Origin of the sequence: Pseudomonas brassicacearum, from assembly GCF_009601685.2 — a bacterium.
GTDB lineage: Bacteria > Pseudomonadota > Gammaproteobacteria > Pseudomonadales > Pseudomonadaceae > Aquipseudomonas > Aquipseudomonas kilonensis_B.
Window position 1 is genome coordinate 5,790,735 of the sequence record NZ_CP045701.2, and the last position, 57,671, is coordinate 5,848,405.

Genomic DNA, 57,671 nt, shown 5'->3' on the forward strand with positions numbered 1-57,671 from the left:
TTCCTCGCCGTGGAAGGCGTGCCGCTGGCCGCTGAAGAAACCAAGAACCCCAAGCGCGACCTGCCGCGCGGCCTGATCGGTGCCATGCTGGTGCTGGTGGCCTTCGCCCTGCTGATCCTGGTGATAGGCCCGGGCGGCGCCGGCTCGAACGCGTTGATGGCCTCGGGCAACCCGCTGGTGGAAGCCCTGGCCAAGGCCTACGGCGGCTCGACCTGGATGGGTAACTTCGTCAACCTCGTCGGCCTGGCCGGTTTGATCGCCAGTTTCTTCTCGATCATCTACGCCTACTCGCGGCAAATCTTTGCCTTGTCCCGTGCCGGCTACTTGCCGCGCAAACTCTCGGAAACCAATAAAAGCAAAGCGCCGGTCCTGGCGTTGGTCATTCCCGGCATCATCGGTTTCGGCCTGTCCTTGACCGGCCAGGGTGACCTGCTGATTCTGGTGGCGGTGTTTGGCGCGACCATTTCCTACGTGCTGATGATGGCCGCGCACATCACCCTGCGCATCCGTCGCCCCAAAATGGACCGGCCATACCGCACACCGGGCGGCATCTTCACCTCGGGCGTGGCCCTGGTGCTGGCGTGCATCGCCGTGGTGGCGGGCTTTTTGGTGGACCCACGGGTGGTCATCGGCGCCGCGATCATCTATGGAGTGTTAATTGCTTACTTTGCTTTCTACAGTCGGCATCACTTGGTAGCAGGCACGCCCGAAGAGGAATTCGCGGCCATTCAAAAAGCTGAAGAAGCCTTGCACTAAGTTGTAAAACGCCGAAAACCACGGCGCCGCCCAGCGGCGCCGTCACGGAGATCCTGTATGGCCAGTTTTGCACACACAGTCGGCGCCCAGACCTACCGCTTCGACAGCCTCAAAGACCTGATGGCCAAGGCCAGCCCGGCGCGTTCCGGGGACTTCCTGGCCGAGATCGCCGCCCTCAACGACGGCGAGCGCGTGGCGGCGCAAATGGCGCTGGCCGACCTGCCCCTCAGCCATTTCCTGCAAGAAATGCTGATTCCTTACGAGGTCGACGAAGTCACCCGACTGATCGTCGACACTCACGATAAACACGCCTTTGCCACCGTCAGCCACCTCACCGTCGGCGGTTTTCGCGACTGGCTGCTCAGCGACGCCGCCGATGAACAGAGCCTGCGGGCACTGGCCCCCGGTCTGACGCCGGAAATGGTCGCCGCTGTGTCGAAGATCATGCGCGTGCAAGACCTGGTGCTGGTGGCGCAAAAGATCCGCGTGGTCACCAAGTTCCGCGGCACCCTCGGCCTGCGCGGGCGCCTGTCCACCCGCCTGCAACCCAACCACCCCACCGACGAACCCGCCGGCATCGCCGCGAGCATCCTCGACGGCCTGCTCTACGGCAATGGCGACGCCATGATCGGCATCAACCCGGCCACCGACAGCACCGCCTCGATCTGCGCCATGCTGGAAATGCTCGACGCCATCATCCAACGCTACGACATCCCCACCCAAGGCTGCGTGCTGACCCACGTCACCACCTCCATCGAAGCGGCGAACCGCGGCGTGCCCCTGGACCTGGTGTTCCAGTCCATCGCCGGCACCGAAGCGGCCAACGCCAGTTTCGGCATCAGCCTGAGCGTCTTGAAAGAAGGCTACGACGCCGGGCTCAGCCTGAATCGCGGCACCTTGGGCAACAACCTGATGTATTTCGAAACCGGCCAGGGCAGCGCGCTGTCAGCCAACGCCCACCACGGCGTCGATCAACAGACCTGTGAGACGCGGGCCTACGCCGTGGCACGGCATTTCAACCCGTTTTTGGTGAACACGGTTGTAGGATTCATCGGCCCGGAATACCTGTACAACGGCAAACAGATCATCCGCGCCGGCCTCGAAGACCACTTCTGCGGCAAGCTTTTGGGCGTGCCGATGGGCTGCGACATCTGCTACACCAACCACGCCGAAGCCGACCAGGACGACATGGACACCCTGCTGACCCTGCTGGGCGTGGCCGGGATCAACTTCATCATGGGCATCCCCGGCTCCGACGACATCATGCTCAACTACCAGACCACCTCGTTCCACGACGCCCTCTACGCCCGCCAGACCCTGGGCCTGAAACCGGCGCCGGAATTCGAAACGTGGCTGGCGAACATGGGCATCTTCACCCAGGCCGATGGCCGGGTGCGGTTCGGCGACAACCTGCCACCGGCGTTTCGTCACGCATTAGCTCATTTGGGATGAGAGACCTGCCCATGGATAAAAAACCTGTCGACCCACAAAACCCTTGGCTGAGCCTGCGCAACCTCACGCCGGCACGCATCGCCCTGGGCCGCACCGGCACCAGCCTGCCGACCCAGGCGCAACTGGACTTCCAATACGCTCACGCCCAGGCCCGCGATGCCGTGCACCTGGCGTTCGACCACCAGGGTATTCGCGCGCAGCTGAGCGAGCGCGGCCGTGAAAGCCTGTTGCTCCACAGCGCGGCGGCCGACCGACACAGTTATCTACAGCGTCCGGACCTGGGCCGACGGCTCGACGACGCCTCCGCGCAGGTCCTGGAGGATTACGCGGCGGCCCACCCTGGCGGCGTGGATCTGGCCATCGTCGTGGCTGACGGCCTGTCGGCGCTGGCGGTGCATCGCCATACCTTGCCGTTCCTGGCGCGGCTGGAAGAGCAGATCGCTGCTGACGGTTGGTCTGTGTCGCCAATAGTTTTAGTGGAGCAAGGCCGCGTCGCCGTGGCCGATGAAGTGGCGCAGCGGCTCGGCGCAAAAATGTCGGTGATCCTGATCGGCGAACGCCCCGGCCTCAGCTCCCCCGACAGCCTGGGGCTGTATTTCACCTACGCCCCCAAGGTCGGCCTGACCGATGCCTATCGCAACTGCATCTCCAATGTCCGCCTCGAAGGCCTGAGCTACGGCATGGCCGCCCACCGCCTGATCTACCTGATGCGCGAAGCCTGTCGCCGGCAGCTTTCGGGGGTCAATCTGAAGGACGAAGCCCAGGTAAACACTCTAGAGTCGGAAAACGGTGCCGATATGAAAGGTAATTTCCTACTGATGCCGCCCCGAAGCTGATCCGTTTATCCGATTGCGTTTTTGATCCGCTTTCAGGCAGCATCAAAAGCACGGCAGCGCGACGTTGTTGTCTGAATATATGTCGACCCTTGCAGACGAGACCTACCATGCGGATTATCCAAGCGACCCTGGAACACCTGGACCTGCTGACCCCATTGTTCGTCAAATACCGGGAATTCTACGGCTCACTGCCCTACCCGGATTCGTCCCGAGCCTTCCTCGAAAAACGCCTGCGCCGCAAGGAATCGGTGATCTACCTGGCCTTGCCCGATGATGACGACAGCAGATTGCTGGGCTTCTGCCAGCTCTACCCGAGCTTCTCGTCGCTGTCGCTCAAGCGCGTATGGATCCTCAACGACATCTACGTCGCCGAAGACGCCCGCCGCCAACTGGTGGCCGACAACCTGATCCGCACTGCGAAAAAAATGGCCAAGGAAACCAACGCCGTACGTATGCGCGTCTCTACCAGCAGCAATAACGACGTGGCGCAGAAGACCTACGAGTCGATTGGGTTCAAGGAAGACACCGAGTTCAAGAACTACGTGTTGCCGATCAGCGAAGAACTCTGACCCGCTCAGAGGGGAATCAGTCCATGGATATATCTGTGACAGACATATCCATGGGAGATAGATCTGTGGGAGCAAAGCTTGCTCGCGATAGCGGTCCGCCAGGCAACATCAATACTGACTGCCTCACCGCCATCGCGAGCAAGCCCGCCAACACACCGGTTTTGAGGCATGCACAAAAACCAATGCTCACCGCAGCCCCCTGTGGGAGCAAAGCTTGCTCGCGATAGCGGTAGTTCGGTTGCATCAATGTTGAAGGTGATGGTCGGGGACATATCCATTGCTGCGGTAACGGCTGCTTAGGGTTCCGCCCTTACGGCGGCTCACTTTTGAGAAGCGCAAAAGTAAGCAAAACGCTTTTGCCCCACCACTTGGTGCCTCGCTTAGGCTCGGCATACCCTCACTCCGGCATTGCTCCGTGGGCCGCCGCGAAGGGCCATCCATGGCCCAGAGTGTGTAAAAACAAATAAAACATCGTCGGCACGTAGTGCCGACAGGTGTTGGCCAATTGATTAAAACCTAAAGCGCTCTTGTAGCTCCAAACGGCCCCTACAAGCGCTAGCAAGGCTCCGTAGGCTTGATTAACGGGGCAAAACGGCAGGTTTCAGGCCGCCAGCGCTTTCATCAGACCCTGCGCACCAAGGATTTTCATCACCCTTTTCCAATTGTAAGCGAGTACATTCAAGCTCATTTCGGTGCTTACCCCAGCCAGCCGCCGCGTCAAAAAATGCGTCGCCCCCATCCATTGCTTCAGCGTCCCGAAGGGGTGCTCGACCGTTCGCTTGCGGATGCTCATCATCTGCGGCTCATTGTTCAGGCGGACCTGCATTTCCTCCAGTACCGCCTCATGTTCCCAGCGCCGAATCTTCCGCTCTCTGGCCGGTGTGCATTGCGCCTTTATCGAACAGGCCTGGCAGTTGGAGTGCCAGTAAACGTCCAGCTTCTTGCCCTTGTCGACATAAGAGTTGCGCCAGATCAGCACTTGCTTGGCGGGGCAGACGTACACATTTTTGTCCGCGTCGTAAATAAACTCGTCATTACCGAAACGGCCATCAAATTTGGCCCGCGAACTCAGCGTTTTCGGCACATAAGCGGTGATCCCTGTCTCGTGACAGGCCAGGATTTCTCTGCTTTTGTAATACCCTCGGTCCGCTACCACCGACAACGATTCGATTTGCATCGCCTCACGGGCCTGCTGGGCCATCGAGCTAAGCTGATCACGGTCGTGACCGACATTGGTCACCTCGTGCGCGACAATCAAATGGTGTTTGGTATCGACTGCTGTCTGCACGTTGTAGCCCACGATGCCATGACCGCTCGTCATCATCATCGAGCGCGCGTCCGGGTCGGTCAGCGAGATCTGTTTGTCCGGCGATGCTTCAAGCTGTATTTCAATCGCATGGAGCGCCTTCATCTGCTCCTTCAATTTGGCGATCTTCTCTTCCAGGCCGCCTTTGGGCCCTGAAGACTTGGGCTCTTGCCGATCAGCCTCATCCAGCGCCTTCAGATAACGGGCAATGCTTGATTCGATCTCTTCCATCCGGCGCTTCAGCTTGGCGCTGGTGAAGTTGCGGTCGCGGTGGTTCACCGCCTTGAATTTACTGCCATCGATGGCAACGAAATGTTCCGAGAAAAGCCCCAGTTGTTGACACAGCACGACGAACTGCCGACAGACTCCTCGAATGGCCTTTGAGTTGTCTTTGCGGAAGTTGGCGATGGTCTTGAAATCCGGCATCAGGCGACCGGTCAGCCACATCAACTCGACGTTGCGCTGCGCCTCGCACTCAAGACGCCGGCTTGACTGGATACGGTTGAGATAGCCGTAGATGTAGATTTTCAGCATGACTGCAGGGTGATAAGCCGGTCGGCCCGTTTTAGCGGGGACAGCGCTTTCAAAACCCAAGGTGATCAGGTCGAGTTCATCCACGAAGACATCGACAACGCGCACCGGATTGGTATCGCTGACGTAGTCGTCCAAGCTCTCGGGGAGCAAGGTAGTTTGATCTCGATGTTCACCTTGGATGAAGCGTTTCATGGGCAGCCCTTGCAATGAAGTCCTGGGGAAATCATAGCAAGGGTTGGCTTCAGGGTTTTGACACACTCTGGGCCCAGCGCGGCTAACCCGGCATCCATGCCGGGTTGCCCACTACGCAATACCTGCGTTCGGCCAGCGTGGTTAACGGGGCGCCGAGATCAACGTCCTTTCCGAGGCGGCCTAACAGCCGACCTGACTCTCCCGGTCGTACACCCATCAGATCTGTTTGAGCAGGACCTGTGGGAGCAAAGCTTGCTCGCGATAGCGGTCTGTCAGGCAACATCAATATTGAATGTGCCACCATCTTCGCGAGCAAGCCCGCTCCCACACCGATTTTGAGGCATGCACAAAAACCAATGCTCACCGCAGCCCTCCTGTGGGAGCAAAGCTTGCTCGCGATAGCGGTCCGTCAGGCAACATCAATACTGACTGCCCTGCCACCATCGCGAGCAAACCCGCTCCCACACCGGTTTTGAGGCATGCACAAAAACCAATGCTCACCGCAGCCCCCCTGTGGGAGCAAAGCTTGCTCGCGATAGCGGCCTGTCAGGCAACATCAATACTGACTGCCCCACCGCCATCGCGAGCAAGCCCGCTCCCACACTGGTTTTGAGGCATGCACAAAAACCAATGCTCACCGCAGCCCCCCTGTGGGAGCAAAGCTTGCTCGCGATAGCGGTCCGTCAGGCAACATCAATACTGACTGCCCTGCCACCATCGCGAGCAAACCCGCTCCCACACCGGTTTTGAGGCATGCACAAAAACCAATGCTCCCCGCAGCCCCCCTGTGGGAGCAAAGCTTGCTCGCGATAGCGGCCTGTCAGGCAACATCAATACTGACTGCCCTGCCACCATCGCGAGCAAGCCCGCTCCCACACCGATTTTGAGGCATGCACAAAAACCAATGCTCACCGCAGCCCCCCCTGTGGGAGCAAAGCTTGCTCGCGATAGCGGTCCGTCAGGCAACATCAATACTGACTGCCCTGCCACCATCGCGAGCAAGCCCGCCCCCACACTGGTTTTGAGGCATGCACAAAAACCAATGCTCACCGCAGCCCCCCTGTGGGAGCAAAGCTTGCTCGCGATAGCGGTCCGTCAGGCAACATCAATACTGACTGCCCCACCGCCATCGCGAGCAAGCCCGCCCCCACAGGGTGCTTCACCGCCCACAAAACCACCGAAATCCCCCGCTACAAACTCAACACGCACTTCACAATCCGCGCCGTATAATGCCGGTCTTCCCGGCTTGTAAGAAAAAGCTACACACTCTGTAGCCATACTCAAAGCCAGACCCAAAGCCTGCCGAGTCGGGCCGCCACCACAGGTGTTATGCATGGATTTCAACCCCCTCGACCTCATTCTGCATCTCGACGTCTACCTCGACATGCTGGTGACCAACTACGGGACCTGGATCTACGCCATCCTGTTCCTGGTGATCTTCTGTGAAACCGGCCTGGTGGTCACACCCTTCCTGCCGGGCGACTCGCTGCTGTTCATCGCCGGCGCCGTCGCCGCCGGTGGTGCCATGGACCCAGTCTTGCTGGGCGGCCTGCTGATGCTCGCGGCCATCCTCGGCGACAGCACCAACTACCTCATCGGCCGCACCGCTGGCGAAAAACTGTTCAGCAACCCCGACTCGAAAATCTTCCGCCGCGACTACCTGCAGCAAACCCACGACTTCTACGACAAACACGGCGGCAAAACCGTGACCCTGGCGCGCTTCCTGCCGATCATCCGCACCTTCGCGCCCTTCGTCGCCGGCGTCGGTAAAATGCCTTACCCACGCTTCTTCGGCTTCAGCGTCCTCGGCACCATCCTCTGGGTCGGCGGCCTGGTGACCCTCGGCTTCTTCTTCGGCAACGTGCCGTTCATCAAGCAGAACCTGTCGCTGCTGGTCGTCGGCATCATCCTGCTGTCGCTGCTGCCGATGATCATCAGCCTGGTGCGCAGCAAACTGAACCAGCGCGCCTCAAAAACCCAACCGCGCTGATCGCCCATGTGGTCCCTGAGCAACTGGCGCCGCCAACGCACCCTCGCCAAACACCCCGTGGCCGAGGACACCTGGCAGCGTGTGCGCCAACAATTGAGCTTCCTCGACGGCATCAGCGCCGTCGAGGACCAATGGCTGCGGGAAGCCTGCGTACTGTTCCTGCACGATAAACACCTCACCGCCCTGCCCGGCGTCGAACTGCACCAGGAACAACGCCTGCTGCTCGCCGCCCAGGCCCAATTGCCGCTGATGCACCTGGGCGAACTGAACTGGTACCAGGGCTTCCACGAAATCGTCCTCTACCCCGACGACTTCCTCAGCCCCCAGCGCTACCGCGACGCCAGCGGCATCGAGCACGAGTGGGACGGCGAACACAGCGGCGAGGCCTGGCCCCAAGGCCCGATCATCCTGGCCTGGGACGGCGTGATGGCCAGCGGCGGCTGGGACGGCTACAACCTGGTGATCCACGAACTGGCGCACAAACTCGACATGCTCAACGGCGACGCCAACGGCCTGCCACCCCTGCACGCCGACATGCGCGTCAGCGACTGGGCCGACGCCATGCAACAAGCCTTCGACGACCTCGACCGCCAACTCGACCACAACCCCGACGCACAAACCCTCATCGACCCCTACGCCGCGGAAAACCCGGCGGAGTTCTTTGCTGTCACCAGCGAATACTTCTTCAGCGCCCCGGACCTGCTGCACCAGGCCTATCCACGGGTCTACGAACAGCTCAAGGCGTTCTACCGTCAGGACCCATTGGCCCGACTGCGGCAACTTCAAGCCGAAGATCCGGTCTATCAGGCGTCATACTAAGGTCTCTAAGACCCTGGTAACGTGGCAACAGCGGCTGAATATGCCTATAATCGCCGCCACTTTTTGGTCAATCCGACCAGTCATTTGGTCAACTAACGGGGGCACCGCCCAATGAGCTACAGCAAGATTCCGGCTGGCAAAGACCTGCCGAACGACATCTACGTCGCGATCGAAATCCCGGCCAACCACGCCCCGATCAAATACGAAATCGACAAAGACAGCGACTGCCTGTTCGTTGACCGTTTCATGGCCACCCCCATGTTCTACCCGGCCAACTACGGTTACATCCCCAACACCCTGGCCGACGACGGCGACCCCCTCGACGTGCTGGTCGTGACCCCATACCCAGTTGCCCCAGGCTCGGTCATCCGCGCCCGTCCAGTTGGCATCCTGAACATGACCGACGACGGCGGCGGCGATGCCAAAGTCATCGCAGTGCCACACGACAAACTGTCGCAACTGTACGTCGACGTGAAGGAATACACCGACCTGCCACCGCTGCTGATCCAGCAGATCGAGCACTTCTTCGCGAACTACAAAGATCTCGAAAAAGGCAAGTGGGTCAAGATCGAAGGTTGGGCCGGTGCAGACGCCGCCCGCGAAGCGATCACCAAGTCGGTTGCCGCCTACAAAGGCTGAAACAAACTTGATAAAGAACCCCGGTTTGCCCCGGGGTTTTTTTATGTATTAATGGTTCCCAATACGAAACCGTATTAACACTGTGTAACCACGTTTAGCCCGCGCCTTTCAAATCCTGCAAACGGAAAGATCGTCTTATATATTTGAACGACTTGTTTATTGCCGAAAACACCTTCGTCTCTAAACTTTTCGTTTATGAAAATACTTTCCAGTGGCGACCGCTTCAGAGCCCTTCTAAAAGAAGCCAATATTCGATCCGCCGACTTCGCGAAGCTGTACGGCGTGAAATCCCAGCACGTGAACAACTGGTTCAACCGTGGCATCCCGCCAGGGCGCATCTACAGCATCGCCAGCCTGCTGACCGTCAGCCCGCAGTGGCTCGCCACCGGCGAAGGCCCGCAAACCCCATTGGGCCTCGGCCCCGGCATCACCTACGAGGCGGCCGAAAACGATGGCGTCTACAGCGTGGCGGAACCCACGGACATCGAACTGCCTTTCTACAAGGAAGTCCCCATCACCCCCGGCGAAACCAAAACCCACATCGTCGAAATCCCCGACCAATCCATCCGCCTGCCCCGCAGCCACCTCGAATCCCTGGAAATAAACCCCAGCGACGCCATCTGCATCACCATGGTCGGCGACAGCATGGCCGAACGCATCGCCGACGGCTCCACCCTCGCCATCGACCGCGGCCTGACCCAAATCGTCGACGGCCAGATCTACGCCCTTGAGCATGACGGGATGCTGCGCATCAAATACCTCCACCGAATCCCCGGCAACCGACTGCGCCTGCGCAGCCACAACAGCGCTGCGTATCCCGACGAGGTCTTCAGCGCCGAACAGATCGACGCGCAACACATCCACGTGATCGGCTGGGTGTTCTGGTGGTCAACCCTCAACAAACAGAGACCGCCGGTGTTCGACTAACCCACCCGAACGGACAGACAAGCAAAGCTCCTTGCGCTGAGGAGCCTTTGTGACAGCAAGCTTTTGTGTCAGAGAGCTTTTGTGGCAGAAATCTTTGTGGCAGGGAGCTTTTGTGGCGAGGGAGCTTGCTCCCGCTGGGCTGCGCAGCAGCCCCCTGCTTTCCCCCTGAATCACCCTAACCCAATGATTCCACACCACTTACCACTGGGATTCTGAACCAAACCCGCGTATCCTCCGCCCCACATTTGCGAGCCCACGCCTCGCACCGACAAGGCAGATCACTTTCTGACCAAGTCCCACAGCCGGCCGCAAGAGCCGGATGTACGTTTTGAAGGCTGGTAAGGTTTGTCAAAAACGAGCTGAATCAGTCAACGAGAAGCCGGCCATAAGCCGGCTTTTTAATGTCTGAGATCTTTACTTGTCTTCGCAGCGACGGCATTTAAGCGTAAGCATCGGGCATCCTGTCTTGCGCCACCCAACCTGACCCCGTACAACCGAGACTGCTCAGTGCCAAGCTTGGATTGGGATACAATCCCCGGCATTTAATACCATCAGGATCGGCATCCGCTCCTGAGTGCCCACAAGAGATTCCGCAATGCCCCTCACGCTGCAACAACTGGAACGCCATCTATTCAAGGCTGCCGATATTCTGCGTGGCAAGATGGATGCCTCGGAGTTCAAGGAATACATTTTTGGCATGCTGTTCCTCAAGCGCTGCTCCGACGTATTCGAGGAGCGCTATGAGCAGGTCGTTGCCGATCAGATAAATGCCGGCAAGAGTAAATCCGAGGCATGTGCCCTGGCGGAAAATCCGCGCTGGTACAAGCTCCATGGCAATTTCTGGGTGCCCATCCATTCTCGATTCTGGTACGTGCTCAACGAAGCGCACATCAATGTCGGCGATCTGTTGAACAAGGCGCTGGCCGGCATCGAGGGAAACAATGCGGACCTGGAAGGGGTGCTGGAGCATATCGACTTTACCCGCAAGGTCGGCCAGGGAAAGATTCCCGATCAGAAGCTGCGCCAGCTCATCACCCACTTCGGTGAAGTGCGTCTGCGCAACAGCGACTTCGAGTTCCCCGACTTGCTCGGCGCCGCCTACGAGTACCTGATCGGCGAGTTCGCCGACTCGGCCGGCAAGAAGGGCGGCGAGTTTTATACACCGCGTGCGGTGGTGCGGTTGATGGTTCACCTGCTCAAGCCACGCCTCGAACACGACATCTATGACCCGTGTTGCGGCTCGGGCGGCATGTTGATTGCTGCCAAGGAATACATTGACGAGCATGGTGAGGACGGCCGCAAGGCCAACCTGTTCGGCCAGGAATTCAACGGTACCGTCTGGTCCATCGCACAGATGAACATGCTGTTGCATGGCATCAGCGGCACCGGGCTGGAGAACGAAGACACCTTGGCCAACCCTCGGCATGTCGAAGGCGGTGAGTTACGCCGCTTCGACCGCATTCTCACCAACCCGCCGTTCTCCATCAACTGGGGCCACACCGAGAAAAGTCCGGATGGCAGCCTGGCCTGGAACCCGACATTCCGCGAGCAGCGTTTCCGCTTCGGCGAGGTACCACTGGGCTCGAAAAAGGCCGATCTGATGTTCCTCCAGCACATGCTCGCCGTGACCCGCGACGAAGGCATGATCGCCACCGTACTGCCCCATGGCGTGCTGTTCCGGGGCGGTGAGGAGCGCGGCATCCGCGCCGGAATTATCGAAAACGACCTGCTCGAAGCCGTGATCGGCCTGCCGACCAACCTGTTCTATGGCACCGGCATTCCCGCCTGCATCCTTATCCTGCGCCAACAAAAGCAGGAAGGCGCGAACCGTGTCAGTGCCAAGCCTGCCGAGCGCCAGGGAAAAGTGCTGTTCCTCAACGCCGACCGCGAATACTTTGAGGGCCGTGCGCAGAACTACCTGCTGCCCGAGCACATTGAGAAGATCACCACCGCCTTCGACGAATTTCGCCGGATCGACGGTTTTAGCGACGTGGTGGATATTGCCACGCTACGCGACAACGATTACAACCTGAATATTCGCCGCTATGTGGATAATGCACCGCCGCCCGAGCCGCATGATGTGCGTGCCCACCTGCTGGGTGGTGTGCCCAAGGCCGAAGTCGAAGCGAAAACGCCGCTGTTCGCCGCCCACGGACTCGATCCACACGACCTGTTCGTGGCTCGCGATGCCCAATATTTAGATTTTTGCAGCGAGTTAAGTCGCCGCGCCGACCTCAAGCAGGCCATCGAAGGCAATATCCGCCTGCTGGCCAAAGAAGCGCTCCTGCGTGAGGCTTTCGAGCGCTGGTGGCACAAACACAGCCCGCGTATCACCGCCCTGGCTGGGAAGCTGGATAACAGCGCTGCCTTGGTCGAGTTGCGCGGCGAACTGCTGGCAAGTTTTAGCCAGACGCTGGAAGGCATCGGCCTGCTCGATCCCTTCCAGGTCAGGGGCATCGTCGCGGGCTTCTGGTACCAGAGCAAATATGACTTTCTCGGCCTGATGGCCCGCGGCAGCCGGGGCGTGATCGATGCCTGGCGCACCAGCATCGTCACCGCTTTGGAAGACAAGGCCAGCAAACAAAGCCCGCTGGAGCATAAGCTGGTGAAGTTCCTGCTCAGCGATTTCGTAGCCGGACTAGCCGAGCTGGAAGCCAAGAAGGCCGAGCTGGATAACCAGCTTAAGGCCGCCGCACCAACCAAGGGGGATGAGGCTAACGAGGCCGACTGCGCGGTGGAAGCCGATGACGAGGAGAACCCCATCGACGAAGCCCAGCTCAAGGCCTGGAAGGCCGAGTTAGTCAAGGTGAAGAAACAGCTCAAAACCCAGCAGGAAAACTTCGCCAGCCAACTGAACCAGGCTGTCGATGGGTTGGACGAGCCACAAGCTGCCGAGTTACTGCTGAAGATTCTGCATAACGATATGCATGCCATTGTCGAGCGCTATATCGTTGCCCAGCGCAAGCAGATCGTCGCCACCTTCGAGAACTGGTGGGACAAGTATCGGGTGACACTGAACGAGATCGAGCAAAAACGCGATGCGGCGGCTACGGCGTTGCACGGATTCCTGAAGGCGTTGAAATATGTCTGAAGCCCTGTATGAGCAGCGCCCATTAAGGGACGCAGTAGACCGGCATATTGGCGGTGGGACGCCTCCTCGACAGGTTCCGTCCTACTGGAAGGGAAATATTCCGTGGGCTTCGGTCAAGGACTTCTCGGAGCAGCAGAGTGTGATTCTGGACACCGAAGAGCACATTTCCGCTGCCGGTCTTCATGCAAGCGCCAGTAACCTGATTCCCGCACAGACGCCACTGGTCTGTACTCGGATGGCCGTCGGCAGGACAGCATTGCCGCTTGTTCCGATGGCGATCAATCAGGACGTAAAGGCACTTTTCCCGGCTTCGGGTGTGTCCGCCGAATACCTGCTGAAACTTATGCAGCACATTCAGCCACTCGCTGAGGGCAGGGCTGTTGGCTCCACAGTTAAGGGCATCCGTATTCAGGAATATCTGAATATTCCTGTGCCGCTGGCGCCTCAAAAGGCACAGCCCATAATTGCCCAAATCCTCGATACTCTCGACACCGCCATCCGCGAAAGCGAGGCACTGATCGACAAGCTCAAGGCCGTCAAGCAGGGCCTGCTGCACGATCTGCTGACCCGCGGCATTGACGCCAACGGCCAATTGCGGCCGCCACAGAGCGAAGCACCGCAGCTCTACAAGAAGTCGCCGCTGGGGTGGATTCCAAGGGGCTGGGAAGTTGTAGAAGTTGGAGGAGTATTACTCGGGATTGATGCGGGCTGGAGTCCAAACTGTCCCGAAGAGCCTCCAAGCGCAGGCGAGTGGGGAGTCCTCAAGCTGAGTGCTATTACTTCCGGCCAATATAATTCTGCTGAGGCGAAGAGGCTACCAAGCAATCTCAAACCAATTCCATCGCTCGAAGTGCATGCTGGGGACGCTCTGCTTGCCAGAGCTAACGGGGTTGCTGAGTTTGTGGCGAGAACAGTTGTGGTGGAGGAAACTCCATCACTTTTGATGCTCTCGGATAAAACGCTTCGTCTCGTGCCTGATCAGTCGCGCTTGTTGACTGGGCATCTGGTTCGGGCAATGGCATTCGAGAAAACGCGCCAGCAGATTGGCGGGATGCTTAATGGTAGTAGCGGACAGAAAAACATCTCTCAACGGCAAATTTGTAAACTGATGATATGCCTTCCCTCTGTTCTCGAGCAGAGCACAGGCGATACCAGAGTTAATGAGATAAATAAACACCTTAAGACCGAGAGCCTGAGCCTAGGCAAACTATTTGAGCTTAAAGTTGGCCTCATGGACGACCTGCTGACCGGCCGCGTTCGTGTCACCCCGCTGCTGGAGTCCGTTCAGCAGGATGCATGCCCCATGGAAGCCTGAAATGACCCAGCGTCTACCGCCTCGCGAGTCCCTCACCGCCGAGTTCAAGAGCGACCGCAACAAGCTCCCCGACCGCGAACTAATCGAGGCGCTGATCTGCCTGGCCAATGCCGAGGGCGGCGAGCTATGGCTGGGCGTCGAGGACGACGGTACGCCCACAGGCCTCCATGCGGAGCATCGCCTGCTGGAGGGCTTGGCCGGCATGGTCGCAGCGCGCACCTCGCCGTCGCTGAACGTACAGGCCGAGGCGATCGACCTGGATGGCGTGACCGTAGCGCGCATTCATGTGCCCAAAGCCCACGGCGAGGTGGCCACCACCAGCGGCGTCTACCTGCGCCGCCGCTTGAAACACGACGGCACGCCCGAATGCATAGCCATGCTGCCCCATGAGCGCAGCAGCCGCGCAAGCAGCTTCGGCCTGCTCGATGTCTCCGCCCAGCCGGTGGCCGGCGCCACCCTGGCCGACCTCGACCCGCTGGAGCGTGAGCGCCTGCGCCAGGCGGTTCAGCAATACGGCGGCGACCGCGTGCTGCTGGAACTGGACGATGAAGCCCTCGACGGCGCGCTGCTGCTCACCGCGCGCCAGTCCGATGGCTCGCGTGTGCCAACCCTCACCGGCCTGCTACTGATCGGCCGGGAAACCTCCCTGCGCCAACTGGTGCCCACCCATGAGTTCGCTTTCCAGGTGCTGGCCCAGCAGGCAGTACGCTTCAACGAGTTTCGCCGCTTCCCATTGCTCAAGGCACTTGACTGGCTGGAAACCAACTTCCGTCCCTACAACCCAGAGGAAGAACTACAGGTCGGCCTGTTCCGCGTGCCAGTGCCCAAGGTTGACCTCGGCGCCTTCCGTGAAGCCGTAGCCAATGCCTTGGTCCACCGCGACTACCACGGCAGAGGCGCGGTGCATGTGCGCCTGGAGGACGATGCCCTGGTGGTCAGCAATCCCGGTGGCTTGGTCGATGGCGTCACCCTGGCCAATCTGCTGGTGACCGAACCGCGCCCGCGCAATCCGGCCCTGGCCGATGCCATGAAGCGCGTCGGCGTGGTCGAACGCTCCGGCCGAGGCGTGGACAAGATTTTCCGCGGCATGCTCAAGTTCGGCCGGCCGGCCCCGGACTACAGTTACACCACCGCCCAAAGCGTAGTGCTGCGCCTACCCACCGCAGAGGCCGACCTGGACTTCCGCCGCTTGGTAGTCGAGCACGAGCGCGCCACCAATGCCGAGCTGCCCATCGACAGCCTGATCGCCCTGGCCGCCCTGCGTGAAACCAAGCGCGTCACGGCCGACGAACTGGCCGTACAGATCCAGCGCGACACCGCCAGTGCCAAACGCACCCTGGAAGCCCTAACCGAAGCCGGCTTGGTCGAGGCCCACGGTTCTACACGAGGGCGCAGCTATACCCTGTCGGCCAGCCTGTATCAGGCCGTGGGCGACAAGGCCGGCTATACCCGCCAGGCAGGCTTCGCTCCGATTCAGCATGAGCAGATGGTGCTGAACTATGTGCAGCAGCATGGGCAAATCAAACGTGCCGAGGTCATGGGGCTATGTCGCATATCAACTGACCAAGCGGCCAAGCTGCTGAAAAAGCTGAAAGATAAAGGCGCCATTGCACAGAGCGGCAAGAATCGAGGGGCAACCTACACCCTTGGCACCTTGAAATGAGCCGGAATGTGCGGAAATGAGCCGGAATGAGCCGCTATGAGCCTGTATGAGCCCATACACGCCTGAACTGGATTAAAGGAGTAACCGTGGGCTGGGAATTGGATGACGTCGAAAAACCCTTTGTGGCTCAGTTACAGGGGCTGAATTGGAAGCATACCGAGGGCAGCCTCGACGACCCGGCCATCACTGGCCGCAGCAGTTTCAGTGAAGTGATTCAGCGGGCCGCACTGGCCGAGCGCTTGCGTGCCATCAACCTGCGCGACGGTCAGCCCTGGCTGGATGAGCAGCGCATTGCCGAAGCAGTGGCGGCCATTACCCGCGTGGGCGCCGGCAAGTTGATGGAAGCCAACCAGACAGTCACTGAGCTGCTGCTCAAAGGCATCACTGTCGACGGCCTCCCGGGCTGGGAAGGCGGGCGTGGCCAGACCATCCAGTACATCGATTGGGCCACCCCGGCCAACAACCACTTCAGTGTGATCAACCAGTTCCGAGTGGATTGCCCGCCAGGCTATAACAGCGGCAAGAAATTTATCGTCCCGGATCTGGTGTTGCTGGTGAACGGCATCCCGCTGGTGGTGGTGGAGTGCAAGAGCCCCTCCATCCCAGAACCGCTGACCGAAGCTGTCGATCAATTACGTCGTTACAGCAACCAGCGCAAGGCAGCCTTCGAAGTCGAGGACAACGAGGGCAACGAAACACTGTTCGCTAGCGTGCAGCTGTTGGTCGCCAGTAGCTACGACGAAGCACGGGTGGGCTGCATTGGGGCCGGCTTCGGGCATTTCTCTCAATGGAAAACCGTGGTTGGCCCGGAAGGTAGCGGCAGCGAGCAGTCAGTAGCCGAGCAGCTAGGCAAAGCCAAACTGTCCGAGCAGGAGCGCCTGGTGGCAGGCATGCTGACGCCGGCCCATCTGCTCGATCTGATCCGGCATTTCATGCTGTTTATGCAGGTTGGCGGGCAGACCATCAAGACAGTCTGCCGCTACCAGCAGTACCGTGCGGTGAACCGCACGGTGATCCGCATGAAACGCGGGCAAACACGCCTTGAGCATGGCGAGAGCGACCAGCGCGGCGGCATCGTTTGGCACACTCAAGGCTCAGGCAAGAGCCTGACCATGGTATTTCTGGTGCGCAAGATGCGCACAGATACACAGCTGCGCCGCTTCAAAATCATCGTGGTCACTGACCGTAAAGACCTGCAAAACCAGCTCGCCGCTACCGCCACGCTGAGCGGTGAACTGCCGGAGGTGGCTTCCAATATCGAGGGTGTTAAAACCTTGGCACGTCGCCAGGGCCCCGGCTTGGTATTCGCCACCATCCAGAAGTATCGCAATCCCGAACAGGAGGAAGATGGGGAGGCGCCGATCCCTGCGCAAGCTACTGCCCCCTTCAAAGCCGCCGAAAAGCGCGCGCCTTATCTGGTCAGCAAACCATTCGAGGTGCTCAACCACGACGAGAGCATTCTGGTATTGATCGATGAGGCGCACCGCACCCAGGCCGGCGACCTGCAGGCGAACCTGCTGGCGGGCCTGCCCAACTGCGTGCGCATCGGCTTTACCGGTACGCCGATCATCATGGGCGATAAGAAACGCACCCACGAAATTTTCGGCGCGTTCATCGACAAATACACCATCAAAGAAGCTGAGGCAGATGGCGCAACAGTGCCGGTGCTTTACGAAGGGCGCACTGCCCAGGGCGCATTGAAAGATGGGGCGAGTCTGGATGAACTGTTCGAGGATTTGTTCCGCGAGCACAGTCAGGACGAGCTGGAGCTGATCAAGAAAAAATACGCCACCAAAGGCCACATCTTTGATGCCCCCGCGCTGATCGCTGATAAGGCGCGCGACATCCTCAGACATTACGTCACCAACATCCTGCCCAATGGCTACAAGGCGCAGGTTGTAGCCTATAGCCGGATTGCGGCCATCCGCTATTTCCACGCGCTGCAGGCCGCCCGCGATCAGTTGCTGGCCGAGGCCGAAGCGTTGCCAGCAGCCGACAAAGACCTCGACGATGAAGCACTGTGTCAGCGTCCACCCAAGCTGCAGGCGCGCGTGCAGGCGTGGCGCTATCGCGACAAGCTACGCTGCCTGGAATTCGCACCGATTATTTCTAGCTCAAATAACGATCCGGCCGAGTGGAAAACCTGGACGGATGGCAGCAAGCACGAACTGCTAATCCAGCGTTTCAAGAAGCCCCTGAATCATGAGCACCCAGGCAAGGCCGACCCGTTGGCTTTCCTGATCGTTAAATCTATGTTGCTCACCGGCTTTGACGCCCCCATCGAAGGGGTCATGTACCTTGACCGGCCAATCAAGGAAGCCGAGCTGCTGCAAGCCATTGCGCGTGTCAACCGTACTGGTTTCGGCAAGCGCTGCGGCATCGTGGTCGACTACTACGGGGTCGCCAACCACCTGCGCGAAGCCCTGGCAGCCTATGCCGACGAGGATATCGAAGGTGCGCTGAGCAGCATCAAGGACGAGGTGCCGGTGCTGCGCGATCGTCATCTTCGCGTGGTGGATGTGCTGCGTCGCCAGGGCATTGAGTCGCTGGAAGATGCCGAAACCTGCATTGCCGCACTGGAGTCGGAAAAGGTGCGCGCCGAATTTGCGGTAAAACTCAAAGCGTTCCTCAACTCATTGGACACCGTGCTGCCACGCCCCGAGGGCCTGCCCTTCGTCAAGGATGCCAAGCGTCTGGCCTATATCCACGCGCGGGCACGTGGGCGCTACAAGGACCTGCCGCAATTGGGCAAGGATGTCGGTGCCAAGGTGCGCAAGCTGATCGACGATCATGTTATCTCGCTGGGCATCGACCCGAAAATTCCGCCGATTCAGCTCACCGATGCAGACTTCGAGAAGCAGCTGTCGCGTAGCGTCAACGACCGCGCCAAGGCCTCAGAGATGGAGCACGCCATTCGCTCGCACGTGCGCAAGCATACTGATGAAGATCCGGTGCTTTATCGCAAGCTGTCCGAACGCCTGAACGAGCTGCTCAAGTCGCTGGGCGAGCAGTGGGATCAGTTGGTTGAGCAGATGCAGAAGATCATCAACGAGCTGCGCAGCGGTCAAATGAGCGATGACTACAGCCCCCTGGATTTGCCCGAACACTATGCCCCCTTCCTGCGCACCCTGCTGGATGTGGTGTGTGCCGACACCAATCCGCAGCCCGCCGAGCTGCTGCGTTTGAAAGATGTGACAGTGGAACTGGTCGATCTGTTGGTGGGCGAACTCCAAAGCCACCGCGATATCTGGAGCCCGCGCAAGCGAGCGGCACAGGAGGAGCTGGCCGGGCAGCTATTCGATTACCTGATGCGACTGCGTCCGCCCTTGGTGGATAGCGATACGGCGGGGGTGCTGTCTGATCGCCTGATGGATCAGGCCAGAGCCAGCCATGAACGGTTGATGCAGCTGTGAGCAATCAAACCCTCACCGTAAACGATCTGCAACTGACGCTACGCCGCAGCGCGCGACGCAAGACGCTACAGATCACTGTCGAGCGTGACGGCGCACTTATCCTGTCTGCCCCGCCAGAGGTTGAGGAGCAAGCGCTGCGGCAATTCGTAGCGGAAAAAAGCTTCTGGATTTACTCGCGTCTTGCCGAAAAGGAACGCCTGCAGCGCTCAATCCCCACCAAGGAATACGTCGACGGAGAGGGGTTTCTGTATTTGGGGCGAAGTTATCGCCTCAAACTGGTTGATGAGCAGGATGTGCCCCTGAAACTCTCTGCCGGTCGCTTCCGCCTGCTGCGTAGCGAACTGCCACGAGCCCGCGAACATTTCATCCGTTGGTACAGCGAACATGCCCGCAACTGGCTGGCCTTACGCGTCAAGAACCACCAAGCCCGCATGGATCTGAGCCCCAGCGGTGTGCGTGTGCAGGATCTGGGCTATCGCTGGGGCTCCTGTGGCAAAGGCGCACAGCTCTACTTTCACTGGAAAACAATCCTGCTGCCCAAGCCCATTGCGGAATATGTGGTGGTGCATGAGATGGTGCACTTGCAAGAGCCACATCACACCCCAGAATTTTGGCTCCGCCTGGAGCGCGTCATGCCTGACTATGCACAGCGCAAGACATGGTTGGCAGAACATGGGATCGAAGTCGAAGGAGTCTGAAGCTCTTCTCTTGCTCGTGACCTTTCGAACTCCCGACTTAAGATCGATAGCGCCACCACAAAGCGGCCGGGGAACACACCTTGCGCAGATCAGGCAGGCATCCACTGATACTGAAGACGCTCGACATCAGTAAGTCTCCGGCCCAGCCACACCAGTCACTATTCAGGGTGAAGGTCTGGGCGCACGACAACCAGGATCCGCACCTGCTTTAATACGCCCCGGCAACTGAACAGGAAGTTATCTATGCCCATCCCTGATTTCCAGAGCGTCATGCGACCGATACTGGCCTCCGTCGCCGACAATACTCCGCTAGCCCTAAGCGAACTTCGCGAGCGCATCGCCAACGAGTTTCAGCTCAGCGAGGAGGAGCGCAGCGAACGCCTGCCTTCCGGCAAGCAAACAGTCATTAACAATCGAGTCGGTTGGGCGCGAACCTATCTGAATAAGGCGGGGCTGCTGAGCATTCCGGCAAAGGGACTGGTGCAAATCACCGAACGCGGTCGTGAGGCGCTGAACAGTGGGCCGGTACGTATTACCGTTAGGTGGCTCAAGCAATACCCTGAATTCGCCGCGTTCCATACGACCAGTCCCGCCGATGACCCAGCGTTAGCCTTGCAGAGCGAACCGGTCGAACAAGCGACTCCCGACGAGCAACTGGCCGCAGCACACCAGGCGCTGACGCAATCTCTGGCGGATGAACTGCTGGCCCTGGTGCGTGCAGCTTCACCAACTTTTTTCGAGCAACTGGTAGTCGATCTGATGATCGCCATGGGCTACGGTGGCTCACGCAAGGAAGCAGGTCGAGCGACGCAACAAACCAACGACGACGGCATCGACGGCATCATCAAGGAAGACAAGCTCGGCCTGGACGTCATCTACCTGCAAGCCAAGCGCTGGACCAATACCGTACACCGCCCGGAAATCGATAAGTTCATCGGCGCCCTCACCCGCCAACGCGCCCGTAAGGGTGTGTTCATTACCACTTCGGACTTTTCCAATGGAGCCCGCGAGGCCGCCATGAGCCTGGATATCAAAGTGGTGTTGATCGATGGGCTGGAGCTGGCGCGGCTGATGGTCGAAAACAATCTCGGCTGCAACGTCAAACAGGTTTACGAAGTGAAGCACTTGGATAGCGATTATTTCGTGGAAGATTGACCCAGCTGGCTTGCCGCTCACCGCACCCACTGATGTCGTGCTGAGGTTCACAATTGTCCAACAGGCTGTTGGACAAATTGAGCGTGTTTCCGGGCTCTCTTATACAAAAACGTCTCTCTCGTCTGGGCAATTGTGCAGCAAGCTGTTGCACGATCTCAGAGCTCACCTCTTGGATAACTCCCGGTAATTGTGCAAGTACCTCTTGCACAATTTGAGTCCATCGCTTATTCCGCGCCCCTCAGAACATTCCTACAGCAATACTTCCTACATCCAAATACCGCGTCAACTCCGGACAAAACGTATCCCCTCTTGGGAACCATCCTACAACTTTCTGTTTTAGGACCTTGCTACCATTCGCCCAGAGCATTCCGACCTCATTAAAATATTCACCCCATCGAATTACTACAGCCAAACCTTTTAGAGTTTACTCATGACGACATCTGCCGAAGAATCGACACCCACAACCCAAGCGACGCCCCTGCTAGCCGCCCCTCGGTTCTACATCGTCTCGAAAAACAAATTCATCGTCATGTTTTTATTAACCCTTGGTTACTATTACACCTACTGGCTGTACAAAAACTGGAAAACATACAGGATCGCCACCAATGCAAGAGTGCTGCCCTTGATACGCACCATCATGGGCGTGCTATTTACTTATTCATTACACATGAAAATTGATCGACAACTATATATTTCTCACACGCACTACAAATGGCACCCGCGCCTACTTGCATTTGCACTTATAGTTTCCGAGTTTGTAGGGATTTATGCCGCATTCTGGCCGAGCGCACCTGGAGCTCATTCAGCCATTCCAGCAGCAACATTGCTTTTCAACCTGTTCTGCCTACTTCGGGTTCAGTCGGCAATTAACCATCTGGAAAATGATCCGCTAGGTCAGCAAAACTCCAAAATAACTGCTGCCAACTGCTTCTGGATTTCACTGACGGGTGTTGGACTGGCCATGCTGATCTATACGGCAGTGATGGCTAAGCTATAAGCCACCATGAAAAAAAGGCCTTGCCAAGCAAGACCTTTTTTTCATACCCGGGGTAAGCGCGGCCCCTTGTTACCTCACCTCAACAATATCCAAAGCCCGATTCGCCAACAGTTCACTCACCTCAATCACCTGCAAAATCCCCATCGCAACACGCCGTCGCGAACCCTCAAGGTCAAACGCCAAATCATTGATCATGGCATTGGCCGCAGCCAGGTTTTCACTGAGACTGGCAAGCAGACATTCCGAATCAACATCAGGTGCGATACGGAAGATGCTGTTGGGGTTGTCGGACGTTTCTTTCTTCGGCGTAGGCTTCAGGTAGTAATCCAAAGCCCGGTTAGCAGCATCATCAAGCTTCTTGTTACGAGCAGACTGAGCGCGAGACACATGTTCATCTGTAGCTGGCGGATTCGGTGTGATTTTAGCCATGGTAAAGCTCCTAGAGTCTATTGGAGCTACCACCATTCGCTGCGAAACGAAGTTGGGGTGGCAGCTGTACGCGGGTTCGCAGACCGGGACTCTAGGGACCGGCAGACCCAAGGGGTCTCCCACGCACAGCCACCTCTGACGAAATCACAGACATGGGTAATCTGCTTTCGAAGGTGACGTTGTGCGCCTATAGAGTCCGGGCTGCGAAACCCGATCACTGATGCTCAGTGACAGGACTCAAACTACCGACGCCCTCCGAGACGCACAAGCCGGCGGATTCTGGCGTAGTTGTAGGCAATGGCGCAAGGCAATGTCGGTCGTGGCTGGTCTCGTGGAGTCACGATAAACAACTGGCCGAAATGTTGGCTGACACACCGCTATCGCGAGCAAGCTCGCTCCCACAGAGGGGCTTGTGCACATACGTCGCAGGGAAATGCATTCACGACTGGCTGCATCCTTGCAGCCAGTCGCGAAGAGGGTTACGACGCGTTGTTCAATGGGGCTTGCGAGCAATGTCGCAATGAATCAGGCGGGATATCTCGATCATATCCACAACGGTTTTGTCATCGACCGCAAACCCGCTGCCTGAAACCCCTGTGTTGCTGTTACTTGAGGGTGACGTCGAGCATCGGCGGGATGTAACCGTAGTCGTACTCGGCCACCACGAACGTCTGCAGCCCTTTTATTTTCATGCCCACCGTTGGCGCCTCGGTGCCACCGACACGAATCTGCGTGCCGGTTTCGTCGGTCGGTACGCTGTCGATGAAGGAGGTCACCAGGCCGTTTGGCATTACATAGTGCGAGTAGGTCTGGAATGGCTGCGAGGACGGGTTGCCCAGCACCAGGCCGGAACCGTTCAGTGGCACGTAAGGGCCGAACAGCGAGTCCGCGACGAAACCGTACACCCCGTCCGGCCCGGTTACACCGTCGGCATAGGTGAAGGTATGGCTAATCGTGAACAGGTAGTACTTGCCATCCTGGAACACGAAGTGCGGGCGCTCGGTCTGGTCGTTTACCCCGACGGCGGTCAGCAGTGGCGGCAGCATTTCCCAGTCGTCACCGTCTGCATCGCGGGCTACGGCGATGCCGACACAGGCGGTCTGGTAGCGCGAGTTGCCGACATCTTCATAACCCGGCGGCACGTTGCCGATTTCTGCCTCTCCTACTTTGTGCGAGCCGCGCTCACCGGCCACGTTGCCCTCGAACAGCATGTAGAGCTTGCCGTCTTTCGGGTCGCGGAAAGGCCATGGGTCGCGGAAACCCCAGAAGGCGTTTTGTGCTTCGGTCTGGTACATGTTGCCGTCGGCCTCGAACAGCGGCTTGACCTTCTCGAAGCCGACCATGCTGACACCGTGTTCAGTGGTCACCACCCGACCGCGCACCTTGACGATGGTCGCGCCTGGGGTGACGGCGGTGTAATACAGGTCCACTTCACCTCGGTCGTTCAACAGGATCGGCGTACCGGCCCATTCGCGAGCGGTCGGCGAAACGCCTTCGGCCATCACGCGGCCACCGAATTCCCAGTTCTTGCCGGTGCGAGAAAACCAGTAGTACATCTTTGCCCGACCGTGACGATCGTTCCAATCGCGGAGGATGTCGTAGTTACCGTCCTCGTCGAGGTACTGCGGGTCGTTTGGATGACGATCGGCCGTCAGGGTGAAGATCACCGACCAGCCATCGACGGACGTCACGTTACCGTCCAAGTCGCGCAGGGGCATGGTGTCCCAGATGAACACGTCGTTGTTCAGTACCGGGAAATCCGCGCTGACCAGTGGCTGGGTGGTGGTGGGGTCATCCGCCCGGACTTTCAACGCATCAGCGCGGGTCCAGAGGCTGGGTTGATGGGGGGTTACACCGAATTTTTCAGTGGTGGTTTTCATAGGTTATTGCCTCGTCCATGAATGGATTCAAATAAATGATGCTTTAGAAATACTGTATGTGCATACAGTGAAGCAACCTTATAGAGGGTTATGCATGTGGGTCAAGCATAAAAATGCATTTGTGCATAATTTGGTTTTTTCTTTCAGCTGATACGTTTCAGCCGTGAACGTTTGCAGAAGTTAGTTCTTGGGTAGATCGACGACGTTGCCTGCACGGTCGGTGCTCTGAACGCTACTCGGTGGAAAGCGCGCGTAACGGGGCACCGGGCGAAAGCAATGCATAGAGGGATTGGTCAACTGAGCCTGTGCGTTCTGCGCAAAGGCCAATGCGGGGTGGGGAGCCACACGGGTTTTAGATTTGTCGCCGTCGGCGGCATGAAGGGAAGCGGGACGTGGTGAGCTGATTGCGAGGTGGTGAGTCAGTGGTTCTGATGTTGACTGGTATAGCGCTATCGCGAGCAGGCTCGCTCCCACAGTGGGGGGTATGAAATGCCTGTTATGGCGGTGGGTCACGAATGCTCAGCCACTCAATACCCGGGGTAAGCGCGGCTCTGGATTTCACACCTCGAGGTCAGGGTTGGTCTAGGCAATCGCGCAAACAAAACTCCTGACGCGGCCGGCTTCAACACCCAACAAGCCTATTTCGGTTTCATCAATGGCTTGGAGTTGAACCAGGTTCATGGCTTCGCGCCGGTAAACTGCACTGCCCTCTGAATCTGCATGAACCACATACCCCCCAGGCTTTACGCCTACACGAGCCTTGTCGAGAGCAATACTGGCCGAGACCAGGATATGGAAATCCAGGACGTTGTTCTTATGCAAAACCGTCGCGCCAATGAAATGTTCTGCGCATATTTCCAAAGCCATCTGCAGCCCATGGACCGCTGGGGTTTCCCGATAGCTGCCCGGCATGAATATCTTATCTTCCCAGAACTGCGCGTCATTCAGTTCTTCCAGCCCATCGTTTCCTATGTTGGGGTAACGTTTATGCTGGTAAAAAACGTTTCCATTCCAAATGATGAAGCCTGTATTTCTAACGATTCCGTCGCCGGCTTTTGAACCTTCTGTTTCGATTGCTGCGATCCGCTCCTTCGTAGCCCTTGCATAATCGCCATAAACCCCTTTGTTTATGCGGTCCCGCCCCGGGATTTCATTCACAACCGCATCCATTTGCGCACCATATTTTGCCTTGTTGATATTTCTGGCCTGCCCCCATGATTTCAACTGCTGGGTTTCTCTTTTCCGCATCCTGGAGTCTGGACGCCGCATTGATTTGAACCAAAGCGTCGTGCCTGGGACGAATATCAGCCATGGATTTATCTTTGAAATATCTATCAATGTTGCGCGGATGATTTCTTTTTCTTCCTCCGAAATAAACGAGACAGGCATTTCCTTGGAGAAAAGATACTCGGGGGCGACGACAAGGCAATAATCCAGTTGATGTCGATCGATATGTTTGGTGAAGGCCGTTCTCGCCATGTACAGCAAAGCCCCGATTCTAAGCTGTATGCAGAGAAGACTGTTCGCGACGGGGACTCTTAATCTGCGTGTATCGAAGTCCCAGACCACCACCAGCACGTTCGGCATCCTTTCCTCCCGCCTGGCTGCTGAGCGGTGCCGCAAGCCGGGTTGGCCGCATTCGTGTGAGAAGGCACTTGGCGCATATTCCAGGAAAATTCAGCTTAGATGAGCCAGGACGATTTGGCCGGCAGCCCCTGAAAAATATTTGTGAAACGCAAGAATCGAGGCTCTTTTGGATGCCGCAAAAAAATCGGGCAGGTGACCAACCTGCCCGATGCCAACGACCTGCCCCATCAACCCAACGTATTCAGGCACACCACCTTCGGCTGAGAAGGTCAGGCATAAGGCCTGAACTCATTGTTATCCCGAGTCAACAACTGCATCAGTTTCGGGTGGATAAAGAGCTTTTCCTTGCCGACCTGCGCTTCCTGGAGAACGCCGACGTCAACGAGATCTTTGAGGTAGCGAGAGGCAGCCTGGCGCCCGGCAATTTGTTTCTCGACGAGGTTATGGATGCGGCAATACGGTTGTTCGAAGATCACATCCACCAATTCACGGGAATAGATTTTCGGCAGTTGCTCACGAACGAATTGGGTCGTGTGTTCGGACAGGCTGCGGATGGCGGCGATTTTGGCGCAGGTCCAGCGGGCGGTTTCTTCCACGGCGCTAAGCATGTAGAGCAGCCAGGGCTCCCATGCCTGTTCGCGGGTGACGTCGAGCAGGAGACGGTAGTAGTCGGCTCGGTGGGCAATGATGTAACGGCTGAGATAGAGAATCGGTAGATTCAGCAGCCCCTCCTGAATCAGGAACAGCGTATTAAGCACCCTCCCGGTACGGCCATTGCCATCGGTGAACGGGTGAATAGCCTCGAACTGGTAGTGCCCGACGGCCATACGCACCAGCGGGTCCAAATCCGTCTCGTTGTGCAGGAAGCGCTCCCAGTTGGCGAGCAAATCACGTAGATGATCTTCGCCGTCCGGTGGGGTGTAGATGATTTCGCCGGTACGGTCGTTGGCCAATTGGGTGCCGGGTACGCGTCGAATGTCCATGTTTACGCCCTTTAGCGTGCGGCAGATTTCGACTGCGGTGCCCGTGGATAAGGGGCGCTCGGCAAGCGACAGGAAGCCGTGGTGTAGGGCTTTGCGATAACGCAAGGCTTCCTTGGTCGCCGGATCAGCATGGCCGTCAGCCTCCTGGGCATGCTGAAAGAGCAAGTCCGTGGTGGTGACGATACTTTCGATCTCGGAACTGTCCTTGGCTTCCAGCAAGGGAATGGTGTTGATCAGTACCGTTTGGTTGGGTATCAGTTCGGCTGCCTGCTTCAACTCAGCCAAGGCCGTGCGCGCCTCGATACAGCGCTTGAGTACTGCACGGGTTTCCAGTTCGGCTGCTGGAGGCAGACGCGGTAATTGGTTATACGGCTTATCGGCCTGCCAGACGTAAGGCGCTGCAGTCATGGGGCGATCCTGGTCCTTTAGATTAAAGGGCAAGGGCGCTCAATCCGCCCTCTCGTGTCGTCAGTGTAAACACGAGGGGATAACGTGTCGCTGTTTTTCGATTTTTGCGACACGTTCTGTTCTCATGTCGCTGACGACGACATGAGGGCGGAACGTGTTGTCAAAATGGCGTTTTAGCGACATGTCTTCAGGCGCGCGTCATTTAGATAGAAAATTCGGAAATACCGATTTTTCTCATCACCTGCTCCGGAGCCGATTCGCCTTCCTTGAAAACGTGCTCATTTGATAGTCGACTTGGCCGTGCCAAACAGCTCCGCCGTCTGCTCTTGGATCAGCCAAACCGGATACATGGGAAGTGTGGGAGAAGGGCATCGCGGGCAAGCCTTGCTCCCACAGGGGTTTGACTGGGTTGCGGGGTGGGGTTTACTGGCCTTTTCGTGAACATGCCCGCTTCCACAGAGGACTGACACAACGTGTCGCTGTTTTTTGATTTCTGCGACACGTTCCCTCCTCATGTCGCTGCTGGCGACATGAGAACAAAACTTGTCGTCAAAATGGCGTTTTAGCGACATGACAGGTCAAGCGATGCCTTCGGACTGACTCGCCCCTCACCCCAACGTATTCAAACAAACCACCTTCGGCTGGGTCATTTCCTCATAGGCAAACCGCACCCCCTCCCTGCCCAAACTGCCGTATTTCGACCCGCCAAACGGCATCGCATCAAACCGGAAATCCGACGAGTCATTGATCATCACGCCCCCCGCTTCGATCCGTCGTGCAGCGCTCATCGCGGTGCTGAGGTCGTTGGTGAAAATCCCGGCGTGAAGCGCGTATTCAGGTTCGTTAGCCAACGCGATGGCTTCATCGAACGTGTCGAACGGCTGCAACACCACCACCGGGGCAAAGGCTTCGTTGCGCCAGAGTCGGCTGGAATGATCGACGTTTTCCAGCACGGTGGCGGCGTAGCAGGTGCCTTGGCGGCGGTGGCCGCAGAGTAAGGTGGCGCCTTGTTGCAGGGCTTCGTTGACGACCTGTTCGGCGTTTTGCGCGGCTTGTTGGGTGATCATCGGGCCGATGTCGGTGTTGGCGAGCAGTGGGTTGCCGACCACCAAGGCTTGGGCCTGGTTGACTAAGCGTTCGCGGAAGGCGGCGTAGATCGGTGCGTGGATGAGCAGGCGTTGGGTGCCGATGCAGTTTTGCCCGGCGGCCCAGAAGGCGCCGGAGAGGCAGCTGTCGACGGCGGCGTCGAGGTTGCAGTCGCCCATGACGATGACGGGGGCATTGCCGCCGAGGTCCATGGCGAGTTTTTTCAGGCCGGCGGTGCGGGCGATTTGTTCGCCGGTGACGAAGCCGCCGGTGAAGGAGATCATTCGCACGTCGCGGGCGGCGACCAGGGCTTTGCCCAGTTCGGCGCCGCCGGTGGCGACGGTGACCACGGTTTCAGGCAGGCCCGCGGCGACCAGGTACGACACCAGTTTGAGTGCCGACAACGGCGCCAGCTCGGACGGTTTGAGGATCACCGCGTTGCCGCCGGCGATGGCCGGGCCGAGTTTGTGGGCGACCAAGTTCAGCGGGTCGTTGTAGGGGGTGATGGCGACGATCAGGCCCAGGGGTTCGCGGGTGAACCAGCCTTGGCGAGATTCGGCGCCTTCGTAGGCGTCGAACGGCACGATTTCGCCGGCGTTGCGCTTGGCTTCTTCGGCGGAGAGCTTGAGGGTGTTGACGCAGCGTTTGACTTCTTTTTCCGCCTGCTTGAGGGTCTTGCCGGCTTCGTCGACGATCAGCCGGGCGAAGGTTTTGGCGTCGCGCTCGATGTTCAGTGCGGCTTGTTCGAGGATGCTGGCGCGGCGATGACGTGGGAGTGCGGCGCAAGCTTTTACGCCGCTACGTCCGGTCTCGAGCAGGTGTGGGACTTCCGAGGCGCACACGTCGGCAACGGTGCCGACGATGCTGCCGTCAAATGGGTTGAGGACTTCGATGTGCGGTTCGACGACCGCCAGGGCCAGGCGCGATACGTTCACAGGTTGTGCTCCTGTTTGCGGGTTGCCGATTGGTGGATGTGGATGATGTCCGACAGCAGCGCAAAGGCGGTTTCGGTGCGGCCTGCGCCCGGACCGGAGACGGTGACGGCGCCGAGCAGTTCGCTGGTGAAGGACACGGCGTTGGTGGCGCCGCTGATGCTCGCCAGTGGGTGGTCGTTGCTCAGCAGGCGCGGTTCGACGCTGGCGCTGATGGAGCCGTCGGCCTGGCGTGTGGCGGCGCCGATGAGTTTCCAGCGAGCACCGTCGTGGCGGGCTTTTTCGATGTCGGCGAGGCTGAGGGCGGAGATGCCGCTGCAGGTGACGTCGCTGACGGTGAGTTTGGCGTCCAGCAGTTCGTTGGCGAGGATCACCACTTTGAGGCGCACGTCGTGGCCTTCGACGTCTGCCGTTGGATCGGCTTCGGCGTAGCCCAGGGCTTGGGCCTGGCTGACGGCTTCGGCGAATCCGAGACCGCCTTCCATGCAGGTGAGGACGAAGTTGGAGGTGCCGTTGAGGATGCCTTCGAAACCGCTGATCGAGCTGCCGGCCAGGGATTGTTTGGCGAGGCGGATGACGGGGGTGCCGCTCATCACCGAGCCTTCGTATTCGAAGGCGACGTTGTTGCGCTGGGCCAGGGCTTTGAGCTCGGCGCCGTGCAGGGCGATGGGGCCTTTATTGGTGGTGACCACGTGTTTGCCGCGCTCCAGGGCCCAGCGGCAGAACGAGGTGGCGGGCTCGCCGTCCACCGGGTTGGTGAAGGTGGCTTCGGCGATGATGTCGGCGCCGCAGTCTTTGATCACGGCTTCGTTGAGGGCATCGACGGTGCCGCCGGGCAGTTGGGCCATGGCGCCTTGGGTGGCGGGCAGTTTGGCCAACAGTGCGGCGTCGAGGCCGTGGCGGTCCATCACCGAACCGAGGAACAGGTCGGTCACGCCGACGATTTTCAGGGTGAAGCCGAGCTCGGTTTTCCACTGCTGGTTGCGCTCGGCAATCAGTTGAGCCAATGCCCGGTTCACACCGCCGAAGCCGACCAGCGCCAGTTTGTATTCAGTCATTTTTGTTATGTCCTTGATCCGGGGGTGGGTTGTTGGGATCTAGGTTAGGGAGGTGGCGTGGGCAGTGAAATATGCCAATTTGCTCTATTTTTTGGGCGTTTTGACCAAGGGGTGGGCAAAGCGGTAAGGATGGGAAAAACCCAATAGGGTTCGGCTTACATCTCAGGCTGATGAGGCTCATTTGTGGCGAGGGGATTTAGCGAAACGTCGCACCGCCCCGCTGGGCTGCGAAGCAGACCCAAAACCATGCGGCGCGGTGGGTCAGGTTGATTGAGGGTGACTAGGTTGGGGCTGCTGCGCAGCCCAGCGGGAGCAAGCTCCCTCGCCACAGGGTTCACTGTTGTGACGGATTAGCGTGCCTAGACCACCGACGACAACACAAACGACGTCACGGTGTTCTCCACCCCCGGCAATGCGGATATCTCTTTCCACACCTTGTGCACCCGCTCCGGGTTCGCCGCGCCGACACGCAGCATCAAGTCAAACTCGCCACTCATCACGTCGCACTGCAGCACTTCGGGCATGGCTTGCAGGGCCTGCAATACCTCGGCGCCGCGCATGCGGTCGTAGCGGTAGACGAAGATCACGGCGTTGATGTTCGACGACGCTTGCGCGCCCTCCCCGGTGCGCACCGTGTAGCCCTGGATCGCGCCGTCACGTTCGAGGCGTTCGATGCGTTGGCGTACGGCGTTGCGCGAGAGGTTGACCTTGGCCGCCAGTTCGGCGTGGGCGGCGCGGGCGTTGAGGCGCAGTTCGGCGATGATGCGTTCGTCGAGGGGGTCGAGAATTCGCTTCATGGGGCCTCCGGTTATAGGGCGCCGAGCAGTTGATGGAGGGCACCGAGGTCGTCCGGCTGGAGGCGATGAATCTGCGCCGGGCCCTGCTCGGAAACCGGGCGCTGTTGCGCCGCAATGTGGATCCCCAACTCGCCGAGCAACACCGCCGATTTGGCCGGGGAGATCTCGCCCAAGGTCACCATCGGCGCCACCAGGCTGCGCCGGTACAAGCGCGCCGCGAGCACGCCGGTGGCGGTGTGTGGGTCGATGACGTAGCCGGTGTCGCGATGCAGCGAAGTGATTTCCTCCAGCGTCTGTTCATCGCTGACCGCGTACGAGTCGATGATCATCCGCGCCTGCAACCAGAACTCGTTGGCGATGTTCATTTCACCCTGGGTTTCGAAGGTGTGCATCAGCGCGCTCACGGCCTGGTCGTCGTGCCCATAGAGTTCCCAGAGAAACCGTTCCAGGTTGGAAAAAATCGACAAATCCATGGCCGGCGACAGGGTCTTGCTGGCGCGCAATCGCGAGTAGTGGTTCTTCAAAAAGAACTGATGCAGCGCGTCATTCTGGTTGGTGGCGACGATCATCTGCGTGATCGGCAAGCCCATCTTCTGCGCGATGTAGCCGGCATAGACTTCGGCAAAACTCGCCGCCGGCACGCTGAAGCCAATGGGCCGCTGACCGCCGCCCAGTTGCAGCACGGCGTGGAAATAAAACACCAACTGCGCCATGACGCTGACCCAGTTGCTGGAATTGAAACTGATCGCCTCATGCTGGCGGAACAGTTGAGTAACCAGGGTCTGGCACTCATCGAAACTGCCATCGACGGCCACTTGATGAACCCGCGGATGGGCCGTCGCTTGCAGGTCTTGAAGCTGGTCTGGCGGTACGCCGGCCTCGGGATAGATCACCACCACGTCGGTCTCGTCGCAGTGCTTGAAGGCCTCGATGGCGGCCAGGCCGGTGTCGCCGTTGGTGACGCCGATCACCACGGCGCGACGCCCGCGTTTACGCAGGAAGTACTGCACCAGCCGCGCCTGCAATTGCGCGGCAAAGTCCTTCGAGGAGCGGGTTGGCCCATGGAACAATTCCAGGACCCATTCGTTGCGATCCACCTGATGCAACGGCGCCAGGGAGCGATGGCTGAACTGGCTGCCGGCCTCCTTGAGCACACGCTTGAAGTCGGCCTCGGGAATTGCCTCGCCCACGAACGGACGCATCACTCGATAGGCCAGTTCGTCATAGGCCAGGGTCGACCAGTTGGCGATGTCCTGGGGTTCGAACTGCGGCAGTTCGACGGGGACGAACAAGCCGCCGTCCTCGGCGATGGCCGACAGTACGACGCGTTCGAAGTCGACCTGCACGGTTGAATTACGGGTACTCACATAGCGCATGGTCAACTCCGGATATTCACTTGAAACAGCTCATTTGAAGCGATGCGCCTGCTCCACCAGCCAGGTGGAAAACCGCGCCGCGTCCGGGTGTTGCTCGGCCCCGGAACTGCGCACCAGGTAAAACGATTCGCTGGCTTCGATACGCTGGGCGAAGGGTTCGACCAGGCGTCCGTCGCCGAGCATGTCACTGACCATCGACGACCGCGCCAGGGCGATGCCCTGCCCCAGTTCAGCCATGCGCAGGGTGCAGACCAGCGTGTCGAACTGCATGCCGGTCGAGGAATCCACCGAGTCGGCACCGACCATGTTCAGCCAGTAGCCCCAACCCTCTTCGTAACCCAGCACGTGCAGCAATGGATGCTTGGCCACGTCCGCCGGCACTTTCAGCGTCGCCATCAAGGCCGGCGAACACACCGGGAACAAGGTGTCCCAGGTCAGGCGTTGCGACACCAGGCCCGGCCATTGACCGTGGCCCCAGCGGATTTCCATGTCGTCTTCGCCGTCCAGCTCCTTGACCCAGATGTTGCTGATGTAGCGGATGTCGACGTGCGGGTGCGCCTGGCGAAAATCCACCAGTTTCGGCGCCAGCCAGTGCACGAAAAACGCCAGGCTGCCGCGTACCTTGATTGGCCGGCGCTTGTGCTGGCCAAAGATCTCGTTGGTGCCCACCGCCAATCGCGTGATCGCGTCCTGCACCACCGGCAGGTACGCCTGGCCCTCCTCGGTCAGGCCCAGGCCACGGGGCAAGCGCTTGAACAGCGCCACCCCCAGGTGGTTTTCCAATTGGCGGATCTGCTGGCTGACCGCGCCCTGGGTCAGACACAATTCTTCGGCGGCGTGGGTGAAGTTCAGGCAGCGGGCGGACACTTCGAACGCCCGCAGCCAGTTCAAGGGAGGCAACGTTTTTTGCTTCATGATCTGGACCTCGTTGACCCCCACGCACCGGGCACGTTTGCCCGCCCCGTCGACGCGGCTTAAAACGCGTCGGACGGTTGTGCCACGAGGGCAACCGACAAGCGTCGCTCGCGGCTTTTGCGGGTAATGTAATACACGAAGTAACACCAGGCGATGAACGGCAAGCCGAAGTACAGCGCCACCCGTTGTTCAGGGTCGAAGGCGATCCCGACGCACGCCAGGCTGCAGCACACCAGCGCCCCCAGCGGCACCCATGGATAACCGCGAACGCGGAACTTGAGGTGGCGAATGTCGCCGCCGTTGGCCACATAGTGGCGGCGGAAAGCGATCTGGCTCGCGGCGATGCTCATCCACACCACCACCACGGCCAGGCCGGAAATCGACACCAGCGCCAAGTAGATGGTGTCGGCGGCAAACACGCTGCTGAGCAACGAGGCCGCGCCGCCGGCCATGCTGACGATGATCGCGTTGAGCGGCGTGCCCATGCGGGTCAGGGCCGAGAACTGCTTGGGCAGGTGGCCTTGGTCGCTGAGGGTCCAGAGCATCCGCGAGGCGGCGTACAACCCGGAGTTGGCCGCCGACAACAGGGCGGTGATGATCACGAAGTTCATGATGTCGGCGGAGTACGGAATGCCGATGTAGGTGAACACGGTGACGAACGGGCTTTCCACCAGACCGGCTTGCTCGCGGGGCAACAGGGTCGCCAGGACAAAAATGGTCCCGACGAAAAACACCGCCAGGCGCAGCACGGTGGTGCGGATGGCGCGCGGCACATTGCGTTGCGGGTCTTTGGTTTCACCGGCGGCGATGCCGATCAGTTCGGTGCCGGAGAAGGCAAACGAGACTGCCAGCAGCGTCATCGCAATGGGCATGAAGCCGGTAGGAAACAGTCCTTCGCGGGTGAAGTTGCTCAAGCCGATGCTGTGGGCCTGGTCGATGTTCAACAGGCCGAGGATCGCGCCACCGCCGATCAGCAGGAACATCACCACGGTCAGCACTTTGATCAACGACAGCCAGAACTCGGTCTCGGCGAACAAACGCACCGAAATCACGTTGGTGAGGAACACCACGCCGGCGAACAGCGCACTCCAGATCCACACTGGCGTGTCGGGAAACCATCGGGTCATGAGGATACCGGCGGCGGTGAACTCGGAACCGATCGCCACCGTCCACGTCAGCCAATACAACCAGGCCACGGTGTAGCCGGTGCCGGGGCCGAGGAAGCGTGTGGCGTAGGTGCTGAACGAACCGGTTTCCGGCATCTGCACCGCCAGTTCGCCCAGGCACATCATCACCATGTAGACCATGAGCGCGCCAATGATGTAGGCGATCACCGCGCCCATGGGGCCGGCCTGGTTGACGGTGTAGCCGGAGGTCAGGAACAGCCCGGTACCGATCACGCCGCCCAAGGCCAGCATGACGATATGGCGCGTCTGCATTTCCTGCTTGAAGCCGGCCCGCGTACTCGTTTGTTGTTCTGTTATGGACATGGTTGTTTCTCATGAAATGTCAGGGCGCGCATCTACGTCTGCGCGAGTCAGACAAGCGCCACTGAGCTTTTATTATTATTCCTATTCATGAACGCCCCATTCACAGCCTTGTTATGGGGTACCAACTTTCAAACTTCAGTTTGCGGTCTCGATGTGGACTTCATTGAGCTGCGGATTGAGGGTCTTTTTGACGAAGGCGAAGGCCTGTTTCAGATCGTCCAGTAGATCGTCCGTGTCTTCGATGCCGACCGAAACCCGCACCAGGCCTTCGGAGATGCCCAGGGCCAGGCGTTCTTCCAAGGTGTTCTCGACATGGCTGGTGGTGCGGGCCGGGCCATAGATGGTTTCCACCGCGCCCAGGTTGCCGGCGCAATGGGCGAAGCGCAGGCGTGGCAGCAGCAGCTTGACCGTGTCCATGCCACCGACCAGGACAAAACTGACGATGGCGCCGAAGCCGGACATCTGCGCGCAGGCCACCGCGTGGTTCGGGTGGCTGGGCAAGCCTGGGTAATTGACCGCTTCCACCAGCGGTTCGGTGCAGAGGAATTCGGCCAGGGCCCGGGCGCTGTGTTGTTGCTGGCGCATGCGCAGCGCCAGGGTCTTCATGCCACGGATGATCAGGTAGGCCGAGAACGGGTCGAGGCTCGCGCCGTTGATTTCCCGGTAATGCCGCACCTGAGCCATCAAGGCTTCGCTGCCGCACACCAGGCCACCGAGCACGTCACCATGGCCGCTGAGGAACTTGGTCGCGCTATGAATCACCACGTCCACCCCCAAGGCCAGCGGGCTCTGGTTCAGCGGCGTAGCGAAGGTGTTATCCGCCACCACCACGGCGCCGACACGCTTGGCCGCCGCCACCAGGCGCGGGATGTCGAGGATCTTCAGGGTCGGGTTGGTGGGTGTTTCCAGGTAAAGCACCTGGCAACCCTTGGCGATTTCACGCTCGAGGTCGTCGTGATCGAAAGTCTCGCACAAGGTCACCGCCACGCCGGTGCGCGGCAGGAACTCTTCGAAAATCTTGTTCGTGCCGCCGTAACTGTCCTTGGTCGACACCACACGATCGCCATGGGCCAAAAAGGTGTAGAGCACACTGCTGATCGCCGCCATGCCGCTGCTGAAGGCCACCGCAGACTCGGCCATTTCCAGCTCGCGAATCTTGGCTTCGAGGGTCTCGACGGTCGGGTTGCTCATGCGGCTGTAGATAAAACCGGGGGCCTTGCCCAAGGCGACGTCGTACCAGACGTCGATGTCGTCATAACCGTACGCGGCGCTGGCCACGATGGGGGTTTGCGTGGCGTTGTAGGGGTGCCTGACTTGCTCCCCACCCCAAACCGCCCGGGTCCCTGCTCCCGCGTTATCAAGCCCTGTGCTGTCAGGTTTATTGTTCATTGAGGCTACTCACACTGAGGGGGTGGACGTTGAGCCATCCACCGGATCTGAGGGCCAATATAGGGAAAAGCCGGGCGGCCGAGAAACGATGTTATTGGTGCCAAAGGGGTGGTTTTTTTAATGGCTGGATGAAGGTCCGGAATGACCTGCGAACACAAAAACCTGTGGGAGCGGGCTTGCTCGCGAAAGCGGTGGGTCAGTCACTGAGGGGTTGAATGTGCAATCGCTTCGCGAGCAAGCCCGCTCCCACACTGGAATTGTGGTGACGAATGCGTGAGCGCCTGTCCTACAGGCGACCGTTGACTTAAAGGCTGTGTGAATCATTGTGGCGAGGGGATTTATCCCCGCTGGGCTGCGCAGCAGCCCCAAAAGCAACGACCTTGCTCTTACTGGCACACCGAGTTGTCTGGTTGGGGGCAGCTTCGCAGCCCAACGGGGATAAATCCCCTCGCCCCATGGGAGTACCAGTCCAACTGAGCCACATAGCAGCTTGTTGAAAAGTATTTTAAAAACATAGGGTTGTAATTTGTTCTATGAGGGGGTTGCTCCCACTCGGCTGCGCCGTAGGAGCTGCCGAGCGAAGCGAGGCTGCGATCTTTCCATAGCCAATTGAGTATCAAGCGAAAGATCCAGATCAAAAGATCGCAGCCTTCGGCAGCTCCTACCACGGCCCAGCGGGAGCAAGCTCCCTCGCCACAGGGCCAGTGTTTTTTCAGATATCCAAGGAACGATCAAATATCGAGCCTATTCTTCCACATCTCTTATAGATTCAAGCCAAAGAAAAAAATGATCTTTTTGCAGCTGAGGATCGCTGACTATATCTTGGTCTTCATAATCAAAAATATTAACAAGATCCGATCTTGAGGCACGCTTACCCAAAACATGTTCATATGCAGCTATCCCTGACGACATTTGCGAGGACATACTGGAAGGTCTTACACTTCGCTTAGCCCCCTTGCATAAAAATTTTAAATCGGAGTGTTCTTTTATAATATTTCCAAGACACTCATACACGTCAGCCCCGGAGTATTTTTTTGACCAGCCACTTTTGAAGGTAAGTAAAATGGTTGATTTTGCTGAATTAACATCAAGCAGCACCTCCTCTTTTTGACCGTCTTTAACAATTGAAATAACTTGCTTCGTCATTTTTTATTTCCTTTGAGGGTTGGGTAAAGAGTACCCAACATAGGAACCATCTCTCTTAAGTGGAGTGACCCCGATAATATCTTCCGCCTTTACCCGATCAGGGATTGCAATCTCATACTCATAGCTATAAGGAACATCACTGCGCGGGAGCTCCTTATTTACATCGCGTCCAGGAATTCGCTTTAGGACATACAGATACCCTTTGCGCGTCCTATACTTTGTTCCAAAATCGATACCGACATCAACATCCGTGGTTGTACTGACAAAATTACTCGGTGGATCTCTGTTATCCCAAACATGAAGCAGTAAATCGGTGCTTTTCCCCAAGCTCCTAAAACCTTCTTTAAAAATGATTTCTGGCCCCCTCAAGTCTCCACGATAAAGAAATGTAGGTTTTGGTGGGGAGGCCTCCCCCTCATCCACCCCAACCTTCGCCGCCGGATCCTGCTCCCCAACCGCCGGCCTACACCCACCCTTCCCCGGACATTCCACCAACCCCAACGGATCCACCCACCCCGTCGGGTTCAGGGTGTACCTATACCCATTGAGCCCACCCGCCAGTTTGCTCGGGTCAGGCGTCAAATAGCGGCCGGTCTCGGGATTGTAGTAGCGGTGGCGGTTGTAGTGCAGGCCGCTTTCGGGGTCGAAGTATTGGCCCTGGAAACGCAAGGGTTGTTCAAGCTGTTCGCCGCCGCCGTGCTGGAGTTCGGTGAGTTTGCCGTAGCCGTTGTAGCGCGCCGACCAGACGACCTGGCCGCGGTAGCTGGTCAGTTCCTGGGGCGTGCCCAGGTGGTCGAGGTGGTAGTAGAACGGCGTGGCTTTTTCCGGGCCTTCGCCGTCGAGCATCGCCAACGGGCGGAAGGTGCCCGGTTCGTAGACGTAGCTGCGGTGGTGGCGTGGGCTGTTTTCGGCGACGACCTGGTCGCCCTGCCAGAAAAATTCCGTGGTCAGGCCGTCTACGGTCTTGCTGATGCGTCGGCCGAAGGCGTCGTAGCGGTAGGAGGTTTCGCGGCCATCGGCCGTGGTGATGCCGATCAGGCGGTGCTGGCTATCGTAGCGGTAGGTGCTGACCAGGGCCTGGCCGCGGCGTTCGCGGATGAGGTTGCCGAAGGCGTCGTAGTCGTAGTGGCGGTCGCCCTCCTTCAGCAGGCGGTTGCCCTTGAGGGTGGTCGGGCCGGGGCGGTCCTGCATCATCAGGTTGCCGGCCGGGTCGTGGCAGAAGTGTTCCGGCGGTTCGCTGTGGGAAAAGTCGATGCGGGTCAGGCGATCCAGCGGGTCGTACTGGTAGCTGCGGCGGTTTCGGTTGTCGGAAAGGGTCTGAAGATTGCCCTTGGCGCTGTAGGCATAATCGCGCCAGAACAGTTGCTGCTGTCGGCTCTGCCACACGGTCTGGGCCTTGAGGCGGCCCTGTTCGTCATAGTCGTAGTCACTGAGCAGCCGGCCCTGCTGGCGTTGCCGTTCGCGACCGCCGACGAACCGGTGTTCGGTCAGGCGCGAGCCGTTGAGGTCGATGGCCGTCAGCGCGCCGCCCGGGGCGTGGTGGTAGTCGAGCTGGCTGTCGTCCGGCAGGCGCAAGTGGTTGAGGCGCCCGCAGGCGTCGTAGCGATAACGCAGGGTGCCCCAACCCTGGTGTTCGCAGACCAGCCGGTCCTGGGCGTCGTACTCGAAGGCCAGCGGATGATCGCTGCCGTCGTTGACGTGGACCAATCGGCCCAGCTCGTCGTAGCGGTATTCGATGGCCTGGCCGTCGGGCAAGGTCTTGACCCGCAGCCGCCCGGCCGCGTCACGCTGGTACTGGGTAACCCGTTGCGAACCGTCCTCGCCGTGCTCGGTTTTTTCCAACAGGTGGCCGTTGAGGTCGTAGGCGTAGGCGGTGCGTTGGCCGTCGAAGCCGACCTGCTGTCGGATCAAGCCGTTGGGCGTGTAGTCCAGCTGATATTTTTCGCCGGATTCGTTTTCGATTTCGGTCAGCAACAGCCGAGCCGAGTCGTAGCGGTACTTCAGTTCGCTGCCGTCGGGGTTCAGGCGGCGGCTGACCAGGTGCAGGTCGTCGGCGTATTCGTAGCGGGTGACCCGCCCCTGCTCATCGCACTCGGCGGTGACCTTGCCGTAGGCGTTGTAGCGCCAGGTCCGGGTGGCACCGTTGGGCAAGGTGACTTGCAGCAGCCGGCCGACAGCGTCCCATTGGTAGTGCGTGAGCGCACCGTGTTCGTCCTCACGGCTGAGTAAACGCCCCAGGGCATCGTAGGAAAAACACCGGCGACTGCCGTCGGGCAGGATCTCTTCGGTCAGTTGGCCCAGGCGACTCCAGGTGAACCGATGTTCGCCACCGTCCGGGTCATACGTCGCCAGCAGTTGCCCGTGAGCGTCGTAGGCATATTCCGTGCGCTGGCCGTCCGGGCCGATGAGGACGATCACATCGCCGCGGGCATTGCGCCGGTAGGTCCACACGGCCTTGCCGCGTGAACGGGTGTGCAGGAAACCGTTGCGGTATTCGTAGGACGTCGGCGCCTCGTCCGGTGGAATCAACGCCACCAACCGTCCGACCTCGTCGTAGCGGTATTCGGTCACGGCGCCCAGCGGGTCCTGCTCGGCGATCAACCGGCCCTGTTCGTCGTAGGCCTTGAGGTGCTCGCCGCCATCGGGCTCGACCTGGTGCACCAGCCGCGCCCGCTCGTCGTGGACGTACACTTCCTGGCTGCCATCGATATTCTGGACAGTGACGCTGCCGTCCTCGCCCCAGGTGTAGCGGCTGTCCATCTGCGCGAACGAAGCCCAGTGCCGCACACAGCGGACCGCCGGGCCGACGCCTTGCCATTCCCAATAAAAACTCGCGCCACCGGCCAGTTGTCGCTGGAGGATGACGTGCTGGTCGTCGTAGTCGTAGCGTTCGCTTTCACCGGCGGCGTTGGTCGCTTCGATCAGTCGGAAACGTCCGTCGTAGCGGTAGGACACCAGCGTCTGTTCGGTCCGCCAGGCTTCGTCTGGCAGCAGTTCAGGGTGAAAGCTCTGGTAGTCGATGGCGACCAGGTGACGATGCTCGTAACGCAGGCGCAGGCTGCGCCGGGCGCCGTTGTCCAGGCGGCTGATATCGCCGTAGATGTTGCGCTGGATGGTCAAGCGGTTGTCATACCGATCGCTCAGGGCAATCAGATGGCCGTCACGAAAGTGCAGGAATGCTGCGCCGTCACCGGGTTGAGCGACGATCAGTTCGTCCGCCTCGGTCCCCAGGTAGATCGCCGCGCGGGCCAGGCTGTTGTGGATCGCCGGACGTTGCAGGCTGGGGCGGGGAAAGGTGGTGCGGCGGTTTTCCTGGTCGATCCAGATGACCGCCTCGCCTTCGATCAAAAGGCGATGGGCCAGGGCATGGCTCCAGCCGCGCCCGAGGCCGATGTCCAGGTCGGCGGCGCTGGTGCGGTACAAACGGGTGAAGACGAACGGCAAGCGGCCATCGAGGGTGCCGTCGTCGAGGGTCAGCAGTTCTTCGCCGGTGACCATCGACACCGGGCAGCCGTGGGTGCGGGTCTGGGCCGCGGTGTCGGCGCTGTCGCCGTTGGGGTTTTTCGATTGGGCGGGGGCGTCGTCGTGGGGTTCGTGTTCACTCAGGCGGGTAGAAGGCTGGGATTTTTCCCGCGCCACGGCGGCCGGATTACTGACGGACAACGGTGCAGCGTGTTCAGGAGTGATGTGCAAAGGTCCGACAGGCGTCGGTTTTAAAGCTGCGCGTTGGCTGACCACCAACGGTTTGAGCACGTCTGCATGCTGATTGAGCCGGTCGGGGGCGAGTTGGCCCAATCTCAGGCTCGACGCCAGCAACCACGCCCGGGCCCGCTCCGAGCTGACCCGGCCCAGCACGTTTCCGCTCATGCGCAGCCCCAGGCCCAGCCCCCCGGTCAAACGCACCAGCAGGAAATTGATCAGCACCGAGGCGCGCAGCTCTCCGACAACTTCGGCCGCGTACTGAGGCGGCAACATTCGTACCCAACTGGTGAACGCGGCCACGTGGACGAAGAGCAACGGCTCGTCACTCAACACCATCAGCCCTTTGGCAATCGCCTCGGAGGACGCCTTCAGCAGTTGCTCAAGCTCAGCCTGGGTCAGGTACTCCAACAGCTTTTCGCTGTTGGCCTGCAGATCCGCCAACAGCCCGAAAACCTGTTTAACGTCGTCCCACAGCTGATGCAGGGCATTTTTGAAGCCGCGCAAATCAGCCTGCTGCAACACGCCGTAGCGTTCGAGAAACCCGGCGTCGGAAAACTCCTTCCACAGCGGTTGAAACTGCTCCCACTCCGCTTTCAGCCAGCCCTCAAGTTCGTCGATCACGCCTTGGTAAGACGCGTACAACGCCTTGACGTGATCGGCCGTTACTTGGGGGAAAAAGGTGATCCGATAGCGCTGGCCCCGCCAACACTCACCGACTTCCAAGATACCGCTGGGGCCGATCACGTGATGGATCGGCTCGCCGAAAGTTTCCTGCCCAGGCTCTCCCCCAATGACCGGCTCCAGCATCACCGGTGTGTCGCCAATCGGCACGAAGCGCGCCGCCTGGAACATGTGCACCAGCGTCAGCGGCCCCTCCGCCGGACAAGCCACCACCGTGGCGCTGATGGGTTTATCCAGGTTTTTCGGTGCCGCCAAGGACACCTCGTTGCCGACCTTGAATACTTGCTCAAGATCCAACGCCCAACCGGCCCAGAAGCTTTCAGCCCAGGCGTCGTAGTCATTCAGGCAGGTTCGAAAGTCCTGGAAAACCGCTTCGACATCCGGCTGTTCGGGGTCCATGGCCGCCACCACCAGCAAGCCGATGGCGTTGTTCAGGGCCAGGAGTTTGTCGAGGGCATACATGCAGGAATCTCGGTGCGGGGACGAACGCGAGACTCTGCCGGGGATGACGGGGGAATTAAGTCAGGGGAGGGGGACAAAACATGTAGGGCGATTCGCTAAATTTTAAACGCTTGGCGTGGGAGCCCCATCGATGACTATAAACACCGCGCCATCAGCCACTGCTCTTCCCCCCAAGCCTCAAAGCGCTCCAGCACGTCCCAACCCAACTTGGCGTAATAATCACGCTGGCTGTGGGTGTGCAGGAACAAGGTGATGATTCCAGCCTCCTGCGCATGGCTGCAGATGCCTTCGATCAACTGCGCCGCAAGCCCTCTGCGTCGAGCCTCCGGGGTGATGAACACACATGCCAGCCACGGGCCCAGCTCTGGCCGGTCAGGCAGGTCGTGGCTGGCCAGTGAAGCGCCGCCGAGCAACTGGTCGTGTTCCATGGCGATCAGGCACTTCCAGCGGCCATCATGCTGCCCCGCAGCGAACTCCTGCTGCCAACTGGCGAGCGATTGCTCGGCAAATTCATAACTGAACTCGCGATGGAGCCACTCGGCCATCTGGTCGCATTTGTCCATGTGGTTAGCGAGCCAATCCATTTGCAGCATTTGAACACTCCTTGTTTATTTCTCTGGGTGGAAAAGCTGAAGATCTATTTGTTTGCCGTATCGCCATCGCGAGCAAGCTCGCACACAGGAGTTTCGTCGTTTGATCCTTTGATTGAAACCTCATCGACTGCTCTTATGGCATCACGACGTCTATTCGTTGAGACACAAAGCCCGTTCCCACATTGGCCATTTTTTTGCGCAGGTCATTTCATTTCAGATGCCTACCCGCGCGCATTCTCGAGAAATACCCGCCTGCAACCCTTCAACCTATCGTAATCTCGCACCTGTACAAGCCCAGCCCCGCAACCGGCCGAGACCTCATCCCGATGCCCTCCATCTACCAACTCAAGCCCGCCTTTCAAAACCTGCTGCGCCCCATGGTTCAACGCCTCTACAACAACGGCATCACCGCCAACCAGGTCACGGTGCTCGCAGGCCTCGTTTCAGTCTTGGTCGGCGCCATCATCGCCTGGTTCGCCAGCCATCCGTGGGTCTTCGTCCTGGTGCCGATCTGGATGATCCTGCGCATGGCGTTGAATGCCGTGGATGGCATGTTGGCGCGTGAGTTCGGCCAGCAATCGCATCTGGGTGCCTACCTCAATGAGCTATGCGATATCATCGCCGACGTTGCCCTGATCCTGCCTTTTGCCCTGTTTGCCGATACCAGTCTGTTGCTCGTGTTGTTGGTCACGCTGTTGGCGTTGTTCAGCGAATACGCCGGCGTGCTCGGGGCGATGGTGGGGGCTTCGCGGCGGTATGACGGGCCGATGGGCAAGAGTGATCGCGCCTTTGTGTTGGGCGTGTTGGCGACCGGCATTGCCCTGGGTTGGCTCGGGGCGCTGTGGGTCGATGGTGTGATGGCGGTGGTTGCCGCCCTGCTGGTTTATACCTTGGTCAATCGGGTCCGTCATGGCCTGAGCCAAGTGAAGGAAAACGCTCCCTCAGCATAAAGGAACTTGCAATGCGTGAAGCCCAGGAACTGACGTTCACCACCTTTGACGGCGTGGAATTGTTCTACCGGCACTGGCCGGCTGTCGAAGCGGTGGCGGGTGGACCCCGCCAGGCGGTGTTGTTGTTTCATCGTGGTCATGAACACTCCGGACGCATTGCGCACCTGGTGGATGAACTGGACCTGCCCGGGTTCGACTTCTTTGCCTGGGACGCGCGCGGCCATGGCCAGTCGCCTGGCGAACGGGGCGACAGCCCGAGCTTTGCCACCAGTGCGCGGGATGTACAGACCTTCTGCGATCACATCGGCGCGGCGCATCAGATCGATGAGGCGAACATCGCCGTGGTCGCACAAAGCGTCGGCGCGGTGATCGCGTCCACCTGGGTCCACGACTACGCGCCGCGCATTCGCTCGCTGGTGCTGGCGTCGCCGGCGTTCAAGGTCAAGCTCTACGTGCCGTTCGCCCGCCCGGGCCTGGCACTGATGCGCAAGTTCCGCGGCAATTTCTTCGTCAACAGTTACGTCAAGGCGAAATTCCTCAGCCATGACCGGGAGCGCGTGGCGTCCTACGACAGCGATCCGTTGATCACCAAGGCCATTTCGGTGAATGTGCTGCTGGGCCTGTACGAAGCCGCCGACCGCGTGGTGGCCGATGCCCAGGCGATCCAGGTGCCGACGCAGTTGCTGATCTCCGGCTCGGACTTTGTCGTGCATCGCAAACCCCAGGAGCAGTTCTTCGAGCGCCTGGGCAGCCTGCATAAGGAGAAGCACATCCTGCCGGGGTTCTTCCACGACACCCTCGGCGAGAAGAACCGCGCGCCGGCCATCGCCAGTGCCCGCCGCTTCATCCTGCAGAACTTTGCCCGACCGCTGGACCGCCCTTGCCTGCTGGACGCCGACCGCCTGGGCGCGACCTGCGCCGAAGCCGAAACCTTGGCCACGCCGCTGCCGCACAATTCGTTGCGCGACCTCTACTGGCGCATGACCCGCGCCAGCATGCGCTTTGGCAGCAAGTTGTCGGCCGGGGTGAAGCTGGGCTTCGACACCGGGTTCGACTCCGGCAGTACCCTGGATTACGTCTACCGCAACCGCCCCACCGGCACCTCGGCGCTGGGCAGGATGATCGACCAGAATTACCTGAACTCCATCGGCTGGCGCGGCATTCGCCAACGCAAGTTGCATGTCGAGGAGTTGCTGCGCCTGGCGATGGCCGAGTTGCGCGCACAGGACCGCGAGGTGCGCATCGTCGACATCGCCGCCGGCCATGGCCGCTACATTCTCGAAGCGCTGCAAGGCGTCAGCCCGTTGCCCGAGTCGATCCTGCTGCGCGACTACAGCGACATCAACGTGCGCGACGGCAGTGCGCTGATCGCGGAAAAAGGCCTGGGCGATATCGCCCGATTCGTCAAAGGCGATGCCTTCGACCGCCAGGATCTGGCGGCGCTGGAGCCGAAACCAACCCTCGCCGTGGTGTCGGGCCTGTACGAGCTGTTTGCCGATAACCAACTGGTCGGTGGTTCCCTCGCCGGCCTGGCCGAAGCCGTGGAGCCTGGCGGTTTCCTGGTCTACACCGGCCAGCCGTGGCACCCGCAACTGGAACTGATCGCCCGCGCCCTCACCAGCCACCGCGCCGGGCAAGCCTGGGTGATGCGTCGACGCACCCAGGCGGAGATGGATCAATTGGTTGAGGCGGCGGGCTTTCGCAAGATCACCCTGCGGGTCGATGAATGGGGTATTTTCAGCGTTTCGCTGGCCCAGCGAGTGCAGTAATGAGCGCCGTCATCGCCCCGGCCCGCGAGCCCGCACTGCTGAAACCGGCAGTGCTGTGGCTGCTGTTGCTGGCGCCGCTGTTCTTCACCACCTATGGTTTTGCCACTTGGGTCACGTCCCAGCGTGACGACGTGGGCACGCTGGTGTTCGCCTGGGAAAGCCACATGCCGTTCATGGCCTGGACCATCGTGCCTTACTGGTCGATCGATCTGCTGTACGGCCTGTCCTTGCTGTTGCCCACCAGCCGCGAAGAACTCAAGCGCCACGCCTTGCGCCTGCTCACGGCCCAGGCAATTGCGGTCAGTTGCTTTTTGCTCTGGCCGTTGCGCTTCACTTTCCCCCGGCCGGAAATGGATGGGGTGTTCGGTTGGTTGTTCGAGGTGCTGGCGGGGTTCGACAAGCCGTTCAACCAGGCGCCGTCGCTGCACATCGCGTTGCTGGTGGTGCTGTGGGTCTGTTATCAGCGGCATCTGCAGGGCTTCTGGCGCTGGGTGATGCACGGTTGGTTCGCGTTGATCGGCGTGTCGGTGCTGACCACTTATCAACATCACTTCATTGACCTGCCCACGGGCGCGCTGGCCGGTTGGCTGTGTGTCTGGTTGTGGCCGCAGGATCGACCGAGTCCGCTGCTGAGTGCGCGGCTGGCGACGGATCCTGCCCGCCGGCGCTTGGCCTTGCGTTATGGCTTGGGCGCGGCGGCGCTGTTTATCCCGGCGTTTGCCTTGGGCGGTGCGTGGCTCTGGCTGATCTGGCCGGCGGTCGCGGTGCTCATGGTGGCGTTGAATTACCTGCTGTTGGGTGCCGACGGTTTCCAGAAGCGTGCCGATGGCCGCTTGAGTCCGGCGGCGCGCTGGTTGCTGGCGCCTTACCTCGCGGCGGCGTGGATCAATTCGCGCGGCTGGACGCGCAAGCATCCGCAGCCGGACCAGATAGCGGAGAACGTCTGGCTGGGGCGCATTCCCACGCCGATGGAGCTCAAGGACAGTGCATTTACCGGAGTGCTCGACCTCTGCGCAGAACTGTCCATGGACAGCACGGGCGTTGCCTATCGCTCATTGCCAGTGCTCGACCTGACCGCTCCGACCGCCGAGCAATGCCTGAAAGCGGCAGAGGCCATCGAAAGCCTGCGCCAGCATGGGCCGGTGCTGGTCTGCTGCGCCCTGGGTTATTCGCGCAGCGCCACGGCGGTGGTTGCCTGGTTGTTGCACAGTGGGCGGGCAGCGAGCGTTGATGCGGCGATCGTGCAAATCCAGCGCGCTCGACCGCGTATCGTCTTGCACGCGGCGCACCGTCGTGCGTTGGAGCAATTATCCACAGCACAGGGGAATGTCCATGATCACTGATATGGAGCTCCACACCGTGGCGAGCCTGTTGCGCCGGGGGCATTCGCTGGACCAGTTTTCCACCGGGCTGACGCTGCTGGCAGCGCTGGTAGGACTGGGCCAATGGCTGGTGGGCGTCATCGATCCGTGGTTGCTGCTGTTGAGTGCCGCACTGATCGTCCTCGGCGTGCTGGAAAAATACTGGGCGCTGCGCGTGGCATTCGATGCCGATCTGTTCCAGCGCATGGCTGACAGCACCCAATCCCTGGCCGAACGCACCTACACCTTGGACCAAGCCCTCACCTCGCTGGGCCTGCAACCGGCCGCACGTGCAGGCCGTCTGTGGACCGAACGCCGGCACGGCGCGTTGCTGCTGCTGCGCCGGCAATCGCGGTTGCTGGCCGCACAAGTTGTCTTGACGCTGGGCTTCATCCTGGCCAGTCCCTGGCTAGCTTCAGGTATGTAGGAGCTGGCGAAGCCTGCGATCTTTTGATCTTGATCTTTTGCTCTCGACTCAATGGGCTGTGGAAAGATCGCAGCCTCGCTTCGCTCGACAGCTCAGGGCCCAGTCTCGTCACCGTCATGCTTATGTTTCTCAGGACAAGGAATCCTCATGTTCGAACCCGTGGTCGCCAACCTCATCACCTCCGCCGCCCGCATGGTCACGGGCGCTCGCAGCCTGTGGCTCGGCTGCGCGCCGACGCCGGTGCAGCGAATCTACTTCGCCAACCACAGCAGCCACGGTGACTTCGTGTTGCTCTGGGCCTCGCTGCCGCCGGCACTGCGCAAGCTCACCCGCCCGGTGGCGGGAGCCGATTATTGGCAAACCAGCCCGGTACGGCGCTACATCATCAACCGGGTGTTCAACGGCGTGCTGGTGGACCGCGAGCGCAAGGACCCTTCCTACAATCCATTGCAGCCGATGCTCGATGCGCTGGAAAACGGCGACTCACTGATCATCTTCCCGGAAGGCACACGCAATCCGGAAGAAGGCCTGTTGCCCTTCAAGAGCGGGATCTATCACTTGATGAAAAAACACCCTGAGGTGGAGGTGATCCCGGTGTGGATCGCCAACCTCAACCGCGTCATGCCCAAGGGCCGGGTCCTGCCGCTGCCACTGTTATGCACCACCAGTTTCGGCGCGCCGCTGTGCATCGAAGAAGGTGAAAGCAAAGAGCAATTTCTTGAACGCAGCCGCGCCGCACTGCTGGCACTGGCCCCGGAGCACGTCTGACATGGATCGATATACCCTGATGTTATTTGGCGGGATCGGCGCGATTCTGGTGCTGGCTTCGTTGATTGGTTTCATTCTCAGGCTGCGGACCAAAGGCGCGCCGAACTCCGTCATCGACAACCTCAATGCGCGGATCAATGCCTGGTGGATCATGGTGCTGGTGATCGGCATCGCGTTCTGGCTTGGCAACGCGGCGGTGATCCTGTTGTTCTACGCCGTGTCGTTCTACGCCCTGCGCGAGTTCCTGACCCTGACACCGACCCGGCGCAGTGATTATCCAGCCCTGGTGGCCGCGTTCTACCTGGCGCTGCCACTGCAATACCTGTTGATCTACTACGACTGGTACGGGCTGTTTTCGATCTTCATCCCGGTGTACGTGTTCCTGCTGCTGCCGATCCTCGCGTCCCTGGGCGGCGACAGCACGCACTTCCTGGAGCGCGCCTCCAAGGTTCAGTGGGGCTTGATGATCGCAGTGTTCTGCATCTCCTTCGTCCCGGCGCTGCTGACGCTGGACATCGCCGGTTTCGAAGGGCGCAACCTGTTGCTGATCGCCTACCTGGTGATCGTGGTGCAGCTGTCGGATGTGTTGCAGTACGTCTGCGGCAAGCTGTTCGGCAAACACAAGATCGCGCCGAACCTGTCGCCCTCCAAAACCGTGGAGGGGTTTGCCGGCGGCATTTTCCTGGCCTCGCTGATCGGTGGCGCGCTGTGGTGGATCACCCCGTTCAATCCCTGGCAGTCATTCCTCATCGCCTTGCTGATCAACCTGCTGGGCTTTGCCGGCGGCATCGTCATGTCAGCGATCAAGCGCGACCGCGGCGTCAAGGACTGGGGCCACATGATCGAAGGCCATGGCGGCATGCTCGACCGGTTGGATTCGGTGTGCTTCGCCGCGCCGATCTTCTTTCATTTGGTGCGGTACTGGTGGACCTGAAAAAGCCTGTGACGAACACCTAAACCTGTGGGAGCGAGCTTGCTGCCGCAGGGCCGTAGGAGCTGTCGAGTGCAACGAGGCTGCGATCTTTCCCCAGACACTTGAGTCTCGAGCGAAAGATCAAAAGATCGTCCGAACGCGGCCCGAGCCTTCGGCAGCTCCTACAGTCCAGCCCAGCGGGAGCAAGCTCCCTCGCCACGGTATTAATCGAGGATCAGGTGCGGCAGAAACCGGCTGGAATCCTTGGTGATCAGGCTGTTGTCTTCCCGCACGCCGATACCGGCGGCCTGGTCGCCGATGACCCAGGAGCCGATCAGCGTGTAGCTGTCGTCGAACTTCGGTAACGGCGCGAATTCCTGGAGGATGAACGGCGCGTCGGTGTACGGGCCGTCTTCCTTCACGATCAGGCCATCAGCGGTTTGCAGCTCGATGTTGGCACCTTCCCGGGAAAAGAACGGCTTGCGCACCCAGCCCTTGGGCACCGCTTTGCTCGTGTCGGTATCCAGGTGGGCCGCGAGCAGGTTCGGGTGGCCTTTGTTGAATTCCCACAGCAGCGGCAGGATGCCTTTGTTGGAGATGATCGACTTCCAGGCCGGCTCGAAAAACTGCGTATCACATTGGGCAATCGCTTCACCAAACGGCTCGTGGAAAATGAACTCCCAGGCATGCAGCTTGAACAGGTGAGGGATCCAGCGCTCTTCCAGATCAACAAAACGCCCGTCGCTGTTGAGGCCGATGTCTTCGACATCGATGTGCCGCGATTCAATGCCGACTTTTTCCGCGATCAGGCGCAAGTAGTCCGTGGTGCCCTTGTCTTCCACCGAGCCTTTCATCGAGGCGAAATAAAACGGCTCCTTGAGCTGCAACTGGGCAAAGGCCTGGTGCAGCTTGGTGTCGATGCTGTTGAACTGGTCGGCATGAGCCGGCAACAAACCACGTTCGATGCATTGCTCCAGCCAGCCCCACTGGAACGCCGCCGCCTCGTAGAGGCTGGTCGGCGTGTCGTAGTTGAGCTCCAACAGCTTGGCGGGGCCGCTGCCGTTGTAGGAGAAATCCATGCGCCCATACAGGTGCGGGTGGCCTTCGAGCCATGAAGTGCGCACCAGGTCGAAGAACGGCGCGGGAATGCTCAGGCGTTCCAGCAACTCTTCGCTCTGGACCACGCGGGCCACGAGGTCCATGCACATTTCATGGATCTCGGTGGTCGGGTCTTCCAGGTCGTCCTCGATCTGCTTGAGGGTGAACTGGTAGTACGCGCTTTCGTCCCAATAGGGTGCGTCGTCGATGGTGTGGAACAAAAAGCCGAGCTGCTCGGCGGTCTGTTTCCAATCATGACGTTCTGCGCAATGGATCTTCTTCATGGCCCTCGTTCCTCAGCCGCCAAAGCTGCTCGAACCGCCCCAACCGCTGCGGGCGCTGGACTTGCTGCCGAAGCCACCGCGAGACGTGGAGGATGCGACGGACATCGGCTTGCTGGTCTTGATCGAGTCGGTATAGCTGCCGTACCGCGCCTGGTTGGACTTGGTGAAGGTCGAGCCTCGGGAAACCCGCTGGCTGAGCGTCGAAGACCCGAAGTTGCCGCGATCATCGCGGTAACGGTAGACCGGCTCGGAGTAATAGCTGTTGCGGTTGCCGCTCAACATGTTGCCGATCAGCATGCCGGTCAGCAGGTTGCCGAAGCCTGAACCACCGACGTTCGCTTCCGAAGCCGGCAATTGGGCCCGGGCGGCGTCGACCTGGGATTGCGTGACTTCGCCATCGGCGCTCAGTTCGAAACCACCCAGCTTGGGAATGAACTGGCCGGATGAGTCCTGCTGGCACCAGTCGGGGACGAAGTCGGCATCGCAATCGGCCTGGCTGACGTACGTCGGCGCGATGCGACGATGCTCGCTCATGGCGCTCATGTAGGCGTCGGCGCAAATGTCCACCGGCAGCTTTTCATCGACACATTGCTGCACGGACTGGAAGTTGTACTTCTTCTGCAACTTGTAGGTTTTTTCCGTTGGCCCGCAGCCGGATATCGCCAGGGCGACCGACGCGGCCAGCGAAAGCTGGACGTACTTGCTTCGTTTCATCAGGTTCTCCGTGGCGCAATCAGTTCGAGGAAGGCGTCATGCACGCGGCGTTCAACATGCCGACGCTGATGGCCACGGCGGCGATGTAGATACCCGCGGCGATTTCACCGTTCTTGATGCGCGCCGAAGCCCCCTTGAGCACCAGGCTGGTGACCAGGAACGCCAGCAACTGAACGACAGCGGCGATCACTGCCCAGACGACGAAGTCCAGCATGTTGATCGAGTAGGCGATCACGTTGCTGGCCGGAATGGCGAAACCGATGACGGCGCCGCCCAGGGCAATGGCCGCGGCCACGTTGCCGGAGCGGATCAGTTCGAATTCCTTGTGCGGCGTGACGCGGGTGTAGATGAACTGGAACAGCGCGAACAGCACGGCGGCGCCGAGGATGTACAAGACAAAGCCGAGCACGGCGGCTTTGTTCAGAGAAATGGAGAGCGCTTCAAGCATGGATTTCTTCCTTATTCAAAGAGTGTTCAGGTCAGTGGTGTACAGCGAAATACCCAGCGAAGTGCTCAGGGCGACGCAGCCTTCGGCATCCTCTTCGATGGAGAACAGCAGGAATTCCCGGCGATCCGTCAGGCCGATGTCGCGGGAATACAACATCGAATGATGTACCCTAATATAGGACTCGTCTGAACCGCCTACGCTCTCGCTAAACGCCACCAGCTCTGTCTGGCCAGCCTCGGTGCCCCATTCGCGGGTGTACTCGACGCCGTCGTAGGTGTACGTCGGCAGGCCAATCAGGCTTTCGGGGCCGGCGAGGCGGCGCAACTCCTCGTCTGTGTCGATCCCGACGAAGCTGAGGTAATTGAACAGGATCACCGACTCGACCTGACCGTAGACGTCGCCTCTGGTGTGCACTTGCAGCCAGTAGTCTTGGTCGTTCATGTAATAGCGCAACAGCCAGTTCGACTGCCAGAGGTCGATGATGCCCAGGACCCATATCTGTTGATTGCCTGGGACGACCACGGTGCTGTTGCCGTCGAACAACAACTTGAGCGTGGCATCGAACATGATTTGCTTGCCGGAGGCTAGGCCCAGGGGCCCGGTGGCAGACCAGAGATCGCCGGCTGTCGTGTTCGCGTTCGGGGTCTCAAGCCCCATCAACCGATTAAACCAACCCATGGGAAATTTCCTTGAGACGCGCGGAGGCGATGTAGAAGAGTTCTCCACCCACGACGCGGGTGGCGCCGGGCGGATTGATCGACGGCTGGCGAGCACCCTGGGCGCGGTAGCCGATCAGCGTAGCGTTGTGCTGCTCTTTCAGCCGGGCATAAAGCTCGCCGAACGTCGCTTCAAACGCCTCGGGTAGCTTCATCAGGTACTGGGTGGCACCCTGGCCGACGCAGAGCAATTCATTGATGACCACGGACGAACCCGGGTCCTGGGAGGCACGCACCAGCATTTCGATGGCCATGCTGGAGGTGCATTCCAGACTGGGGGCGTAGGCGCTGGCGAGGGCGGCGATTTCGCTGTCATTGAAGTGCGCGACCACATGCCCGGCAGGCCCCAATTGATTGACCGCCAGCACGGTGGCCAGGGTCAGGTCGTCGGAATGGGTTCTCACCAGCACGCGTTCGGCGCCAGGCACGCCGGCACGCTGCAACAGCGCGACGGAGGACAGGCTGTCGCCCTTGATGAACGACGTCTTGCCGGGCATGGGGTTTTCTTCGAGATCGCAGTCGCAGATGACGATCAGGTTGTCATTGGAGGTTTCGTCCTGCAGCAGCAATTCGATGACCCGCTCGCTGGAGGCGCCCGCCCAGCCGATAAGAACCGTGTGGCCGACGTTGCCGGTGAAATCGCCTTTGCCCTTCATGCCTTTTCTCCATACATCGATGACGCTGCTGGTGGTTTTGCCGATGACCGTCGTCAACAGGGCAATGCCCCCGAGCATGATCCAGGTCGCCACGAAAATTCGCCCGGCGGATGTCTGTGGCAACAGATCGCCATAGCCGACGGTGAGCGTGGTGGTGAGATAGAAGTAGATAAACGTGGCGGCGGCGATGAGGTGTTGCTCGCCCAGCAGCACCAGGCCGATCCAGGCCGTGGCCAGGTGCACGCCCACCGCAATGGCCAGGCCCGCCCAGCCGAACCGATGAAAGAAGGACGCAGCGAACGTACGCAACAAAAGAAAAATCGACATTTCGTCCCTGACTCCGTGGGGCTTTGTTCCTGGCGAGGTTATCGCACTGACGTCTGACGGCTCGAGCATAGTGGCCGGACAGCATTAAACATGCTGCGCGGCTTGGATAAAAGTACCTTCACCACAATTAAATCCGTCGAGTGCCGGACACGACCGTGGCAAGGAAACTGCGTAAGAGCCGTGTAGGACCCGTGCAAGAGCTATATACGAGCTATATGCGAGCTATATGCGAGCTGTGTAGGAGCTGTGTAGGAGCTGTCGAGTGCAACGAGGCTGCGATCTTTCCCCCAACACTTGAATCTCAAGCGAAAGATCAAAAGATCAAAAGATCAAAAGATCGCAGGCTTCGCCAGCTCCTACAAAGTCCAGCGAGCAAGTCCCTCGCTACAGGTTTGCTGTGCGCGAACCGATTACTCAGCCGATTTTTTCTTCAGGCGTTCCAGGATCGCATTGGCGCTGCCTTCGTTCGGCGTGATGCCGGCATCGCGCAGCTTGCGCTCCAGGTCGGAGCCGGTCGAAGCCTCGGCCAGTTCGTCCTGGGCTTGCAATTCAGCGGCCCGTTGCTGTTGCTTGGCCTGCAGGCGGTTGAGCGTACCGACGGCGGTTTCCAACTTGCCATTGGCGCCGCCGCTGGCGATCGAGGCACTGACCTGGGCCTTCTGCACGCTTTCACGGGCCTTGGCCATGTCCACTTGCTGACGCAGGCTTTTGATCCGGCTTTCGGCCTTGGTGATGTCTTTGCGCATGTTGTCCGCATAACCACCGAATTCGGTCGCGTGCTTTTGCTCGGCGTCCAGTTCGTTGGTCAGGGTCGAAATGGCTTCGGCCACTTCCAGCGCCAGGTCTTCGCGGTTGGCCTGGATCGCGGCCAGGGCCTTGGCTTCCAGGTCCTTGATCTTGGCCTTGTACTCGCCGACGCGATCAGTCGCCAACTTGTGCTTGGCCATGATGGTGACCAGTTCACGCTTGGCGTTGGCCAGCGCGCTGTCGGCATCGCGGATTTCCTGGTCAAGGATGCGCAGGGCCTGTTGGTCGACGATCGATTCGCCGACTTCGCTGGCACCGCCACGCAGTGCGGTGAACAACTTGCTCCAGATGGACTGAGTCATTGGATGGTTCCTATTCGGCGAATTAAATGAAAAAGCGTTCGAAGGCTTCGCTGGCGCGCTGGACGTTGTCGACGAGGGTTTTGACCTCGGTGACGACGTTGGTCAGGCTGGAGTCGGAGCTCAACGCACCGAACATGTTGTAGACGACCTGTCCGTTGGGCATGGTCTCGATGCCGATGGACGACAGCGGGAACATTTCCCGGCTGCGCAACACGGCATCGTTGAAGGCCGCCACGTCGTTGATCGACTCGACGTCCACCAGGACGGTATCGACAATGATCTGGTCACCGACCACCGCGATGTAGATCGGCAAGCCACCGAAGTCGTTCATTTCCAGCTTGATGCTGGACTCGGAGCCTTGAACGAGGGAAAGGGTGATGTCGCTCGCGACCACTTCGTCCAGGGCCTGAAGGGCGCTGTAGAGGCGATCGATGTTCCAGTTGTTACCTGCGCTCATGTATTCCTCCAACATGAATGAGCCAGCCAGAATCGGTTGGCGTAGCTTTTTCTCCATTTGCTTGAGCAGGCTTCGGTTTTCGGGAAGCACCCAAGTCTCGTGTTTCACATACCCGGCGGCACTCAGGCCCGCGCGCATCTGCTTCATGTAGAAGCTCGACGGTTTTTTCGCGGAGGGTTTGGCGCGCTCTCCCGTGCGGCTCGCTGAATCGGTCACAGACCCGTCAGGCGGATCTGATGGAGAGCTGGTTGACATGGTACTGACCCCACTGTGAAAAACTCACGCGTGAGAAACACTACAGGTAGTTTTCAAACCTCACAATAGCTCACGCGTGAGTTTTTTTGTCACAAATACCCCCACAGAACACACGCCCGAACCCGTAGGAGCTGCCGAGCGCAACGAGGCTGCGATCTTTCCCCAGACACTTGAATCTCAAGCGAAAGATCAAAAGATCAAAAGATCAAAAGATCGCAGCCTTCGGCAGCTCCTACACAAGTCCAGCAGGAACAAGGATTGCCTACGGATAGCTGAAGCTTTTGACCAACGTAAGCTCGCCCACCGCCCGCATCGGCACGACGAAGGTTTCCATCTTCTCGTTCGGGGTACCTTCTTCGGTGATCACGGTGACCTGTGCGGTGGTCAGGGCTTGTTGCGCTTGTTCTCCACCGTCCTCGCTGTCTTCCTGATAGCGATAACCGCCGCCGTAGTAGTTCACATACACCAGGTACTGGCCTTTGATCGGCGCGGGCATGGCGAAGATTTCCGGGCCGTAGCCGGTGGTGACGTCGACGTCGAGGGCGCCGCCGTTGGCGACGGCGCGGTCGCCGTACCAGATGTGGCCGCCGTCCGGGGTGACGAGGTGCAGGTCCAGGTCGGTGCCGTCGCTGTCCCAGGTCAACAGTACCCGCAGCTTGGCCGGTGTGGCGCCGCCGCTGGTGTTGAGAAATTGCGTGCGGTGGCGCTGCTGCCCATCGGCGCTGCGCACTTCAACGCTGTTGCTGCCGTTGGGGAACGAGAACGGCCGATCGAAGCGGCCTTCCCCATCGAGCTTGAGCGGCAGGCTGACGCCGTTGACGATCAACTGGCCGGGCGCGTTGCTGTCCTTGGGCGTGCCTTTGATCTGGCCGCTGATGCGAGCGGTGTCGGCCTGGCCCGGAGGCGTGTTGACCGACGAGGCCGGGTAGTTGACGGTCTGGCTGAAACGTTCGCCCTCACCGCCCGGCGCACCGCTGCGCCAGCCGCCGACCGGTGTGTCGAGCTTGATAGAGTCAGCGGCCATCGCCGGTGGCAACGCGGTCAAGGCGCAGAGCAACAGCAAGACCTGTGGATAACGGAGTGTCATGGTCTATTCCAGCAAGAGGTGACGGGCGAGCCCTTCGATATAGGTTTCGTCCTGGCCGTTGGGATGAGCTTCGAAGGCCAGGTGCAGATATTCATGCGTCAGGTCGAGACGATCCTGCAGCGACAGCACGCCGCGCACGTAGATGCGCTGGCGCTCGCGGTCGACATAAGGCCGGCCAAAGGCGACGCGGCAGACGGCGAAAGCGCTGATTTCGTTGTAGCCCACTTCACTTTCCAGCCGCTCACGCCAGCCCCGGCGCTGCTTCAGCAGCCAGTCCTGGGCGGCCGGCAGCGCTTCGCAGGATGCCACCGGGTTGTCCCAGCGGCTGAGGCTGGCACGCGGGTAGGCATGCAGCAGGATGGCGTCGTAGCGTTGACCGGCGTTGGCTTGCTCCACCGCATGTGCCCAGGACAGTTTGTCCGGGCCGGGCTGGTCGGAGTGATAGGTGACATCGGTGCCGGCCAGGACCAGGTCGCTGGTCCAGGCGGCGATGGCGCGGGTTTCGGGCACCGCCGGGCGTGGCGCGACACGCTGGCGATGGCTGCTGTCGTCGATGCTCAGGCAATCACCATTGCGCTGGGCGTTTTGCAGCAGGTAGGTGCGGGCCGCCACGGCCAAGGCCTTGGCGGCTTCAACTGGCTCGGCCTTGGCTTCGCGTTGCAAGACCCGGGCGACGTACTCTTCCCGGTCCAGGCGCGCCACCAGCTTGCCAGGCATGAGGAACAGCTCGCCGTCGCTGTGGATATCCAGCTGGTTACCGTTGGTGAACTCGACGCGATAGTCGCCGCGCAACTGGCCTGGGGTAGCCGGCCGGTCGCCCGCCATTACCCGTTGCCAGGGATAACGGGCGAACAGGCCGACTTCCACGCAACGCCCGGTTTCCGCCGGCCAGCGTGACGGCAATGCTGCAGCCAACCCTTGGCCGTAGACCTTCAAGACCTGCTGGCTGGTGCCACGGCCACCGGCCCATACCGGGGTGCCATCGGCCAGCCAACCGGCGAAACCGCCCTGTCGCGATGAAGGCCCCTGGTCACCCAGCCAGCTCCAGGTCTTGACCCGCAGGCGA

At 59.8% G+C, this 57,671-nt stretch carries 45 protein-coding genes (2 of these 45 cut by a window edge); 21 read left to right on the forward strand and 24 right to left on the reverse strand.

The window, feature by feature from the left end; all coding sequences use genetic code 11:
• The 4 genes from eat to GFU70_RS25155 all read left to right on the forward strand — a co-directional run.
• Positions 1-756 carry the 3' portion of an ethanolamine permease gene (eat, locus tag GFU70_RS25140; protein WP_153388956.1) on the forward strand. Its footprint begins 693 nt before the window's first position, so only the last 756 of its 1,449 coding nucleotides appear in the window; the start codon falls outside the window, past its left edge; its stop codon occupies positions 754-756.
• A gap of 57 nt (positions 757-813) precedes the next feature.
• On the forward strand, positions 814-2,208 hold the full coding sequence (locus GFU70_RS25145; RefSeq protein WP_153388957.1) for an ethanolamine ammonia-lyase subunit EutB: 1,395 nt from the start codon (positions 814-816) through the stop codon (positions 2,206-2,208).
• Positions 2,209-2,219: 11 nt separating this feature from the next.
• Positions 2,220-3,044, forward strand: a complete 825-nt coding sequence (gene eutC, locus GFU70_RS25150) for an ethanolamine ammonia-lyase subunit EutC (protein WP_116641259.1) — start codon at positions 2,220-2,222, stop codon at positions 3,042-3,044.
• Positions 3,045-3,151: 107 nt separating this feature from the next.
• The gene (locus tag GFU70_RS25155; RefSeq protein ID WP_058544528.1) at positions 3,152-3,613 is read left to right on the forward strand and encodes a GNAT family N-acetyltransferase; all 462 of its coding nucleotides are present in this window, start codon (positions 3,152-3,154) and stop codon (positions 3,611-3,613) included.
• Positions 3,614-4,214: 601 nt separating this feature from the next.
• Here GFU70_RS25155 and GFU70_RS25160 read toward each other — a convergent pair.
• Entirely contained in the window at positions 4,215-5,645 is a 1,431-nt protein-coding gene (locus tag GFU70_RS25160) for an IS1182 family transposase (RefSeq protein WP_153388958.1), read from the reverse strand.
• Between the two features lie 1,333 nt (positions 5,646-6,978).
• Here GFU70_RS25160 and GFU70_RS25165 point away from each other — a divergent pair.
• From GFU70_RS25165 to GFU70_RS25215, 11 genes are all read left to right on the forward strand, one after another.
• Positions 6,979-7,635: a DedA family protein gene (locus GFU70_RS25165; RefSeq protein ID WP_153388959.1), complete on the forward strand. Its 657-nt coding sequence runs from the start codon at positions 6,979-6,981 to the stop codon at positions 7,633-7,635.
• Positions 7,636-7,641: 6 nt separating this feature from the next.
• Positions 7,642-8,454 carry a zinc-dependent peptidase gene (locus GFU70_RS25170; protein WP_153388960.1) on the forward strand — a complete coding sequence of 271 codons (813 nt, stop codon included), beginning with the start codon at positions 7,642-7,644 and terminating at the stop codon, positions 8,452-8,454.
• 111 nt (positions 8,455-8,565) lie between these two features.
• Positions 8,566-9,093 carry an inorganic diphosphatase gene (gene ppa / locus GFU70_RS25175; RefSeq protein ID WP_003205933.1) on the forward strand — a complete coding sequence of 176 codons (528 nt, stop codon included), beginning with the start codon at positions 8,566-8,568 and terminating at the stop codon, positions 9,091-9,093.
• Between the two features lie 195 nt (positions 9,094-9,288).
• Positions 9,289-10,020: a helix-turn-helix transcriptional regulator gene (locus GFU70_RS25180; RefSeq protein WP_153388961.1), complete on the forward strand. Its 732-nt coding sequence runs from the start codon at positions 9,289-9,291 to the stop codon at positions 10,018-10,020.
• Positions 10,021-10,615: 595 nt separating this feature from the next.
• A complete protein-coding gene (locus GFU70_RS25185) occupies positions 10,616-13,111 on the forward strand; it encodes a type I restriction-modification system subunit M (protein WP_153388962.1) in 2,496 nt (831 codons plus the stop codon).
• The gene (locus GFU70_RS25190) at positions 13,104-14,426 is read left to right on the forward strand and encodes a restriction endonuclease subunit S (RefSeq protein WP_153388963.1); all 1,323 of its coding nucleotides are present in this window, start codon (positions 13,104-13,106) and stop codon (positions 14,424-14,426) included. The genes GFU70_RS25185 and GFU70_RS25190 overlap by 8 nt, the downstream gene beginning before the upstream one ends.
• 1 nt (position 14,427) lies before the next feature.
• Positions 14,428-16,089: an ATP-binding protein gene (locus GFU70_RS25195; RefSeq protein ID WP_153388964.1), complete on the forward strand. Its 1,662-nt coding sequence runs from the start codon at positions 14,428-14,430 to the stop codon at positions 16,087-16,089.
• A gap of 86 nt (positions 16,090-16,175) precedes the next feature.
• The gene (locus GFU70_RS25200; RefSeq protein ID WP_153388965.1) at positions 16,176-19,502 is read left to right on the forward strand and encodes a type I restriction endonuclease subunit R; all 3,327 of its coding nucleotides are present in this window, start codon (positions 16,176-16,178) and stop codon (positions 19,500-19,502) included.
• On the forward strand, positions 19,499-20,200 hold the full coding sequence (locus GFU70_RS25205; RefSeq protein ID WP_153388966.1) for a M48 family metallopeptidase: 702 nt from the start codon (positions 19,499-19,501) through the stop codon (positions 20,198-20,200). Before GFU70_RS25200 ends, GFU70_RS25205 begins: the two co-directional genes overlap by 4 nt.
• Positions 20,201-20,443: 243 nt before the next feature.
• Positions 20,444-21,355: a restriction endonuclease gene (locus GFU70_RS25210; RefSeq protein WP_153388967.1), complete on the forward strand. Its 912-nt coding sequence runs from the start codon at positions 20,444-20,446 to the stop codon at positions 21,353-21,355.
• Between the two features lie 430 nt (positions 21,356-21,785).
• A complete protein-coding gene (locus GFU70_RS25215) occupies positions 21,786-22,352 on the forward strand; it encodes a hypothetical protein (protein WP_153388968.1) in 567 nt (188 codons plus the stop codon).
• 69 nt (positions 22,353-22,421) lie between these two features.
• Here GFU70_RS25215 and GFU70_RS25220 read toward each other — a convergent pair whose 3' ends face one another.
• The 14 genes from GFU70_RS25220 to GFU70_RS25285 form a co-directional block, all read right to left on the reverse strand.
• Positions 22,422-22,781, reverse strand: coding sequence for a DUF6124 family protein (locus GFU70_RS25220; RefSeq protein WP_024617040.1), 360 nt, complete (start codon positions 22,779-22,781; stop codon positions 22,422-22,424).
• A gap of 605 nt (positions 22,782-23,386) precedes the next feature.
• Complete coding sequence (locus GFU70_RS25225; RefSeq protein WP_153388969.1) at positions 23,387-24,661, reverse strand: glycoside hydrolase family 68 protein; 1,275 nt, start codon at positions 24,659-24,661, stop codon at positions 23,387-23,389.
• Between the two features lie 582 nt (positions 24,662-25,243).
• Positions 25,244-26,248: a hypothetical protein gene (locus tag GFU70_RS25230; protein WP_153388970.1), complete on the reverse strand. Its 1,005-nt coding sequence runs from the start codon at positions 26,246-26,248 to the stop codon at positions 25,244-25,246.
• A gap of 269 nt (positions 26,249-26,517) precedes the next feature.
• A complete protein-coding gene (fic, locus tag GFU70_RS25235) occupies positions 26,518-27,639 on the reverse strand; it encodes a protein adenylyltransferase Fic (RefSeq protein ID WP_058544538.1) in 1,122 nt (373 codons plus the stop codon).
• 608 nt (positions 27,640-28,247) lie between these two features.
• Positions 28,248-29,660, reverse strand: a complete 1,413-nt coding sequence (locus GFU70_RS25240; protein ID WP_153388971.1) for an aldehyde dehydrogenase family protein — start codon at positions 29,658-29,660, stop codon at positions 28,248-28,250.
• Positions 29,657-30,715, reverse strand: coding sequence for a homoserine dehydrogenase (locus GFU70_RS25245; RefSeq protein WP_153388972.1), 1,059 nt, complete (start codon positions 30,713-30,715; stop codon positions 29,657-29,659). The genes GFU70_RS25240 and GFU70_RS25245 overlap by 4 nt, the downstream gene beginning before the upstream one ends.
• A 359-nt stretch (positions 30,716-31,074) precedes the next feature.
• Positions 31,075-31,512: an Lrp/AsnC family transcriptional regulator gene (locus GFU70_RS25250; RefSeq protein WP_053125728.1), complete on the reverse strand. Its 438-nt coding sequence runs from the start codon at positions 31,510-31,512 to the stop codon at positions 31,075-31,077.
• 11 nt (positions 31,513-31,523) lie between these two features.
• Entirely contained in the window at positions 31,524-32,888 is a 1,365-nt protein-coding gene (gene thrC / locus GFU70_RS25255) for a threonine synthase (protein ID WP_153388973.1), read from the reverse strand.
• A 30-nt stretch (positions 32,889-32,918) separates the two neighbouring features.
• Positions 32,919-33,803: a LysR substrate-binding domain-containing protein gene (locus GFU70_RS25260; protein ID WP_153388974.1), complete on the reverse strand. Its 885-nt coding sequence runs from the start codon at positions 33,801-33,803 to the stop codon at positions 32,919-32,921.
• 59 nt (positions 33,804-33,862) lie between these two features.
• Positions 33,863-35,293 (reverse strand): amino acid permease, encoded by a 1,431-nt coding sequence (locus tag GFU70_RS25265; protein WP_153388975.1) that lies wholly within the window; start codon positions 35,291-35,293, stop codon positions 33,863-33,865.
• Between the two features lie 135 nt (positions 35,294-35,428).
• Complete coding sequence (locus GFU70_RS25270) at positions 35,429-36,682, reverse strand: cystathionine gamma-synthase family protein (RefSeq protein WP_003205956.1); 1,254 nt, start codon at positions 36,680-36,682, stop codon at positions 35,429-35,431.
• A gap of 744 nt (positions 36,683-37,426) precedes the next feature.
• Positions 37,427-37,828, reverse strand: coding sequence for a hypothetical protein (locus GFU70_RS25275; RefSeq protein ID WP_081264514.1), 402 nt, complete (start codon positions 37,826-37,828; stop codon positions 37,427-37,429).
• A 3-nt stretch (positions 37,829-37,831) separates the two neighbouring features.
• Positions 37,832-42,673, reverse strand: coding sequence for an RHS repeat-associated core domain-containing protein (locus tag GFU70_RS25280; RefSeq protein ID WP_153388976.1), 4,842 nt, complete (start codon positions 42,671-42,673; stop codon positions 37,832-37,834).
• Positions 42,674-42,807: 134 nt separating this feature from the next.
• Positions 42,808-43,266 (reverse strand): GNAT family N-acetyltransferase, encoded by a 459-nt coding sequence (locus GFU70_RS25285; RefSeq protein ID WP_116641246.1) that lies wholly within the window; start codon positions 43,264-43,266, stop codon positions 42,808-42,810.
• 326 nt (positions 43,267-43,592) lie between these two features.
• Between GFU70_RS25285 and GFU70_RS25290 the strand changes: the two genes are divergently transcribed.
• From GFU70_RS25290 to GFU70_RS25315, 6 genes are all read left to right on the forward strand, one after another.
• A complete protein-coding gene (locus GFU70_RS25290; protein WP_058544901.1) occupies positions 43,593-44,216 on the forward strand; it encodes a CDP-alcohol phosphatidyltransferase family protein in 624 nt (207 codons plus the stop codon).
• Between the two features lie 11 nt (positions 44,217-44,227).
• Positions 44,228-45,985 carry a bifunctional alpha/beta hydrolase/class I SAM-dependent methyltransferase gene (locus tag GFU70_RS25295; protein ID WP_153388977.1) on the forward strand — a complete coding sequence of 586 codons (1,758 nt, stop codon included), beginning with the start codon at positions 44,228-44,230 and terminating at the stop codon, positions 45,983-45,985.
• The gene (locus tag GFU70_RS25300; protein ID WP_058544903.1) at positions 45,985-47,328 is read left to right on the forward strand and encodes a phosphatase PAP2/dual specificity phosphatase family protein; all 1,344 of its coding nucleotides are present in this window, start codon (positions 45,985-45,987) and stop codon (positions 47,326-47,328) included. The genes GFU70_RS25295 and GFU70_RS25300 overlap by 1 nt, the downstream gene beginning before the upstream one ends.
• Positions 47,318-47,773 (forward strand): hypothetical protein, encoded by a 456-nt coding sequence (locus GFU70_RS25305; RefSeq protein WP_058544904.1) that lies wholly within the window; start codon positions 47,318-47,320, stop codon positions 47,771-47,773. The genes GFU70_RS25300 and GFU70_RS25305 overlap by 11 nt, the downstream gene beginning before the upstream one ends.
• 147 nt (positions 47,774-47,920) lie before the next feature.
• Complete coding sequence (locus GFU70_RS25310) at positions 47,921-48,541, forward strand: lysophospholipid acyltransferase family protein (protein ID WP_058544905.1); 621 nt, start codon at positions 47,921-47,923, stop codon at positions 48,539-48,541.
• 1 nt (position 48,542) lies between these two features.
• Positions 48,543-49,475, forward strand: a complete 933-nt coding sequence (locus tag GFU70_RS25315; protein ID WP_013694302.1) for a phosphatidate cytidylyltransferase — start codon at positions 48,543-48,545, stop codon at positions 49,473-49,475.
• Positions 49,476-49,678: 203 nt separating this feature from the next.
• Here GFU70_RS25315 and GFU70_RS25320 read toward each other — a convergent pair whose 3' ends face one another.
• The 9 genes from GFU70_RS25320 to GFU70_RS25360 form a co-directional block, all read right to left on the reverse strand.
• On the reverse strand, positions 49,679-50,836 hold the full coding sequence (locus GFU70_RS25320) for a glutathionylspermidine synthase family protein (RefSeq protein ID WP_153388978.1): 1,158 nt from the start codon (positions 50,834-50,836) through the stop codon (positions 49,679-49,681).
• A gap of 12 nt (positions 50,837-50,848) precedes the next feature.
• Entirely contained in the window at positions 50,849-51,550 is a 702-nt protein-coding gene (locus GFU70_RS25325; protein ID WP_153388979.1) for a DUF1190 domain-containing protein, read from the reverse strand.
• A gap of 19 nt (positions 51,551-51,569) precedes the next feature.
• Positions 51,570-51,998 carry a DUF350 domain-containing protein gene (locus tag GFU70_RS25330; RefSeq protein WP_024778384.1) on the reverse strand — a complete coding sequence of 143 codons (429 nt, stop codon included), beginning with the start codon at positions 51,996-51,998 and terminating at the stop codon, positions 51,570-51,572.
• 15 nt (positions 51,999-52,013) lie between these two features.
• A complete protein-coding gene (locus tag GFU70_RS25335; RefSeq protein ID WP_058544907.1) occupies positions 52,014-52,676 on the reverse strand; it encodes a DUF2491 family protein in 663 nt (220 codons plus the stop codon).
• Positions 52,663-53,697: an ion channel gene (locus tag GFU70_RS25340; RefSeq protein WP_153388980.1), complete on the reverse strand. Its 1,035-nt coding sequence runs from the start codon at positions 53,695-53,697 to the stop codon at positions 52,663-52,665. The genes GFU70_RS25335 and GFU70_RS25340 overlap by 14 nt, the downstream gene beginning before the upstream one ends.
• A gap of 410 nt (positions 53,698-54,107) precedes the next feature.
• The gene (locus GFU70_RS25345; protein ID WP_058544909.1) at positions 54,108-54,806 is read right to left on the reverse strand and encodes a PspA/IM30 family protein; all 699 of its coding nucleotides are present in this window, start codon (positions 54,804-54,806) and stop codon (positions 54,108-54,110) included.
• A 22-nt stretch (positions 54,807-54,828) separates the two neighbouring features.
• Positions 54,829-55,410, reverse strand: coding sequence for a YjfI family protein (locus GFU70_RS25350; protein ID WP_116641237.1), 582 nt, complete (start codon positions 55,408-55,410; stop codon positions 54,829-54,831).
• A gap of 370 nt (positions 55,411-55,780) precedes the next feature.
• Positions 55,781-56,605: a YfaP family protein gene (locus tag GFU70_RS25355; protein WP_153388981.1), complete on the reverse strand. Its 825-nt coding sequence runs from the start codon at positions 56,603-56,605 to the stop codon at positions 55,781-55,783.
• Positions 56,606-56,608: 3 nt separating this feature from the next.
• Positions 56,609-57,671: the 3' portion of a DUF2300 domain-containing protein gene (locus GFU70_RS25360; RefSeq protein ID WP_116641235.1), read on the reverse strand. The gene runs 557 nt beyond the window's last position; the window shows 1,063 of its 1,620 coding nt (coding positions 558-1,620); its start codon lies beyond the right edge, outside the window — the gene reads right to left on this strand; the stop codon is at positions 56,609-56,611.

Bases quoted from the DNA above. Each gene is read 5' to 3' on its own strand.
- GFU70_RS25145 (WP_153388957.1), top strand. From the start codon at position 814: ATGGCCAGTTTTGCACACACAGTCGGCGCCCAGACCTACCGCTTCGAC.
- eutC (WP_116641259.1), top strand. From the start codon at position 2,220: ATGGATAAAAAACCTGTCGACCCACAAAACCCTTGGCTGAGCCTGCGC.
- GFU70_RS25155 (WP_058544528.1), top strand. From the start codon at position 3,152: ATGCGGATTATCCAAGCGACCCTGGAACACCTGGACCTGCTGACCCCA.
- GFU70_RS25160 (WP_153388958.1), bottom strand. From the start codon at position 5,645: ATGAAACGCTTCATCCAAGGTGAACATCGAGATCAAACTACCTTGCTC.
- GFU70_RS25165 (WP_153388959.1), top strand. From the start codon at position 6,979: ATGGATTTCAACCCCCTCGACCTCATTCTGCATCTCGACGTCTACCTC.
- GFU70_RS25170 (WP_153388960.1), top strand. From the start codon at position 7,642: ATGTGGTCCCTGAGCAACTGGCGCCGCCAACGCACCCTCGCCAAACAC.
- ppa (WP_003205933.1), top strand. From the start codon at position 8,566: ATGAGCTACAGCAAGATTCCGGCTGGCAAAGACCTGCCGAACGACATC.
- GFU70_RS25180 (WP_153388961.1), top strand. From the start codon at position 9,289: ATGAAAATACTTTCCAGTGGCGACCGCTTCAGAGCCCTTCTAAAAGAA.
- GFU70_RS25185 (WP_153388962.1), top strand. From the start codon at position 10,616: ATGCCCCTCACGCTGCAACAACTGGAACGCCATCTATTCAAGGCTGCC.
- GFU70_RS25190 (WP_153388963.1), top strand. From the start codon at position 13,104: ATGTCTGAAGCCCTGTATGAGCAGCGCCCATTAAGGGACGCAGTAGAC.
- GFU70_RS25195 (WP_153388964.1), top strand. From the start codon at position 14,428: ATGACCCAGCGTCTACCGCCTCGCGAGTCCCTCACCGCCGAGTTCAAG.
- GFU70_RS25210 (WP_153388967.1), top strand. From the start codon at position 20,444: ATGCCCATCCCTGATTTCCAGAGCGTCATGCGACCGATACTGGCCTCC.
- GFU70_RS25215 (WP_153388968.1), top strand. From the start codon at position 21,786: ATGACGACATCTGCCGAAGAATCGACACCCACAACCCAAGCGACGCCC.
- GFU70_RS25220 (WP_024617040.1), bottom strand. From the start codon at position 22,781: ATGGCTAAAATCACACCGAATCCGCCAGCTACAGATGAACATGTGTCT.
- GFU70_RS25225 (WP_153388969.1), bottom strand. From the start codon at position 24,661: ATGAAAACCACCACTGAAAAATTCGGTGTAACCCCCCATCAACCCAGC.
- GFU70_RS25230 (WP_153388970.1), bottom strand. From the start codon at position 26,248: ATGCCGAACGTGCTGGTGGTGGTCTGGGACTTCGATACACGCAGATTA.
- fic (WP_058544538.1), bottom strand. From the start codon at position 27,639: ATGACTGCAGCGCCTTACGTCTGGCAGGCCGATAAGCCGTATAACCAA.
- GFU70_RS25245 (WP_153388972.1), bottom strand. From the start codon at position 30,715: ATGACTGAATACAAACTGGCGCTGGTCGGCTTCGGCGGTGTGAACCGG.
- GFU70_RS25250 (WP_053125728.1), bottom strand. From the start codon at position 31,512: ATGAAGCGAATTCTCGACCCCCTCGACGAACGCATCATCGCCGAACTG.
- thrC (WP_153388973.1), bottom strand. From the start codon at position 32,888: ATGCGCTATGTGAGTACCCGTAATTCAACCGTGCAGGTCGACTTCGAA.
- GFU70_RS25260 (WP_153388974.1), bottom strand. From the start codon at position 33,803: ATGAAGCAAAAAACGTTGCCTCCCTTGAACTGGCTGCGGGCGTTCGAA.
- GFU70_RS25265 (WP_153388975.1), bottom strand. From the start codon at position 35,293: ATGTCCATAACAGAACAACAAACGAGTACGCGGGCCGGCTTCAAGCAG.
- GFU70_RS25270 (WP_003205956.1), bottom strand. From the start codon at position 36,682: ATGAACAATAAACCTGACAGCACAGGGCTTGATAACGCGGGAGCAGGG.
- GFU70_RS25275 (WP_081264514.1), bottom strand. From the start codon at position 37,828: ATGACGAAGCAAGTTATTTCAATTGTTAAAGACGGTCAAAAAGAGGAG.
- GFU70_RS25280 (WP_153388976.1), bottom strand. From the start codon at position 42,673: ATGTATGCCCTCGACAAACTCCTGGCCCTGAACAACGCCATCGGCTTG.
- GFU70_RS25285 (WP_116641246.1), bottom strand. From the start codon at position 43,266: ATGCTGCAAATGGATTGGCTCGCTAACCACATGGACAAATGCGACCAG.
- GFU70_RS25290 (WP_058544901.1), top strand. From the start codon at position 43,593: ATGCCCTCCATCTACCAACTCAAGCCCGCCTTTCAAAACCTGCTGCGC.
- GFU70_RS25295 (WP_153388977.1), top strand. From the start codon at position 44,228: ATGCGTGAAGCCCAGGAACTGACGTTCACCACCTTTGACGGCGTGGAA.
- GFU70_RS25300 (WP_058544903.1), top strand. From the start codon at position 45,985: ATGAGCGCCGTCATCGCCCCGGCCCGCGAGCCCGCACTGCTGAAACCG.
- GFU70_RS25305 (WP_058544904.1), top strand. From the start codon at position 47,318: ATGATCACTGATATGGAGCTCCACACCGTGGCGAGCCTGTTGCGCCGG.
- GFU70_RS25310 (WP_058544905.1), top strand. From the start codon at position 47,921: ATGTTCGAACCCGTGGTCGCCAACCTCATCACCTCCGCCGCCCGCATG.
- GFU70_RS25315 (WP_013694302.1), top strand. From the start codon at position 48,543: ATGGATCGATATACCCTGATGTTATTTGGCGGGATCGGCGCGATTCTG.
- GFU70_RS25320 (WP_153388978.1), bottom strand. From the start codon at position 50,836: ATGAAGAAGATCCATTGCGCAGAACGTCATGATTGGAAACAGACCGCC.
- GFU70_RS25325 (WP_153388979.1), bottom strand. From the start codon at position 51,550: ATGAAACGAAGCAAGTACGTCCAGCTTTCGCTGGCCGCGTCGGTCGCC.
- GFU70_RS25330 (WP_024778384.1), bottom strand. From the start codon at position 51,998: ATGCTTGAAGCGCTCTCCATTTCTCTGAACAAAGCCGCCGTGCTCGGC.
- GFU70_RS25335 (WP_058544907.1), bottom strand. From the start codon at position 52,676: ATGGGTTGGTTTAATCGGTTGATGGGGCTTGAGACCCCGAACGCGAAC.
- GFU70_RS25340 (WP_153388980.1), bottom strand. From the start codon at position 53,697: ATGTCGATTTTTCTTTTGTTGCGTACGTTCGCTGCGTCCTTCTTTCAT.
- GFU70_RS25345 (WP_058544909.1), bottom strand. From the start codon at position 54,806: ATGACTCAGTCCATCTGGAGCAAGTTGTTCACCGCACTGCGTGGCGGT.
- GFU70_RS25350 (WP_116641237.1), bottom strand. From the start codon at position 55,410: ATGAAGCAGATGCGCGCGGGCCTGAGTGCCGCCGGGTATGTGAAACAC.
- GFU70_RS25355 (WP_153388981.1), bottom strand. From the start codon at position 56,605: ATGACACTCCGTTATCCACAGGTCTTGCTGTTGCTCTGCGCCTTGACC.